The organism is Bacteroidota bacterium (assembly GCA_013360915.1).
Lineage (GTDB): Bacteria > Bacteroidota > JABWAT01 > JABWAT01 > JABWAT01 > JABWAT01.
Window position 1 is genome coordinate 115344 of sequence record JABWAT010000005.1, and the last position, 42415, is coordinate 157758.

29 protein-coding genes (1 of these 29 running past the window's edge) are annotated in these 42415 nt (G+C 49.9%); 14 read left to right on the plus strand and 15 right to left on the minus strand.

What is annotated here, in order from left to right; translation table 11 throughout:
- The 3 genes in view from HUU10_08495 to HUU10_08505 are tightly spaced (at most 2 nt apart) and all read left to right on the plus strand, a layout consistent with a single transcriptional unit that may run on beyond the window.
- A protein-coding gene (locus HUU10_08495; GenBank protein NUQ81632.1) for a response regulator crosses the window boundary here: on the plus strand, window positions 1–3554 show its 3' portion. 766 nt of this gene lie to the left of the window's left edge; 3554 of the gene's 4320 nt are visible here — the last part of the coding sequence; the start codon falls outside the window, past its left edge; the stop codon is at window positions 3552–3554.
- Window positions 3536–4813 carry a hypothetical protein gene (locus tag HUU10_08500; protein NUQ81633.1) on the plus strand — a complete coding sequence of 426 codons (1278 nt, stop codon included), beginning with the start codon at window positions 3536–3538 and terminating at the stop codon, window positions 4811–4813. Before HUU10_08495 ends, HUU10_08500 begins: the two co-directional genes overlap by 19 nt.
- A gap of 2 nt (window positions 4814–4815) precedes the next feature.
- The gene (locus HUU10_08505) at window positions 4816–5076 is read left to right on the plus strand and encodes a hypothetical protein (protein NUQ81634.1); all 261 of its coding nucleotides are present in this window, start codon (window positions 4816–4818) and stop codon (window positions 5074–5076) included.
- Window positions 5077–5088: 12 nt separating this feature from the next.
- Here HUU10_08505 and pyk read toward each other — a convergent pair whose 3' ends face one another.
- The 3 genes from pyk to HUU10_08520 form a co-directional block, all read right to left on the minus strand.
- Window positions 5089–6522 carry a pyruvate kinase gene (pyk, locus tag HUU10_08510; GenBank protein NUQ81635.1) on the minus strand — a complete coding sequence of 478 codons (1434 nt, stop codon included), beginning with the start codon at window positions 6520–6522 and terminating at the stop codon, window positions 5089–5091.
- Between the two features lie 109 nt (window positions 6523–6631).
- Window positions 6632–7039, minus strand: a complete 408-nt coding sequence (locus HUU10_08515; GenBank protein ID NUQ81636.1) for a response regulator — start codon at window positions 7037–7039, stop codon at window positions 6632–6634.
- Entirely contained in the window at window positions 7036–9735 is a 2700-nt protein-coding gene (locus HUU10_08520; protein ID NUQ81637.1) for a hypothetical protein, read from the minus strand. The genes HUU10_08515 and HUU10_08520 overlap by 4 nt, the downstream gene beginning before the upstream one ends.
- 167 nt (window positions 9736–9902) lie before the next feature.
- Between HUU10_08520 and HUU10_08525 the strand changes: the two genes are divergently transcribed.
- Both HUU10_08525 and HUU10_08530 read left to right on the plus strand, forming a co-directional pair.
- On the plus strand, window positions 9903–11183 hold the full coding sequence (locus HUU10_08525; GenBank protein NUQ81638.1) for a glucose-1-phosphate adenylyltransferase: 1281 nt from the start codon (window positions 9903–9905) through the stop codon (window positions 11181–11183).
- A gap of 52 nt (window positions 11184–11235) precedes the next feature.
- Window positions 11236–12651: a deoxyribodipyrimidine photo-lyase gene (locus HUU10_08530; GenBank protein ID NUQ81639.1), complete on the plus strand. Its 1416-nt coding sequence runs from the start codon at window positions 11236–11238 to the stop codon at window positions 12649–12651.
- A gap of 65 nt (window positions 12652–12716) precedes the next feature.
- On the opposite strand, the gene HUU10_08535 is transcribed toward HUU10_08530, so the two are convergent.
- The 7 genes from HUU10_08535 to HUU10_08565 form a co-directional block, all read right to left on the minus strand.
- Window positions 12717–13592 carry a hypothetical protein gene (locus HUU10_08535; protein NUQ81640.1) on the minus strand — a complete coding sequence of 292 codons (876 nt, stop codon included), beginning with the start codon at window positions 13590–13592 and terminating at the stop codon, window positions 12717–12719.
- Between the two features lie 74 nt (window positions 13593–13666).
- Window positions 13667–14470: an ABC transporter ATP-binding protein gene (locus HUU10_08540; GenBank protein NUQ81641.1), complete on the minus strand. Its 804-nt coding sequence runs from the start codon at window positions 14468–14470 to the stop codon at window positions 13667–13669.
- A gap of 82 nt (window positions 14471–14552) precedes the next feature.
- Window positions 14553–15137, minus strand: coding sequence for an LPP20 family lipoprotein (locus HUU10_08545; protein NUQ81642.1), 585 nt, complete (start codon window positions 15135–15137; stop codon window positions 14553–14555).
- A gap of 35 nt (window positions 15138–15172) precedes the next feature.
- A complete protein-coding gene (locus HUU10_08550) occupies window positions 15173–17203 on the minus strand; it encodes a PEGA domain-containing protein (protein NUQ81643.1) in 2031 nt (676 codons plus the stop codon).
- A gap of 71 nt (window positions 17204–17274) precedes the next feature.
- Window positions 17275–18231 carry a hypothetical protein gene (locus HUU10_08555; GenBank protein ID NUQ81644.1) on the minus strand — a complete coding sequence of 319 codons (957 nt, stop codon included), beginning with the start codon at window positions 18229–18231 and terminating at the stop codon, window positions 17275–17277.
- Window positions 18232–18268: 37 nt separating this feature from the next.
- Window positions 18269–19720 (minus strand): hypothetical protein, encoded by a 1452-nt coding sequence (locus HUU10_08560; protein NUQ81645.1) that lies wholly within the window; start codon window positions 19718–19720, stop codon window positions 18269–18271.
- Window positions 19717–20745 carry a hypothetical protein gene (locus HUU10_08565; protein ID NUQ81646.1) on the minus strand — a complete coding sequence of 343 codons (1029 nt, stop codon included), beginning with the start codon at window positions 20743–20745 and terminating at the stop codon, window positions 19717–19719. Before HUU10_08565 ends, HUU10_08560 begins: the two co-directional genes overlap by 4 nt.
- Before the next feature lie 56 nt (window positions 20746–20801).
- On the opposite strand from HUU10_08565, the gene HUU10_08570 reads away from it, so the two are divergent.
- The 3 genes from HUU10_08570 (at window position 20802) to polA (ending at window position 24577) form a co-directional block, all read left to right on the plus strand.
- Complete coding sequence (locus HUU10_08570) at window positions 20802–21329, plus strand: SRPBCC family protein (GenBank protein ID NUQ81647.1); 528 nt, start codon at window positions 20802–20804, stop codon at window positions 21327–21329.
- Window positions 21330–21443: 114 nt separating this feature from the next.
- The gene (locus HUU10_08575; GenBank protein ID NUQ81648.1) at window positions 21444–21842 is read left to right on the plus strand and encodes a hypothetical protein; all 399 of its coding nucleotides are present in this window, start codon (window positions 21444–21446) and stop codon (window positions 21840–21842) included.
- Window positions 21833–24577: a DNA polymerase I gene (gene polA / locus HUU10_08580; GenBank protein NUQ81649.1), complete on the plus strand. Its 2745-nt coding sequence runs from the start codon at window positions 21833–21835 to the stop codon at window positions 24575–24577. The genes HUU10_08575 and polA overlap by 10 nt, the downstream gene beginning before the upstream one ends.
- Window positions 24578–24710: 133 nt before the next feature.
- Here the strand turns inward: polA and HUU10_08585 are convergent, their stop codons facing one another.
- The 3 genes from HUU10_08585 to HUU10_08595 form a co-directional block, all read right to left on the minus strand.
- Window positions 24711–27362 carry a T9SS type A sorting domain-containing protein gene (locus HUU10_08585; GenBank protein NUQ81650.1) on the minus strand — a complete coding sequence of 884 codons (2652 nt, stop codon included), beginning with the start codon at window positions 27360–27362 and terminating at the stop codon, window positions 24711–24713.
- Between the two features lie 967 nt (window positions 27363–28329).
- A complete protein-coding gene (locus tag HUU10_08590; protein ID NUQ81651.1) occupies window positions 28330–29625 on the minus strand; it encodes a hypothetical protein in 1296 nt (431 codons plus the stop codon).
- Window positions 29626–30266: 641 nt separating this feature from the next.
- The gene (locus HUU10_08595) at window positions 30267–31580 is read right to left on the minus strand and encodes a glycine--tRNA ligase (protein ID NUQ81652.1); all 1314 of its coding nucleotides are present in this window, start codon (window positions 31578–31580) and stop codon (window positions 30267–30269) included.
- Between the two features lie 235 nt (window positions 31581–31815).
- Between HUU10_08595 and HUU10_08600 the strand changes: the two genes are divergently transcribed.
- The 5 genes from HUU10_08600 (at window position 31816) to HUU10_08620 (ending at window position 39137) form a co-directional block, all read left to right on the plus strand.
- The gene (locus HUU10_08600) at window positions 31816–34548 is read left to right on the plus strand and encodes a response regulator (GenBank protein ID NUQ81653.1); all 2733 of its coding nucleotides are present in this window, start codon (window positions 31816–31818) and stop codon (window positions 34546–34548) included.
- 174 nt (window positions 34549–34722) lie between these two features.
- On the plus strand, window positions 34723–35385 hold the full coding sequence (locus HUU10_08605; protein NUQ81654.1) for a succinate dehydrogenase cytochrome b subunit: 663 nt from the start codon (window positions 34723–34725) through the stop codon (window positions 35383–35385).
- Window positions 35385–37298 carry a fumarate reductase/succinate dehydrogenase flavoprotein subunit gene (locus HUU10_08610; GenBank protein ID NUQ81655.1) on the plus strand — a complete coding sequence of 638 codons (1914 nt, stop codon included), beginning with the start codon at window positions 35385–35387 and terminating at the stop codon, window positions 37296–37298. The genes HUU10_08605 and HUU10_08610 overlap by 1 nt, the downstream gene beginning before the upstream one ends.
- Window positions 37298–38038: a succinate dehydrogenase/fumarate reductase iron-sulfur subunit gene (locus HUU10_08615; protein ID NUQ81656.1), complete on the plus strand. Its 741-nt coding sequence runs from the start codon at window positions 37298–37300 to the stop codon at window positions 38036–38038. The genes HUU10_08610 and HUU10_08615 overlap by 1 nt, the downstream gene beginning before the upstream one ends.
- Before the next feature lie 226 nt (window positions 38039–38264).
- Complete coding sequence (locus HUU10_08620) at window positions 38265–39137, plus strand: DUF2911 domain-containing protein (GenBank protein ID NUQ81657.1); 873 nt, start codon at window positions 38265–38267, stop codon at window positions 39135–39137.
- Between the two features lie 11 nt (window positions 39138–39148).
- Here HUU10_08620 and HUU10_08625 read toward each other — a convergent pair whose 3' ends face one another.
- Window positions 39149–39988, minus strand: a complete 840-nt coding sequence (locus tag HUU10_08625) for a hypothetical protein (GenBank protein ID NUQ81658.1) — start codon at window positions 39986–39988, stop codon at window positions 39149–39151.
- Between the two features lie 112 nt (window positions 39989–40100).
- Between HUU10_08625 and HUU10_08630 the strand changes: the two genes are divergently transcribed.
- Window positions 40101–41945 (plus strand): endonuclease, encoded by a 1845-nt coding sequence (locus HUU10_08630; GenBank protein ID NUQ81659.1) that lies wholly within the window; start codon window positions 40101–40103, stop codon window positions 41943–41945.
- 53 nt (window positions 41946–41998) lie between these two features.
- Here the strand turns inward: HUU10_08630 and HUU10_08635 are convergent, their stop codons facing one another.
- Window positions 41999–42283 carry a GIY-YIG nuclease family protein gene (locus HUU10_08635; GenBank protein NUQ81660.1) on the minus strand — a complete coding sequence of 95 codons (285 nt, stop codon included), beginning with the start codon at window positions 42281–42283 and terminating at the stop codon, window positions 41999–42001.
- Window positions 42284–42415 lie beyond the last annotated feature (132 nt).

A 42415-nucleotide genomic window follows, 5' to 3' on the forward strand; every position in this document is an offset into this window, starting at 1 on the left:
CCACCAATCGATTTGTTCTCATGCCCATCACCGGCTCATTCAATATCAACCGGATCGATGCGCTGATCACACTTCCCGATGGCCGGTTGCTGGCCGGGACCGATTCCGGTGTATATGAACTCCGACCCGACGCCTCCCTGTCAACGGTTTCTCTCCATCTGGTCGCTGAAGTGACTGGTGTTTCTTCACTGGTACTGAAGGATGACATGCTTTTTATCGGTACCTGGCGGAATGGATGCAGTATCATGCCAATCGACAAACCCGATGGCCTCAGGCGGCTCACCGATCTTCCGTTCCGTGTGATCACCGATATATTCGCCGGCGCAGACGGAACCGTCTGGCTTTCCTCGGATGAAGGCTTTGCCTTTATCCGTGAACCCCTGTTTTCGTCCTTTGAACTCCCGGTTCCCACTCTGTTTATTCAGCAGATACAACCCCTGCCCGATGGTTCGGTGCTTGCCACCGAGGGAAATTACGTTTTCCATGTCACCCTCGATGGGGATGAACCCCGGTTCAGACAACTGTATGCCGCCCGGTCCAGCCTGATCATGTCGATTCATGGTACACCCGACCGGTTTTACCTGGGCTTCAAAGATGGTTTCATTGAGGTGGTTGAAAAGGGGAAACGGATCAGAACGTATCAGCTGCTCAGAGGGCGCGAATCGAACCGGATTGTTCAGTCCATGGACCGGTCACCCGGCGATACACTTTTCTTTCAATCGGTCGGTTTAGCTGGTTTTGGAATGATTCTTCCCGACGGGACACTGAGGGAAATCACTTCACCCGACCTGACCACTATCAGCTTTGCAGCCATCGCATTCGATCCGGTCCGTAAGAAGGTTTATCTGGGAGGCACCACTTTTGAAACCCTTCTTTATGAATATGATCTGCAGACAGGGGCCTTTCATTCACTGAACCTATGGGACCACCCGATGTCGGCGGAAAACATGGGGGTCAATACCATTACCATCAGCCGCGAAGGAACTGTGCTGCTCGGAACATCGCGGGGCATCGCAGAATACGATGGTTCCTCCCTGCGTCTACGATCCGGTTTTGATGAAACTCTGAATGTGCGCTCCTTGTATGATGACCCGGCCGGCGGACTCTGGATCGGACATGAACACGGTCTCATCTACCAGACTTCCGGTGAAAACATCCGGTTCGATACCAACGATGGCATGGGAAATATCACCGTTTCCTTCAGATCCATTGTTAAAACACCCGACAACCGATTGTGGGTGGGAACCGCTGCTGGTATCAGCTTTTTCAGAACTCCCGAAGCCATCCGGCTTTCAAGATCCAGAACCCCGCAGATCCTGAACCTGAAAGTCAACGAAGACCGGATCACCACGATTCCTGATAATGGGCTGACCATCAACTCAGGCTCTGGCATCGAATTGTCTGTTTCGGCATTCATGTTTCCCACCGAAACCGTCCGCTACCAGATGCTTGTGGCCGGTCGCGATTCCATCCAGCGCGACTGGAGAACCCAATCGACCTTCTTTATTCCCAACCTGACCCGGGGCACTTATCAGATTCATGTCTGGGCCCGTCAGAACGGATTTCTTTCCAGCGAACCGCTGATTCTGACCATCCGGGTGCTTCCGGCCTGGTATCAGACCTGGTGGGCCATCAGTTTGCTGGTGGTGTTTCTTTTCTCGGCCTTCATATCGGTTTCCTACTGGCGACGCAATGTCCTTGAGAAACGACGGACCGAAACCGAACTGCGGAAAAGTGAACAACAGAACCGGGAGCTGATCGAAGCACTCCCCGATTTCTGGCTGAGGTTGTCTGGAAAACTCGAGGTGATTGATTTTCATCATGGTACCGCCCAGTTGCCATTTTTCACCATCGGTCAGCTCGAAAGACATCAGACCATCTGGCAACTGTTTCCGCCTTCTATTTCCCGGCCTTTGACCGATTGCATAAACCGGACCCGCGAAACCGGTGATTCCGGCACCGTTATTGTTTCGGTGGATGATCAGGATGGTCAACTCGATTTTGAAGCCCGGTGTCTGGCCCTTGGCAGCCGGGAAGTCATTCTCATCTTCCGTGATTTTTCAAAGGAAAAACAGATTGAGCGGGAGATCATTCATGCAAGAGAAACCGCTATCGAAGTCAGCCGCCTGAAAACCGAGTTTCTGGCCACCATGTCTCATGAGATCAGAACTCCAATGAACGCCGTCATCGGTATGACCAGCCTGCTGCAGAAAACCGTTCTTTCTCAGGAACAGGAAGAATACATCAGAACCTTAAGAGAAAGCAGTGACTCGCTGTTACGGATCATCAATGAGATTCTGGATTTTTCAAAGATCGAGTCAGGAAAACTCGAGGTTGATATACGGCCTTTCCGCATATCAACCGCCACCGAGGCCGTTCTGAACATGTTTTATGCCCGGGCACTCGATAAGGGACTTCACCTCCAGGTCATTTATCACCGGCAAACCCCGGCCGATGTCATCGGGGACGAATCGCGTTACCGACAGATTCTGAGCAACCTCATCGACAATGCCATCAAATTCACGCCCTCCGGCGGAATCCTTGTCAACATCAAACCGGTTGAAAAAGAGGACCGGTCATATGTCGAGATTCATATCCGCGATACCGGCATTGGAATTCCTCCGGACAGAATGGACCGTTTGTTCAATGCCTTCAGTCAGCTGGATGCCTCGGTGACCCGCAAATACGGTGGCAGCGGTCTTGGCCTGGCCATTTCGAAAAAACTGGCCGAGCTGATGGATGGAAATATCTCGGTGGACCGCCGGCAATCTCATGGAAGCCGGTTCAGAGTACTCATACCGACCACCGCCGTGGAAGGTACCCTCTCCGAAGACATCCGCCAGATGACCATCCGACCCGTTACCATCTGCCATCCCGACCGCGTGATCAGATGGATGCTCAGGGAATTCTTCAGAGAGCTGGAAATTCCGGTACAGAGTTACCGGAAACCCGATGAGGTCCCCCAGTCTTCAATGCTCGTGATCACCCATGCAGAACTGGCCCGACAATTTACCCACCCCAAACAACAGGTTGTGGTTCTGGGTCCCTGCACCGATCAGGCGATGAATGGTAAGGCCTACTCTGGAATTGCCGGAATTGATTTTCTGAGATTTCTGTTCACCGTCATGGAAAAGGAGCAGAAACCGGTGAGCGAGCAACCAGTTCGGCTAGCGGATAAATATCCTATGAATATTCTGGTTGCAGAGGACAATCCGGTTAATCAATTATTGATGAAACGTTTACTGGGAAAACTGGGCTATGAAATCACCATGGCTGCTGATGGTCAGGAAGCCGTGAATTCGCTGCAAAACACCCAGACCGACATCATTTTCATGGATGTTCAGATGCCTGTCATGGACGGACTCGAAGCGACTTCCCTGATCCGGACCCAATCAGGTACCGGCAAACGACCCATTATCATTGCTCTCACAGCCAACGCCCTTGAATCGGACCGGGAGGCATGCCTGAATGCTGGAATGGATGACTACCTGTCTAAACCGGTCACCATCACCGATATAGAACGGATAATCAGAAAATGGGCCGGGTCGGTCTGAAATCTCACTGGTTCAGAGTGAGTCTCTGGCTGCTGAGCGGAGTCCTTCTTTTATCCTGCGAAAGAGATGAACTGGACCGTTCCGATCTGGACCTTCAGATTCAGATTGTTTCACCCGATCCTTCTCTGGTAGTCACCGCCGATACGCTCAGAGTCCGCCTCAAACTGATTCCGGATGACAGTCTCCGGTTTGATGAATTGACCATTGATGGAATCCGTCCGGTATTTAAAGATGGGGGATATGAATGCCTCCTCAATCTTTCCGGCAGAGGCAAACGGATTCCGGTACCCATTAAAATCCGGGTGGATGGGCAGGTTCGCTACACCGACTCCCTTCGATTGGTGAAATTCACTTGGCAATCGCCCGTTCTGGCGGGCCACCTGACTCAACCCAGGGCCAACCACGCCACCATTCTTCATTCCAATGACCGGCTGCTTACCAGTGGGGGCGTATCCGGCTATTATGACCCTGCCCTGAAAAGCACCGAGTATTTTTCACTTCTCAGCGGCTCAAGTGATTCCTTGCCGTCCTGGAACCTTCTTCATGCCCGCGCGGGCCATGCCATGGTGTCGGTGGCCCGGGAATCCTTCATGGTTTTGGGAGGGATGACTTCCTTCCGGCCCGGTCAGGCGGGAAACAACCTTCTTCCCACCGAATTGGTTTATCAATTCCTTCATACGGTACTCGATACCAGCGATCTGACTGCAGATTTTGCCTGGTCTCAATCGGGCTCTGTGTTACTGACTCATGGTGGCTGGAATTCCGATTATACCGGACGGTTTGTAATTGACTCCCATTCCATTACACGGACTTCCTGGAAAAGAACCGGCTACCAACTGGCACTTCATTCCCTGACACCCATGACAGCCACCCCCGGTTTATGGTTTCTGGCCTCAGGTGATTTTTCGTGGAATTACCCGCTGATGTATTCCTTTTACCTCGGCGAGGATAACGGAGCACTGTACCCGTCCGACCTGTTTTTCCGGATTATCCGCCTGGACCATACCGCCACCGCGCTGCCGGGAAACTTTATTCTGATTGCAGGCGGACTTCAGAACCCCGGACCAGAGGAGCGCCTGGTGGAGGAAATTGAATTGAGTGACCTGAACCGGGGTCGTAGCTACCGGCTACCCGGCAAATTATTGACTGCACGGGCAGCCCATACCGCCGTGGCAGCAGGATCGTTTGTATATTTTCTGGGAGGACTGGATGCCAACCGGCAAGTCCTTTCATCCATCGAAAAAATGGCACTGGAGTAATCATGGACCAACCACCGAAAGTCGACCCATCCGTTGAAAAGGAATTTTTACAGATCGTGAAGGAAAAGTATGGCGGGAATCTGGAACTGGCCGTCAACCGGGCTTTTCAGTTGTTTGTCATGATCGAAAAGCAGACCGATGGCATGAAAATCATGATGGATAAGATCTCAGCCATCCGAAGTCAGATCACCGACCTGAATTCGGAAGCTGCAAAGGCCCTGCAGGATATCAACGAGATTAAAAAACGGGCAAAAGAAACCTGATGGCTGTCAGCTTCAGATTTCTTCAATCCGCATCATGTTTGTGCTGCGCCGTTTGGTAAAAGGAAGACCGGCCGTGATAATAATGCGGTTCCCCTGACGAACCACATTCTGCTCGAGTAGGATTTTGCGCATGTCATCCACGGCATCATCCACATTGTCCTTGAAATCATTGATCAGGTAACCCTGAACACCCCAAACCAGACACAGTTTCCTTAGAGAAACTTCGCGGGCTGTCACTGCGATAATGGGCTTTCTCGGGCGGAATTTCGAGATCATGACCGCCGTAGAACCCGATTGAGTCATACAGACAATGGCCGTTGCGTTCACCATATTGGCCGCAGTGGTGGCAGCCAGACCGGTTGCCAGCGGAGTTGAGTAAACAATATTCTTGGGTTTGTAATCGCCATCCTGACCGTTACTGAGGGCATAACTTTCGATGATCGAAATGATTTTGGCCATGGTCTGGACCGAATCAACCGGGAAGGCCCCAGCTGCCGTTTCTGCCGACAACATAACCGCATCGGTACCATCCAGAATGGCGTTGGCCACATCACTGGCTTCCGCACGGGTCGGTCGCGGATTGTGAATCATTGACTCGAGCATCTGGGTGGCCGTAATAACCGGAACCCCCTTCTGATTGCACATTTTGATAATCTTCTTCTGAACCGGAGGCACGTCTTCGGTGTTCAGCTCCACTCCAAGATCACCCCGAGCAACCATAATGGCATCGGCCACATCGGTAATGGCATCGAGGGAATTCACGGCCGATGGTTTTTCGATTTTAGCAACCACCGGTGTGGAGCAACCTGCTTCCGAAATGATCCGTTTCAGCTGCAGCACGTCATCGGCCCGCTGAACAAAGGACAGGGCGATGTAATCCACATCGTGCTTCAGTCCGAAATGAACATCCTGAATGTCTTTTTCTGAAAGAGCCGGCACACTCATCAGAACGTCGGGAAGGTTAATCCCTTTCCGGTCCTTGAGTATCCCGCCGAAAACAACTTCGGTTATGACATCACGCTCGGTCTTTTCGACCACTTTCAGGCGCAGCAATCCATCATCAAGCAGAATGATGTCGTTAACATTCACATCGTTAACGATGCTTTTATAGGACGTGGAAACCCGTTCATCATTACCCACAATGTCATCAACGGTAATGGTAAAACGCTGACCGTTGGTCAAAGAGGTTTTTCCATGCTGGAAGGTACCAACCCTGATTTTCGGACCCTGCAAATCCTGCAGAATGGCAATCGGCTTATCGATGTCCTTCGACACACGCCTGATCAGGTTGATACGTGCAAGATGATCCTCGTAAGAGCCATGGGAAAAATTTAGTCTGGCTACATCCATTCCGGCCAGCGCCAGGTCCCGGATGGTTTCGTAGGTGTTTGAGGACGGTCCAAGCGTGCAAACGATCTTGGCACGGCGTGAATTGAGGTTAATGATACTCAAGTCGAATGGTCTCCGGTACGTGGAAAAGTGGCGTCAAAGGTAAAAGCCACAACGGTGACTTTCAAGTGCAAGGCAAAAAGGTAAAGTAAAGACAAAATTGTACTTAACTTGTTAAGCTAAGATGGTCATCGACCAATTTCCGGAGGTCCGGGGAGGAAATGGGTTTGGCAAGCATCCCCAGTGCACCATCACTGATGGCTTTATCCATTCGGCGGCCAATATCACCATCACTGGCAAAACCGGTAATGAAGAAGGTTTTGACGGGTTGATTGTTATTCAGCTTTTTCATTTCATAAAAAGCTTCAATGCCATCCATCACCGGCATTTTCACATCCATCAGAACGAAATCAGGTTTGACCAGGCGGGCATTTTCCACCGCTCTGGATCCATCTTCCGACTTGATTATCTGCAGGGCACCCGACCGGATGGAATCCCGGAAATAAATTTTGAGAATGGTCTCAAAAATATCCCGGATTCCTTCTTCATCATCGACGATAAAGATGGTCTTCATGGTTCATTCTCTCCGGTCAAATCGATCATGGTCTGATCTTTGGTGTACTTTTTCGTCTTAAATTTAGCATCATTCAATAGTTGTTCCAACTTCGCCATTAATTTTTTCATCCGGCCAATCCCTTCTCCGGCCCGGGCAAGCGGAACTCCGACTTCCCCCGGTCCCTCATCCTTTACCATATCGATGATTTCCAGATTGCCGCTCACGATCTGGAGTGGCTGCCTGAGCTCATGCAGAACTCCGATGGTAATCTGCCTCAGCAATTCTACCCGCTCCCGCTCCTGTTGTTCCCTCCGGAATTCACGGTAGCGACCCAGGGCGTACAAACCAGCCCCCAGACCTGCAAGAACCAACAGACTGAACCACCAGGTGCGGTAAAAAGGAGGAACCACCCGGATGGCAATGGAAAGGGTGTCCGTCGACAAGCGCCCATCCGAATTGGTTCCCTGAACCAGCAATTGGTAGTCACCGGGGTCCAGATTGGTATATGTGATATAACGGCGGCTGGTCAGGGCGGACCACTCCTCATCGAACCCCTCCAGCATAAACCGGTAACGGTTCTTATCTGGATTGGTGTAGTCCAGCGAGGCGAATTCCAGAGAAAAAAGATTCTGACGGAATTTCAATCGGATGGAGGTCAGAAAGGGCGCAGATAGCGCACCGGCCACCGGTTGATTCATAATAGAGAAATCGGTGAGAACAAGCGGGGGAGCAAACTGATTGTCAGTCACTTCACCGGGAATGAACCAGTTAAATCCTTCGATCCCGCCCACATAAAACCGTTCCGAGGCATCACGGAACCAGGATCCGCCGTTGAATTCCTTACTCTGAAGCCCGTCTGACTCATCAAAACTTCTCATGGACCCTGTTTCCGGATGGTAACGTACCAACCCGGAATTGGTTGGCATCCAGAGAAATCCGGCCCGGTCGGGCAGAATGCCATAAATATACCCGTTTGGCAACCCATCCTTTTCGGTGATCCGGGTAAACGACCGGGTCTCCGGATGAAACCGGTTCAATCCGGCCGTGGTCCCCACCCACAGCGTGTTGGTAACATCCCTGCTGAGGCTTCTTATGTAGGAATCACTTAAACTGGTGGTATCATCGGGTTCCCGGGTATAAAGATGGGTCACCCCGCTCGATACCTGATAATGATAAAGCCCGCGGAGGGTCCCCACCCAGACCCATTGGTTGGTGTCTGGCAGAATGGCACGGATACTGGCCGTCTGCAGCCCTGCAGGAAGGTTTTCCGGACGAACAAACCGATCGGATCCCATCCGACGAATCCACAATCCGTTTCCAATGGTTCCTGCCCAGATGTCGCCCGAAGCTGTTCTGTTCAGAACACGGATGTCATCAGCTGGACCTGTCTGGGACCCCGATAAACGCAGCACCACTGTATCCACCTGACCGCTGGTTGCGAAACGGATCAGCCCCGATGAACTTCCCGCCCAGACACCCGATGAATCGGCCAGGAGTGACAGGATAAACCCATTGGGTAAACGGGGTTCACTGATCCTGCTGATGATTTTTTTCAGCTGATGCCGGCCGTCATATACCGAAATACCTCCGCCATAAGTTCCTACCCATAAATCGTCGGGTGATACACGGGCAAAGGACATGATGCTGCTGACGGGACCCTCCTTCCCGCCCAGATTGAACTTCACAGGCTTCAGATCCGCTTTAAAAAGTCCACCGGTTTCGGTTCCTACCCATAAATTCCCTGACCGGTCCTCTGAAAGTGACAGAATAATCATCTGATCAGTCACCGATCCGCGCCCGGTAAGCAAACGGATGGGAATCAGCTCGTTCTGTTCCGGAAGATACCGCCAGAGTCCATTTCCGTACGTTCCCACCCAGACCGAACCACGGGTGTCGGTCAGCATGGCCCAGACAGACAGATCCTTTCCGCCAGCAGGCATTCCTCTGAACCGGATTCGTTCAAATAGTCCTGTTTCGGGGTTGAATCGCTGCAATCCAGCCTGATAAGTACCAACCAGAAGCTGGTCACCGGGCAATGGTAACAGGGACTGAATCCGGTCAGAGGCCAGTGAATCAGGATGTCCCGACTGACGGAATTGCCGAAGCGGAACTCCATTCGCGGAAACATGGATCAGACCACTTCCGAACGTACCAACCCAATAACTGCCGTCACTGGTGTGAATCACCTCCCTCACCCGCCGGTAAACCACGCCATTTAACGAGTCCGGCCATTTAGTCACCTCACCCCGGCCAGGATGGATGACGGCCAGTCCGGCATCATCAAATCCGACCAGAACCTGGTCACCGGTTTCCTTCAGAACCCTCACCTGCCGGCCCGGAAGCACCCGCAATCCTGAACCCTCAGCCGACCATAAACGGGTCCGGCCGGCCTTCCAGTCCACTTCATCGAGCCCCTGTCCGTGATACCCAACCCACAGACGCCCGCCGTGGTCTTCCAGCAAGGCCTGAATCTGATTATCTGCCAGGTCCACAGCTCCTGAATGGTGCTTTCGGATGGGCGTAAAACCATAGCCGTTGAACAGATTTAAACCATCCCGGGTGGCCACCCACATCAATCCGTTTGCGGATTGCCTGATCGCCGTGACAGAGTTCTGACTGAGGCCATCAGACACGGAATAATTGTGAAACACCAATTCCTGTGCAGAAAGCAACAGAGGAAAGAAAAGCAGAAAAAAATGGGGGACTGATTTCATTTTTCAAAAATACTCGATTTCAAAATGGGTTCTTGCATACCCGCCCGATATTAATAACCGATTAAGAAAACCGGTTCCACTTTCCCGAAATTCAAATACACCCTGCCCAGCCTGCAAACAGAGGAGATTTTAATCCTTATATTTACGAAAACTTTTTGGAGGTCGTAATGGACAGAATTACTGCGGTGATCCTTGGTGGTGGAGCCGGAAAACGTTTGTTTCCACTGACCAGCAGCCGGGCCAAACCGGCCGTTCCGATCGGAGGAAAATTCCGGCTGATCGACATCCCGGTTTCAAACTGCATCCACAGTAATATCCGCCAGATCTTTGTTCTGACCCAGTACAATTCTGAGTCCCTCAACCGGCACCTGACCCAGACCTACCATTTCGGGAACTTTTCGAACGAATTTGTTCAGATTCTGGCAGCCCAGCAAACCATGAAATCAACCAACTGGTATCAGGGAACGGCCGATGCAGTCCGGCAGAACCTCAATTATATCTCAAACATTGAGAATCCCTATACCCTGATCCTTGCGGGCGATCAGCTGTACCATATGAATTTCAGGAAGGTCCTCGATCACCACCTTAAAATGAAATCTGACCTGACCATTTGTGTCCTTCCGGTCAGCCGTGATCAGGCTCGTGGTTTCGGAATTCTTCAAACCAGCAAATCGGGCCGGATCACACGTTTTTACGAAAAACCCACCGATGAAGCACTTCTCGACAAACTGCGGTTATCAAACGAGGATATCCGTCAGGTTGGCATTGAACCCCATGGCCGGAATTACATGGCCAGCATGGGGATTTATCTGTTCAACACCGATACCATGAATGAACTGCTTAAAGGAACCAGTCACGAGGATTTTGGCAAGGAAGTGATTCCGGAAGCCATCAAGCACAAACGCGTTCACGCCTACTTTTTTGATGGGTATTGGGAAGACATCGGAACCATCAAAAGCTTCCATCAGGCAAACATTGCCCTGACGGATGACGTCCCGCTCTTCGACTTTTATGACGAAGAACACATGATGTACACTCACCCTCGCTACCTCCCCGGATCCAAAATCAAGGATGCCGAAATACACAATGCGGTCATCTCGGAAGGATCGATTGTCGAAAATGCAAAAATCATCCGGTCCATTGTCGGTGTACGTTCGGTTCTGAGAGCCGGATCCGAATTGGTGAACACCTACATGATGGGGGCCGATTATTACGATACATCCGAGTTCAAAAACCGTAAATATGATCCCGAGGATCCAATGATGGGCGTTGGCGAGCGTTCAATCATTCTGAATGCCATCATTGATAAAAATGCCCGCATCGGACGCGATGTGAAACTGATCAATCATGCCGGGCATTATAACTATCAGGACGACTTTGTGAATATCGTGGATGGAATCATTGTCGTCGCAAAAAACAAACGGATTCCAGACGGATACGAAATCTGATCCGGAATCCGGCAGGCCGGTTTTTCTGTTCTGAATACAAAACAGGAAAATCATGACTGCCCTTTTCTGGTTCCGGCGCGATCTTCGGCTCGATGACAATCATGGACTGTACCGTGCACTGACCCGTTTTGAACGGGTGGTGCCGGTCTTTATTTACGACTCACAGATCCTTGGTAAACTAGACAACTGTTCCGATTCCCGGCTGAAACTGATTGATGAGGCATTGGATGATCTTGATCAGAAACTGGCAGGCAACGGAACATCCATCCTCAGGCTATACGGTGACCCCGCTCTCCTGATCCCACAGGCAGCCCTTCAACTCGGGGCGTTGACCGTTATTACCAATGCCGATTACGAACCATACGCCCGTGAACGCGACCAGCGAATCCATGACCAACTCGGAAAACTGAATATTCCATTTGAGCGGTACAAAGACCACGTCATTTTTCATGAATCGGAAATCACGAAGGCTGATGGACTTCCCTATGTGGTCTATACTCCTTACAGCCGTGCCTGGAAAACCCGGCTGACCCCGGCTGACTACCAACTGTTTCCATCACAGTCCTTCATTGGACGGCTGAGCCGGGCGACCAATACAGAACAGCTCCCGGTGGTGCCCAACTCCCTGTCGTGCGGGATGGAACCGGCAACCGCTGTTATTCAGGGAACCACCGAGGCCGCACAGCGCATGCTGGACCGTTTCCGCACCCGACTCTCTTCCTATGGCAGCAACCGGGACTTTCCGGCAAAAAACGGAGTTTCATTCCTGTCTCCCTATTTGCGCTTTGGGCAAGTTTCCATCCGTGAATGCGTTCGGATGGCTCTCTCATCGAAATCGGATGGCGCGCAGAAATGGCTGAATGAACTGATCTGGCGTGACTTTTACTCACAGATTCTCTGGCACTTCCCACAGTCTGCCACACAGTCCTTCAACCCGGCCTACAGAAACCTGAACTTCCCATCTGACGAAACCCTCTTTTCTGCCTGGTGTGATGGACGAACGGGGTTCCCGCTGGTAGATGCCGCCATGCGTCAGCTGAATCAGACCGGATGGATGCATAACCGGCTCAGAATGGTGACCGCCTCTTTTCTGGTTAAGGATCTTCTGGTCGACTGGCGATGGGGGGAGACATACTTTGCCTCGAAACTGCTCGATTTCGATCTGGCCAGCAACAATGGCGGGTGGCAATGGGCCGCCTCAACCGGCTGTGATGCCCAACCCTGGTTCAGAATCTTCAATCCCGTCACCCAATCGGAGAAATTTGATCCCGATGGAAGTTTCATCAGGAAATATGTTCCTGAACTGGCTGCTGTTCCCCCTAAATGGATTCACCAACCCTGGACCCTGACCCCGGTGGATCAACATACTTTCAATTGCAGGATCGGGTCCGACTATCCAGCCCCGATCGTTGACCATTCCGAGCAAAGACAAAAAGCACTGACGTTGTTCCAGTCAGCCAGACAATAATCTGACAGTAAAAAAAAGGGGCTGTCCCGTCTGGAACAGCCCCTTTTTGAAAAATCCGTTCCGGATTATTTCTGAACTTTTACGCTGATGGTAATATCACCAGTTGATCCGGTGGTCAGGTTGGTTACTAGAGCAACCCCATATTTACCTGAAGCAGTTTTGAAGGCAACCACTGTATCTTTCAGCAAGCTATTGACTTTGGTCACTTCAGATCCGGTTCCATTATCCCATGAAGCCTTGATTTTTGATGCAACATCGACATCATTAAAATTCTGTACCGACATACTTGTGGTTTTGAATTTTGTGGCATTTTTAACGGTCCATGTGGCAAGACCATTCGTACCATCATAAACGGTTGCAGCATCTGTATCATTCGGAGCAGCAAGAGTTGCAAAATTAGAGGCACCATAGAAATAAACCAGATCAACTTTATCAGAGTTGGTTTTGGCATCCACAATGGTATAAACGGTTCCTGTTGTGGTTGCAAGGAAGGAACCAGTACTTGAGCTTTGAGCACCCAGTAATTTTGCAGAATAGCTGTCCAGGCCAGACGCAAGGGTTGCGGTGTAAGCACGTGCAACCGCTTCGTCATCACCATCGGTTACGGTGATGGTGAAGATGACTTGCTTACCGGCAGCTTCTGTAAAGGTATAGGAGAAATCAACCGACTTGGTGGTACCACTCAGTTCTTCTGATTTCAAAGTTGATACATTTCCATCCACACTTCTGGTGATTGAATAACTTTTCAGTTCATCATCATCGGTGAGTTTGAAGGTGAAATTGATGGTTGAACCAGGCTCATGGGTCCCGGAGGTAACACCCAAGGTTCCGTTTACAGCAAGGTTATCAATACCAGGCTGTTCATTTTCGCCTTCGTCGCATCCGGTCATCAGAGATCCGGCCAGAACAGTGGCGGTAAAAAGGTAAAATAATTTTCTCATTTCAGTTTCTCCTGTTTGTTGGTTTTGGATTGGTTTGGGTAAAGTAAAGACGTTTTTGTCAAGATTCAAGAGGTTCAGCGTGGTTTGGTTGAATCCGGCTGACCTGCTTTCACTGCCAGATCTTCCATTTCATGGACAATTTCGTCGTCATCAACCGAAGACCGGTTCACAAAATTCCGGACCACGTGATTATCCGACTGAAACAGACGGTCAGGGGCATCATCAAAGAAAATATGGCCTTCATGAAGCATGATGACCCGGTCAGCCACCTTTTTCACACTGTCCATGTCGTGGGTGACCACCACCGAGGTGACCTGCAGGCGTTCAGCCAGCGAATTCACCAGGTTGTCAATGGCATCCGACATGATGGGATCGAGACCGGTGGTGGGTTCATCATAAAAAATCACTTCCGGTTCGGTAATAATGGCCCGTGCCAGCCCGACCCGTTTTCTCATTCCGCCCGACAGTTCTGAAGGTTTCAGCCTCTGAATTCCCGGAAGTCCGACCAGTTCAAGTTTTTCTTCCACTTTGCGGGCAATTTCCCGCTGGGTAAATGAAAAATTTTCGATCAGCGGAAGTGACACATTCTCGCCTACCGTCATGGAATCGAACAGAGCTGCTCCCTGAAATAAAAATCCGATTTTGAGACGAATGGCAGCCAGCCCGGTTTCTCCCAGACCCGAAAGATCCTGTTTATACACTTCCACCGTTCCCGAGTCGGGTTGCATCAGACCCACCATGTGTTTCAGCAACACCGATTTGCCACAGCCAGAGCGCCCGATCACCACCAGCTTTTCACCTTTATGGACATCCAGACTGATCCCTTTCAGGACCTGCTTTCCCCCCAGATTTTTCTTGATATTGGTGATTCTTATAATGGGCATAAAATAAAAACGGCCGTCTTCAGATTGAGACGGCCGCAAGAAACTGCCTTTTCAGATGAGTTGCAAACCCGGGTGATTACTTCCCGCGTTGTTCATCATACTTTTCAACGGCTTCATCGAGTTCCTTATAGGCCTTGCTTGCCTTCAGGGCAGTCAGCAGTTCATTTTCCTTTTTGATCTGCTCAAGCATGATTTCCTTCATTTTGCCCATGGGAAGTTTCATCAGCACGTAGGCTCTGAAAACTCCATCTTCGTTGCGGATTTCCTTTTTCTCCTCAGAAACCCCGATCAGCCGCTGGCGTGCCAGCTGCTTGGTGGTTTCGGAAAACTCGGTCAGAATTTTGGAATCCACATTCATTCCGGTTTCCTGAGCAAACCGTTTGGTCAGCACATCGACATTGTTTTCCATCTGGCGGGCCAGATCGGCATTGGCAGTGGCTTTGGCCTTATTGACAGCCATCTGCAGATCACGCGAGACTTCTGCAGCCACCGAGTACAGATATTCGTCGCTGTTCGAAGGCGGTTCCATATACCAGGACGGTAAATCGTCCACAAAATCATCGGAAGCTTTCTGATGAATATTGGTTCCTTCTTTGCTACCACCACATCCGGTCAGGATGAAAAGTCCGAAACCGGTGATCATCGTTAAAGCTGCAGGCATTCTTTTCATTGTTGTCCCTTTCTGCATCGTGAAAATCAGAATAACATTCCTATTTGCAGGGTTGTCTGAGGCCTCATGGTCTCCTGCCCTTCCATCGGGTTGTACGTGAACCGGATGAACGGGGTTTCAACCGAATTGTTCAGATATGCATTTATCTCATAACCCACTGATATACCTTTGGCAAAAACTCGGGTCGGAGTCCGGCTTCCATCCGGCTTATAATAGACTTTCATATGCTCATACCGCACCACCAGCGCAGGAGCAATTCTTTCAACAATATAAAAAGGTGAGAAAGACAGCCCCGAGTACCAGGTTTCATACCTCAGACCACCCGAAACCACCGACCCATCTTCACCCGTGTAACGGATTGGTTTAAACAGGGTACGTTTTTCATTAATCCCAAAACCCAGAAACCACCGGATGGGGACCCATTCCCGTGAAAATTCAATATCAGTACCCGCCATGCCGACATTCCCGCCTTTTACACCCGTTAAATCTTTCATGACAGTGGCAGGTAAACCCGCATTGCGGTAGACAAATCCGAGACCGGATCCGCCATTGTATAATCCATGAAGCCGTTCATTCCCCAGCAGACTGAAACGGAAAAATTTTCCGCTGGACCGGGTCAGGTTCACTTCCATGAAAATGTCTTCCTCATCTGCTTCAAAACGGTATCGTTCCGATTCAAAACCCGGATTGTCAAATATCAGACTGTAGGAACCCGGCTCAATTTTCATGTGATAAACCGGCAGATTCCCGGTGAAATTCACATCACGGTTACTGGTCGAAAATAATCGGTACCGGGCGCCTGTGGTTCCAATCAGAGTCAGACGGGCCTGCCGGAACAAGGTCGCCTGTCGGGTGACCATTTCCTGTTTCCGGATGGTAATGGGAAATCTGACGGTCTGATAGGATTCCTTTCTGATTTCGAGATCATAACTATCGGTGGGAATGTTATCTGAGAAAAAGGGGGTAAACCCAACCCTGGTCCCATTCAGATAAACCTCGGCTTCGTCTGGCTCTGATGTCACCTGAAGTTTGCCCACAGTGCGTCTGAGTGATACCACCACATCTCTTTCCTCAAGACGACGAACATTCGCGGTAAAAACCGAATCCTCATGCCCGCTTCTTACCACTCTGACTTCCCTCTTACCTGAAAGAACACGCAGGTAGCCATCTTTGGGGTATACTTCACGGTTATCGATGTAAATCCGGGAGGCGCCCGGATTGACCCGCACCGTCCATTCACCATAATCGGGGACCAGTGAAACCGGAATCACCATCGCGAGGGCCGGATCGTCATTCGGGCCCGATTCCACGGTGGTTTCAAAAGGCAGGTACATTTCCCGGTACACCTTTATCTTACTGACCCCGACCGGAATCCTGACGGGAATATCAGGTTGATAAGCCGTCCATTTTCCATTGATTTCCAATTCATTTTCTGCATCGGTCTGTAATCTGATCAGTCCGAACCTGGGGACCATTTCGACCACTTTTGAGGTGGTTTCCCCTTTCCGGATGCTGACCTGAAAACGAACTGTGTCATAGTCCGCTTTTGAAAGGGTGATCTGATAGTCCTTTGATTCAAAACCGGTCAGGGTATACGGGGTGAATGCGCCGGTTGCAGACATATCGGCAATGTCAATCCGTGCTCCTGCAGGCACCGACCGGATGACCAGATCTCCTTTTTCGGGATCGCCCGATGGAATTTTTCCTTCAATGGAATAATACTTTACATCGCGTGCCTGAATTTTCGGTATGCGCAGTTTTGCTTCGAGATAACCGGGAGATTTTATGGTGAGTGTTTGTGTTTCGGGGCGAAGGATCAGAATGTATTTGTTTTCACCAGGGTTGGTTTTATCGGCGACAATTCCATCGGTATTCGATTCAAAAACCAGATTCGGCAATCCGGAATAAATAATGACCGCGGCATCTTTCGGGTACTGGGTAAAAACCGGTATCGAAGCGGGCCGGGCTTCTTCGCGGATCAGAAATTCGCGAAGGGTCTGCGCCACCGATAGCTGAGTGCCAGCCAGAATCAGAAATCCGACCAAAAAAGGTTTCATACTAGGTCTCCCGGATCAATCACCAAGGCACTATCGTACGGATTATTCAGGTCTTTGTTTCTGCCGACCTGTCAGTTGATAATCTCGAAATCACCCAATGAAATCACCGAATCCGGTGTGGTGTGTTTCCCGGGTTGCCAGGCTCTGACATGGATGATGGGCTGGTTCTCATCCCTGAAATCAATCATCAGGAACAGATATCCCTTATCTGAATAGGTGGGTGAGTACCAATACTGTAACAAAGAAACACCGTAAATGGATTGGAATTTACGGTGCTGTACCACCTCAATTTCCTCGAAACCGACCTTGATGTATTCGTTTTTTCCGAATACCCGTTCCAGCCCGCTCAGATAATCTGCCTTGCTTTGCCTGATCAGTTCGACCCGCTGGGTTCCAAGGTTGTTTTCGAGATAGTCCGAGCGGTCTTCACCCGACTGAACAACATGTCCGACGATGATCAGCGCCTGATCACTGAACACCTGTTCAAGGTAAGTCAGATCCTTTCGGTTGTAGGCTGTCCGGAAGTTTTCCACAAAATCAAGAATGATCTGCCGTCTTCTCAGATCGGCTACTGTCAGTCCGGCTGACAGAACGGTTTCATACTGATGTTCGGGAAGTCCGAGTGTCACCGATTCGAGTAATCCGTTTCGTCGGAAGGCGAGCACCAGATGTTCTTCGGAAAGATCCCCGGCAGCCACTTTGATCTGAATGGGAATTCCCCTCAGTTCAATCAGACTATCCGGCCGGATAATCGGCTGAAGGTTTACTTCTGTTTCTGAACAAAAGAACGGTCGGTAGGCCCACAGGTCAATCAGGGTTTTCTGGGCTGCAGCAGAAAGTTTTAATTTTCCGGGCTTGATCTTTCTTCCCGACTGAAAGGCAGCATTGGCCTCGCTGAGAAGGGCACCGGCCTGTTTGGATAGTTGTTCCGAACCCGGAAATTCTGAGGGGATCAGAACCGAGGTTTTATGCTGAGCAGAAAGGACACCCGCTGCAAACAACAGCAAAAAGAAAAGTAAGGTCTGCATGGTTCTGACCGGAACTGAAAGCAGCCCCGTATTACATTCATTTGAATTCAAGGTAGATCACCGCCATTCCACGAAACGATTCCCTGACCGAGGGGACGGATTTTCCGGTTATTTCATTCCGGTACCCCTGGGTCATCGGCGTGAGGAAAGCTGCAATTTCCTTTGTATCGGGATGATAAACAACTGCATAACAGAGTTCAGGGTTAATAAAATCGGTGGATTTCCCAAACATCAGCCGTCCTTCATTTTTCAGCAATCTGAGCACCGACAACACCGAGTCGGCCTGGGTAACAGCCGAAAGTGGTTTCCAGACGTCACTCCCCTGAAAGGACAGCCAGTCGGTCTTCACCGTTTTTTGCTTAATGACAGGGGCATCTGCAATCTCTCCTTTTCCATTCACCCATTTAGAAACCACCAGATCCTGGCTGTTATTTAAAACCAGCTTAACAAGGTATTTTCCTTCCGGATCAGAGAAAAATTGCCTTGGGGATTGTTCGGTAGAAACCGTTCCATCTCCAAAATCCCAGAAAAACCGGGAAACACTCAGGGCTGTGATCTCGGGAACAAACCGGATGACATTGCTTTTTTGCGGTTTCACAGAAAAACCGATTTTGATAAAACCCGAAAAATCAATCTGAATAGTCCGGGTCACGGTTAATGCCATTTCCTCATGGATGGCCATCAGTTCTGCACCGGCAACGGTTTCATCAATAAAAGGTCGAACGGCCAGTTCCATCTGCAGAGTCCGGCCGGAAGGGAATCCATACAAAGGAACAGGTGCCACCCCATTTTTTATCCGGCGGTAAACCGGTGACCGTTTTGCATCGGTCACTTCAATGCCATCGACCACTTTGTCACCCGAACGGAATTCGAGACCAAGCAGTGCAGGATCTTCGGGATTATCGGGCAGATCCAGCGAGGCCGCCGATACTTTCATATCCTGGAAAAGCGTCCGCAACCGGCCGGCTAGCCAGGCTTTCATATCAGGGATTCCCTCGACAGAAACGGGTTCCACCGAATAAAAAGATTTCAGGTACAGCAGATACCAGTCCTGAACCATTGCGGCCGGTCCCACCTGACCCTCCCGTTCAGACAGAACGGTCCAGGCCGTGATCAGTTCACCTGCCAATTCATCCATCGACCTCCGGTAATCCGCCTTGGATAACACCGCTACCACTTTGGTACGGCCATCTTCCATTTCGAAACTGGAAAAGGTGATTCCGGTCAGCCGTGCCTGAGAGAAACTGTAGACTTTCTGGCTGGCTGATTCCCTGATTCCCCGTTCACTCTCCGATTTGCTGACGGTGGATTCCACCCGGATGTAATTCTGAATCTGCATCATCAGATCCGTTTTGGCAGCAGCCTTTGCCTGATCGGGATCCTTATCAATTCCCTCACCGACATAGGCATTTCCGGTCAGATCCACCGACTGAGCAGACAGCACGCCAGTCCAGATCAGGATCAACCCTGTTAACAGTCTTCTTTTCATCGGATCACCTTTATGTTCAATCCACCGTGGGTTCCGTCATGGGTTTTTAACCACGAAGTCACATTGTCCTGTCGGATATACGTATACAAATCGGCCTGAATGACGGAGTTGGTTTCGGAAACCACGTTTCCTCTTACTTTCAGCACCAGCATATGAAGATGCCTGAATACCCGGCTGACTGCCAGAATGGTTACGATTCTGAGTCCGTCTGGTTGCAATTCTTCCGCCATCCAGATATCTGAACCGGCGAGCACACCATCTGCCACCCCCTCCCAGGCAGCCCGGTAAGAGGCCACCTGATTTCCATAGGTGTGATGGGTGACTTCAACCGGTACCATTCCACCCTGACCCCTGAAATCTGTAATCATGGTCAGCAGGGACTCTCTTGGATAAAGGGCGGACCAGACTGGTCTGCCATTCATGTTCCAGGACGTTCTGAAAAATCCGCCCAGCCAGACCGTGGAATCCAGCCGGATCAGATTTCCGGATGTGAATACCGGATCCGCTTTCCCGACGGATGGTTTTCTGATCAGCCTGGCCATCTGGTTATCGAGGGCCTCCTTTTCCAGACCCGACAGCGGCAGATAATTCGGTGGCACCTGCAGTTCCCAGCCGGAACGATACCTGACCAGCCAACCATTTTCCAGCTCAGTTAAACTGGCAGGCGTTAAAAACCGGTCCTGAGCAGACTTTCCGCTGATCACCACCATCTGTTGACTGGCCAGATAGTTACTTACCTGATGAAAGGGCAGTATCTGTTCAGAAAGCGCCAACCGTTCAAGAAAACGATGAATGATTTCGTTACCGGTTCTTTCATCCAATCGGATACCAGCATGAATCAGCCGTCCTTCCTGATCGCGACAAACCAAAATGGAAAATCCGTTCCACTGCCCGGTCTGTTTGATTTCCCGGCCCGCGCTGTCAGAAACTGGTGTCAGAAACCTGATCTTCTCATTGACCCAGGGCTGCAGATCGGCCAATGATTGAGACTGCACAGCATAAGGAAGCAGCAGACATGCAACCATTATTAACCCATCAAAAATCGGAGTATATTTAAACTTCATCTTAAATAGGAGTGATCATGCTGAAAAAACTCGGGCTTTTCTTTGCAATCCTGATTGCTGTTTTGATGATTGTCCCACTTTTCCTTCCATCGGATTACTCGGTCATGAGATCGAAGGATTTTGTGCAATCTGACTCGCTGATTTATTCGCTGGTCGGTGATTTTAATGAATTTGTGAAATGGAGTCCATGGCAGGAACGCGATCCCGGTGCCACGGTTACCATCACCGGCGTTCCCTTCACAGTCGGATATAAGTATGAATGGAAAGGTGACCCCGATCTGAGCGGGTCGGGTTATATGGAAGTGACTTCCATTGATCCCGGGAAGAAAATCACCATGAATCTGGTTTTCAATGAACCCATGCAGTCCACTGCACTGAATGTCTGGGAATTCGAAAAGACTCCCGATGGCAGCCGCATGTTCTGGACGACATCCGGAGAACTTGATTACTTTGGCCGTTATTTCGGGCTGATGATGGACGGGATGCTGGGCGCTGATTTTGAACATGGGCTTTCTAATCTGAAAAAATACGCCGAAACCAAATGACGACAAAACCCGGCCGGCGGAAAACTCCGGCCGGCCGTCTCAAACCCAAACGATGGAACCTGTATACGGAATAAGCCGAAACCCGGTTTCATCCAATCTCCTTCTTTCCAATCCATGAAATCCACAACGACCATTCCGGTACCTCCCGATATCAGGCGTTTACCCGACCGGGAACAATTGCAATGGCTTTCAGCCGAACTTCCGAAACGACGCGCCAAAGCGATCCGTGTGCTCATGGGACAGGTGGCAGCCAGTGTTTCCCTTCTGATGTTGCTGGTCATTCCGCTTGAAGTAGCCGCGATGATGACCGGCTCCATTCCATTGGCAGTCCGTCTGGTGATCTATCTGATTCTGGCCATCGGCTGGAACCTGACTCCCACGGCCAGGCGATGGAAAAAACGGCAGGAGGATCAGCGGACCGGGTTACGGGAACTGGAATTGTACCGGGTCTTTCTGACTGCCCGGCTGGCTGCAGAGGCAGACCGGCTTTCGAAAAAAAGGAAATCAACATGAAAACACTGTATCTCATCGACGGAATGGCTCTGGTTTACCGGTCCTATTATGCGTTGCTTCAGGCGAACCTGAAAAGTCAGACCGATGAGCCCACCGGGGCTGTGTACGGCTTTACTGCCACTCTGATGAAACTGCTCGATGATCACAAACCTGATCACATTGCCGTGGTGTTCGATACAGCCGCCCCGACGTTCCGGCATGAGAAATTTGCGGCTTATAAAGCCCAGCGCCCACCCATGCCCGAGGATATGAAACCTCAGATCGGCTACATTAAGGAAGTGGTGAAAGGGTTCGATATACCGGTTCTCGAGATTGACGGATTTGAAGCCGACGATCTGATTGGTACCCTGGCTGTCAAGGCGGCCGAAGAAGGTGTTCGTGTAAGAATGGTAACGCCGGACAAGGATTATATGCAACTGGTCACCGACCGGATTGGCATTCTGCGTCCCACATCAAAAAATGACTCGGGATTTGAGGAAATTGACCATCAGGCCGTTGCTGATAAATTCGGGGTGTCTCCAGACCAGGTCATTGAGGTTCTTGGGCTGATGGGAGACTCGGCTGATAATGTGCCGGGTGTACCGGGAATCGGCGAAAAAACCGCCATTAAGCTCATACAGGAACATGGGTCCATCGCGAATGCCATTGCCGCTGCCAAAGCCAATCCGAAAGGAAAGGTCATGGAAAAACTGGTGGAATTTGAACAACTCGCCTATGATTGCCGTGAACTGGTTACCATCGATACGCGGGTACCCATCGATCTGGACTGGCACCGGCTTAAAGTCACCGCCCCGAAAACTCAGGACCTGATCAGGCTGTTTCAGCATCTGAACTTCAGAACGTTCCGGCAGAAACTGGAAACAGCCGGTCAGACAGGTGAAACCGGCGACCTGTTTTCGGATGGATCTGCCGTTCAGGATGGAAAGAAAACCATTCAGACCGAGGAACACGATTATCAGATCGTGCGGGATCCGGTTCATCTGAAAGCCTATCTGAATCAGCGACCCACAGGGGCACCTCTTTGCTTTGATCTTGAAACCGATCAGCTTGATCCGCTTCTGGCCAGACCTGTGGGAATCGCGCTCTCCGTAAAGGCCGGAACCGGCATCTACATGCCGGTGAATGCCGACTCTGGTGCCGATATACAGGAAAAACTGGAGTGGGTGCGCCCCGTCCTCACCGATCCCTCGATTCCGAAAATTGCACAGAACGGGAAATTTGATCTGCTGATTCTGGAACGGTTTGGGTTAACGGTCACGCCGTTTTCCTTTGACACGATGATTGCCGCCTTTGTTTTAAACTCGAACCAGCCGGTTGGCATGGATGATCTGGCCGAAAAGTACCTGAATTACCGGCCGGTTCCCATTACCGATCTGATCGGATCGGGGAAAAACCAGCTTTCCATGAAAAACATTGCGGTCGAGAAGGTGGCCGACTATGCGGCCGAAGATGCCGATATCACCCTTCAGCTTTATCAGGTCTTTGAACCCGACCTGCGCGCCACCGGAACGCTTGGTTATTGCGAAAAAGTCGATTTCCCGCTGGTGCCGGTTCTGACCACCATGGAACGGCTTGGGGTAAAAATTGACACGGACTTTCTGAAGTCGCTTTCACAGGACATGACCGGGAAACTGCTCGACTTCAGGGAACAGATTTTTCAGGCGGCCGGATTTGAATTCAACGTCAATTCACCCAAACAGCTTTCCGATGTGCTGTTTAATAAACTCGGACTCCCTCCGTCGAAAAAAACCCAGACCGGTTTTTCCACCGATCAGTCGGTGCTGGAAGGATTGCGGTTTGCACATCCCATCATTGAAAGCATTCTGAATTTCAGGCAGGTTGATAAACTTAAGGGAACCTATGTCGATGCCCTGCCAACCATGGTCAACCCGGAAACCGGCCGGGTCCATTCCACGTTTTCACAAACCATTGCGGCCACTGGCCGGTTGTCCTCCAATAACCCCAATCTTCAGAACATTCCCATCCGCACCGATCTGGGACGGGAAATCAGAAAAGCGTTTATTCCCGGAGAAGAGGGTTGGGTGATTCTTTCTGCCGATTATTCCCAGATCGAATTAAGAATTGTGGCAGCAGTAGCGGGTGATGAGGCCATGACATCCACGTTTAAGGCCGGAATCGATATTCACACCGGCACGGCCGCCCGGGTTTTTGGGGTGGATCCGTCTGCGGTGACCCGAGACATGCGCCGGAAGGCCAAAGAAGTCAATTTCGGGATCATCTACGGTATTTCTGCTTTTGGTCTGGCCAACCGGCTGGGCATCCCGCAGGGAGAAGCCCGTGACATCATCAACCGGTATTTTACCACCTATCCGAAAATAAAGCAGTACATGGAAACCATTGTCGGCCGCGCAAAAGCCGATGGCTATGTCGAAACACTTCTTGGCCGGCGACGGTACCTTCCCGACATCCGTTCGGGCAACCGAACGGTGCAGCAGATGGCCGAGCGGATGGCAATCAATTCACCCATTCAGGGAACGGCAGCTGATCTGATCAAACTGGCCATGATCGATATTGACCGGTGGCTGAAGAGCACCCCATCGCTAAAAACCAGGATGATTCTGCAGGTACATGACGAATTGGTTTTTGAAGTGCCCGAAAGTGAAGTGGATCTGGTGAAACCAGAAATTATCGGTCGGATGGAATCGGCGTTTCAGTTACCGGTTCCGCTGGTGGTCGAGGCAGGAACCGGCGCCAACTGGCTGGATGCGCATTGAGAAGGAACTTGTGCTTTCCAATTCACTTAAAAGGAATTGAGGTAGAAATCGGCGAGACACTGGGTTTTAAGATAGATGCGCTATTGTTTTATTTTCCCCACAGGGTTTTCCTGCGGGGAAAATAATTGGTATCCTATTTCATCAGTTGAAGTTTACCGGTTTTCGCAACTTTTCCTGCCTCGAACCGGTACAAATAGGTCCCGGATGACAGGTTCGATGCATTAAACCGGAGATCATGGACGCCCGCGTTCAACTGTCCGTTAACCAGGCTGGCTACCTGCTGGCCCAGTATGTTGTAAATAGTCAAACGCGCATGACCGGCTTCCGGCATGGTAACGGAAAGTACGGTTACCGGATTGAACGGATTTGGGAAAACCGATACGGTTGCCGAAAGCACCGGTTCCCCCTCCTCCTCTGCGTCAAGGGATGATTTCCGGATACGGAATTTATTACCCGATGGATCAACCACGTAGAAAGTATACCGCGCCCCGGACGGAACAAACCGAATGGTCGCAGACGAGTCTGTGTAGCTGGCAGAGCCGACCCTGTTCAACTGAGAAATCAGGTAGTCGCGTATACTTTCCTGTTTCAAGGCAATCGACCATACCATCAGCGTATCAATCACAATGGAATCAACCGATGCAGGATCGATGGTAATCCAGGTTTCGGTGGTATCGCCAAGTCTGGAAGCCACAATACTGAATCCCTCAGCCTCATCACCATCCTTTGCCATACCGGCCCCGCCTGTGGGCCAGGTAACCGGATTGGTTTTCAGGGCATACAGATTGGTCACGCTATCGGGCTGAATCGTTGCCTCAACCGGATATTCATCCACTTCATTGTGAAGCAAACGGGCGGGTGTGGCAGAAAAGGGGGATGTTTCTTTGGTCCACGAAGTCCCATCATTTTTCCACAGATAATAGTTCCACGATTCGCCATCCGGAGATTTTCCGATGGAGGCAAGGGTTTTATTTCCCTCAACTGAAACCGACCAGGCTGTATAATTGCCATACGGCATACCGGATTCCAGAACGGTGACCGGCGAAGAACTGCCCGAATAGTACCGCTTGCCATAGCAGGCTTGTTTGTTGTTGGAGGTTTGCTGGTTACGAATCATCATCAGAACCAGATCATCAGTCGGATTAACCGTTGATGCAAAACTGGTGTAGTTACCACCCGAATTCGAGAAAAGCGTGACGGGTGATTGCCAGGATGTTTTATATTGCCTGCCCACAATATTTCCATTACTCAGCCAGGACAGGTAGGCATATTTGCCATTTGTCGAAAAAACAGGTGGTGATGAAACCGTAAATGACGTCCATGGGGAACTGGTATTGAATAAGCCATTATTAAACGAAAGCGAGGATGAATAAACCGTCAACCCATCCACCAGCAGAATTAGCAGGTTGGCCGGATTGGCACCCCATTCTGAAGAATTAATTGGGTTGTGTCCCGATATATACACTTTTGTTGATGGACTCAGGTTTGCGGGAAGGGCAGGTATATTTGCCATGCGTCTGCTCTGGGTAATGACCCCATTGGTCACCTCAACAATATCCAATAAATAATCACCCGGGACAGTACTCACAACATTAAACATGGCAAAATACTGTTTCAGGTGGTTATAATCCGTACTGGCAACAGATAGCGGGGAACCCAACTCATAGTCTGTAGAATAGTCGCCGGTTTCATATTTCTGCCCATTTTTTTCTGTATGCAGCCAAACACCGCCAAAACCGTTTGTTTCTGATTTATAAACAACCGCCGATTTACCATTACCCGAGTATTGAGCCTGATTTTGAACCCAGTTGGGAAGCCGGGAGGACATCATGGCTTTATAAGTTGCAGTAACGGTTGCATTGGGTGCTGTAAATACAATTGGTTGTTCACCCGATTGAGTTTCTGTCAGCTGGGCACCAACGGTAGTCCAACTCTGAAATGCAAATTCATGACCTGACCATTGTACCACATTTTCTGAGCGTATGGAATAATACGGCCTGATTTCCCCGGGATTTGGTTTAACCTGATTAAGGAATACTCCCTTTCTTGGACCATTGATTGAAAGATCAAATGGAATGGAGACAGGTTCCAGTATTGCCTGTGTTCCCTTGGATAACCCATTTTTTTCAAACCACGGATCGCTGAATGAAATACCTGAAAGGTTGTTCATCACCATTCCATCGCTGATAGCACTCAGCAAGCCGCTTCCATCTATCTGCTTGAATTGTGATTCTATTTGTTCGTTATCAGTTGGCTGAAACTCCAATCTGTTATGCCATGCTTTTCGATTTGTCCATTCATAATACTTTTGTGTATTGGAAGCAGCAAGTGAGGAAGAGGACTGAAACCTGCCATTAATCCCTTTTTTCACCAAAAAAGTATGGGGTGCTGTCTCCCAATCAAGAACGTCCCCATCCAAAACCTGTGCAACTTCGCCGAAAGATGAAATGCCGTCGGCAAGCTTCTGATCAACGACCAGATCAAAAACGGGGATAAACGATACCAACTTTATTTCAGATGGGGTCAGATAGGTGAGTTTAAAAGATTGATCCGATTGTATAGCCGCATAGAAATACGGGCTCTTATCCTGAGCAAAGAAGGGAAAATAGCCAGTTACAATGGTTTTGGGTGAATAAAACCTGGTCGTAGACTCAATAAGACGTGTATATTTAAATTCATTCAATTCATGAAATAACACATGCAAGTGTCCCTGACTATCCACCGACAATTGGAAATTTCCAAATGGATTGGTGGAATGGTAGGAAACTGTTTGAGGTATTGCCACCCCACTCGATATTTTCACGATTTTGAGGTCATAACCCCCATTTTGTCCGCTCAGGGAATAAACAATATAAAAGGAATTATCAGAACTTGCTATGCCTCTAAGATCAACCGGAACATTGGAAACGCTTGGAACCAAAGTCACTGAACCGAAGGCCCCAGTTTTATTATAGGGCGTCATCATTATTTTATTGCCCGAATAATAGAGTACCCCACCAGAATCGGGACTGAAGGCAATGATATCTGATGGAGTGACCGATCCAAAACCCGTGTTTAAATTATGTGAACCATACGAAGTGCCATTCCGGTAAATAATCCTCACCAAATTGTTACCTGACAGATCGGTGCAAGTGTAATGTACAGAATTTCCATCCTGACTTAACCTGACAGAACTTGTGCTGAATGGTTGGTTGGTTTTTCCGGTGATACCCTGAAAACTTACCGATGAAGACGTTCCGTTCAATTTTATACGGCCATTGCTATCATGTGAATAATAGTTTACACTCCCCCATGAGTTTTCCCTTACGTAGAAATAGGAACCGTTTGAATGACTACCATAGTAGGCCCATGACGCTTTTTCGTTTGTTGATTGTGGTTTGTACCATTGACCCCACGTACCGGTTGCCGGATCCTGATTACTCGACATCAGGTCATATCTTTGATCTGGGTGGCTACTCAGATAGAAAATTCCCCTAACTGGCTCAAGATAGCCTGGACCAAACGTGTAACTGCTGGTGTTAACGAGTGGAATTGTCTCACTGTTTATTATCTTCACCAATGAGGGTGTCTGCCCTAATGAAGACAAGCTGGTCAGTAACAAAAAAGTGCTACCAACACTTCGAAGGAAGGTTTTCATGTATTCTCCGTGATTTTATTACGGAGTGATTTTCTGAAGGTCCGGTTCCCCCGTGCAAAGGTTAACACGGCACCTTCCAGAACCTGATGGTGACTCCGTGCACCATCAGGGTTTTTTACTTTCTTCTGCCCATGACCAGATAGTCCCGGTTGTTGGCAAAACCCACCGCTACCAGCAACCCTTCTTTCACTGCCAACCGGTGAAAAGTCATCCTCCCGGCTCCAAGATTATACACTTCCGGGTATACCTTAAAGGTCCCTCCATTGAAATGGGCAAGGTTGAAACCATTGCCGATCCAGTAATCAAAATCTGAATTACCCCTTACCGTTATTGCCCCAGCATCCACACCGGCACTTCCTGTATGAACCGAAAACCACATCTTCCGGTGTTTGTCATATCTGAACAAGGATCCATTTGCCAGATACTTATGTTTTTCTGTTACCCAAATTCCTCTTTGATAATTTGCAAGTCCTTCAATTTTATTTGGAAACAATTCAAGAGATGTTTCCTGAACTTTCACGATTGGGGGTTGAATGTTAAAATCAAAGTTTCCGGCAATGACAAACACACCCTCACTGTTTCCCCACAAGTCCACCATATCCAGATCGGTTGTTTTCCTCAATCTGAAAAACCGGGTACCATTGAAATAAAGAACCCCCCCGGCATAACCAGCCACATGGAACTCCGGTCCCCCATACCCCCAGATTTTATTGGCAGTCATGGCCATATTTCGTAAACCATATATCACTGACCACTTTTTACCCCAATCATCCGTGTAGGAAATACCCGAATTCTCACCTACCACCCACACACGTCCGCTGTTGGTCACATACACACCCGCTGCCTCGCCGAAAATATTAAGATCATAGTCAGGGTTGGCATATTCCAGATGAAAAATGAGACGGTGCTTGTTCCAGGTGGTCCCATCCCAGTGCAGCACATTATACAGGGTATCCGGCTTGGAGAAGTCATGAAATTCTCCTGCAACCCAGATGTTGTTTTCATTCACAATCCAGACATCATTCACAAAACTTGCACTGGGACCCAATTCGGTCAGAGAGAAAGTAAAGGCATGACTGGTTGTATCGCCGGTGGTTCCTGAAACCACGTTACTGGAGTGGGTGTAGTCTTGTCCATTGGTTTCATGGGCCTGCCAGGTGTAGGACTTTTTTGGTTCCAGGTCCCATTGGTCATGCAAAACGGTGTCGGTTCCAAAGACCCGTACAGTTTGTGACCAAAAACCATCACGTGTCATGACAATCAAAGCCGGCCGGGGCAGGTCCTTAATCTGAAGGGAGAACGTCACATAGGTCGGTTCTATATCCAGAATTTTCAGGGTCAGATTCCGAGGCTCAGCGTCCTCCGGCTCCTGGCAGGCCAGCAAAGTGATCAGAATCAGTATGGGGATCATTCGAAATCCAGAAAATTTCATTTGCAGCGTTCCTGGTAGGCCATCAATCAGATAATGAAAATGCAATTGTCCATAAAAACAGTTCTCGCTTAAATCGGTGCATGGTGATCAATCCGGTCAGAAATTCCTACTTTCCGGATTTGGAATACTCGGGATCTTGCCTGCTATTATAACACTTTGAAACAAAACACTTCAATATACCCCCCCCCAATTTATTAAGTCAAGTTAATATCTATTTTGGTCTTATCATAAAAATGGCTCATAATCCGATCTTGAAATGACAAACCCTACCCATCGTAATAAATATCAATGCCATATACAGATAATATAGTCTTGTTTATAAATAAAGGGATGATTTATTTGCACCAGAGAAGAACCAATAACCGGTAAAGGCCGCGGGGTGACAGAAGGGTCCAGAACTGAAGCGGGAAGGAAACCCGGGGGTACTATCTCAAAAAGGGAAGTGGTCGGTCTTCAGGCGAATTGTAACAGATGCCAACACCATCAGGGGTGGCATGTAAGTCTGGCTCAGGAACGAATACAGCAGGATTTTTTGATATGGGTAAAGGCAGAAGGTGGTCGTGCCGGAAGGAAATCTGCTTAATAAGATCCCCTCCGGCATGTTCAACCTGAAATCTGGTTTACTGATTGATTTTCTCGTCCATAAACCGGCGCACCGAGTCCATGGCAATCCGCTCCTGAGCACCGGTATCGCGGTGACGGACGGTGACTGTCTGGTCCTCTTTGGTCTGGTAATCGATGGTGAAACAGAAAGGTGTTCCGGCTTCATCCATCCGGCGGTACCGGCGGCCGATGGCACCCGAGTCGTCATAGAACACCTTGAAGTGTTTCTGTATGTCACGGTACAGGTTATCGGCGATGTCGGCAATTCCATCCTTCTTCACCAGTGGCAGGAAGGCCGCTTTCAGCGGGGCAATTTTCGGGTGAAACCGAAGCACGGTCCGTTGTTCATCACCCATCATATCCTCATCATACGCATCCACCAGGAAGGTCAGAACCGACCGGTCACAGCCAGCCGAGGTTTCCACGATGTAGGGAATGTATTTTTCGTTCCGCTCCTGATCGTAATACAACAGGTTTTTACCCGAAAATTCCTGGTGGTTTTTCAGATCGAAATCGGTACGTGAGTGAATTCCCTCGAGTTCATTCCAGCCGAACGGAAACTCATATTCAATGTCGTATGCATCGCTGGCATAGTGGGCCAGTTCATTGGGCCCATGCTGATGGAACCGGAGTTTTTCTTTCCGGATTCCCAGATCGAGATACCATTGGAACCGTTCTTCGCGCCATTTCTGCATCCACTCGTTTTCGGTCCCCGGCTGGATGAAAAACTGCATTTCCATCTGCTCGAATTCCCGTGTTCGGAAAATGAAGTTACCGGGCGTGATTTCATTACGGAATGCTTTACCGATCTGTGCAATACCAAACGGGACCTTCTGCCGCGAGGCTTCCTTCACGTTGTGAAAGTTTACGTAAATTCCCTGGGCCGTTTCCGGACGAAGATAAACGACCGAGGCATCTTCCTCGACGGGTCCCATAAAGGTTTTGAACATGAGATTGAACAGCCGGGGTTCGGTGAACGAATCGCGGGTACCGCATACTGCACAGGGTTTGGTCAGATCAATCTTATCGGCCCGGAAACGGGATTTACATTGCTTGCAATCCACCAGCGGATCGGTAAAACCATCCACGTGACCCGAGGCTTTCCAGACGGTGGGATGCATGAGAATGGAGGCATCAATCCCTTCAATATCATCATGATGACGGGTCATGGCATTCCACCAGGCATCCTTCACATTCCGCTTCAGTTCAATTCCCAAAGGGCCGTAATCCCAGCACGAATTCAATCCGCCATAGATTTCGCTGGATTGGAATACAAATCCGCGACGTTTCGACAGAGAAACCAGTTTTTCCATCACATCGGTCAGAGCCATTTCATCATCCTCCGGTCCGGCCTGGTCCCAGTCGGGCAGCCGGCTTCGTTTTTTTTGGTACAGGTTATAAAAAACAGGGTGGTAAAAATCGCTTTTATTCGGGGTCTAGTCAATGAATAAGGTTATTTGGGCATGGTTTTCGGTTAAAAGCACTCATCCGGACCCGGAAGAACCCGCTTGAACCGGTTTATTACCGCCGGAATGCGGTTCAGGCCCTTTTTTAGTAATTTACAGTATGAAAGTTGTTTTTCGCCTGCTCACCGGACTGGTGATTCTCTGTGCAGGGCCCCTCAGGGCTGCTGATCCCGATTCAATCGCCCTTATCAGACAGTATCTGGCCTCGGGTTACAAAGCCTACCGGCATTCAGACGGTCCGGCCTCGCTGCGGTTTGCCCGTCTGGCCCTCGACATGGCCACCCGTCAGGACGATACGGAAGGGCGCGCCTATGCTCACCGGTACCTGGCCTTTGGCTATTCCCTGCAGGCCGATAAGACCAACCAGATCAGGCATTTACTTGCGTCACTGGCCGACTTTAAATCCACATTTAACTCTTACGAGATTGCCGAAGCAACCCGTCTGACCGGTGTTTACTACCTGCATCTGGATCCGGCCCGGATGTGGGAACTGGTGAACGATGCACAGCGCCAGTTCAGACTGATTAACCACAGCCGGGGTTTGTTCGAGTGCAAAAGCAACATCGGGCAGGTTTATTATGAACAGGGAAACTTCCAACGCGCGCTGACCATTTTTCTGATGGCGGATCGCATGGCCGATTCACTTAACTTCCGCGAAGGGAAGGCCAGAAACCTGTCCAGACTGTCTTATGCTTACGCCCAATTGGGGGACTATCAGCGTCAGCTCTCCACCCTGTCATCCAGTCTGGCTTTGTATGGCGATACCATCCGGGCTGATATCCGGGCAGAGCTACTGGGTGATCTGGCCATTGCCTTCAGAAACCAGAATGATTTTGTCCGGTCGGAACAAACATTTAAACGGGCGCTGCGCATTGCCGATTCACTCGGTTCGGTGTTCCGGCAGCAGGAATTGCTTCAGGAACTCTCCCGTCTGTACCTCGACTGGTCAAAGCCCGATCTGGCTTACCATCTTCTCGATTCGTCCTATCAGATCTACACCCGTATTTACAATGCCGACCTGCGTGACCGGCTGATTGAATCGGAAGCCCGGTTCGAAATAAACCGGAAAGACCAGGAAAATGAGCTGTTGCGTGAAAGGGCGGCCAGAACCAACCTGATCTGGATTCTGGTAACACTGACTGTCGGCCTGATTGCGTTGCTTGCGATTATGCGTGTGCTCACCATCAGAAAGCACAAGGCCGATCTTCAGGAACAGAACACGGTGATCACCAGCCAGAGCGAAGAGCTCAGACATCTGTTTCAGACACTGACCATCAGCGAGTTGAAGTACCGGGCCTTATTTGAATATTCCCCACTTGGCATTCTGGTGCTTGATGCCCAGGGACTCATCACCGATGCCAATGAAACCTTCTGCCGCGAATCCGGATTCAGTAAACATGAACTGACCGGTACTCCCGTTTCCAGGTTTGCAACCTCAGGAAATCAGCAGGAAGTGAAAAAGCACATCGACCGTCTCAGGAAGGGCGATTTGCTTTCCCATGAAACACAGCGCCTGAATAAGGACGGATCGGTTTCTGAAGTGGAATTAAATGAAGTCCGCGTTGACCTGCAGGACGGATCTCACTTATTCCTGATTCTCAGTCAGGATATCACCGAGCGGAAAAAAACAGCTCTGGCCCTGAAAACCGCCATGTCGGCAGCCGAAAAAGCCAATCAGATGAAAAGCCGGTTTTTATCCATCATCAGTCATGAAATCAGGACACCTCTGAACGGAATCATCGGTATGTCTGATCTGCTGGTCCAGAGTACGCTCAACAGCGAGCAGCGTGATCAGGTCGAAACGATCCGAAGCTGCGGTCAGGACCTCTACACTCTGATGAATGATGTCGTTGATTTCTCACGTCTCGAGACAGGTACCATCACACTGGCTGATGAACCCTTCAACCTGCGGGAACTGGTGTCTTCGGTATTGAATCAGGTTAAACCATCGGGTGAGGGTTCCGATCTCTCGGTTTCCATTGACGACCAGATTCCTCGGGTTCTGACCGGAGACCGGATACGGCTGGCCCAGATTCTGAATCATCTGGTGATTTATGCCACCCGTTTAACGACTCCCGGACTGGTAACCATCCGTTGCCAGCTTACGAAATCGGATGGCAATTATTACTGGGTAACCGTCACGGTGGCAGACGCTGGTCCCGGAATTTCATCCGATCAGTTATCACGACTGATGAAACCGTTTGAAACGGTCATCACCGATCCCTCATCTGACCCTGGCTTTCCCGGACTGGGCCTTTACATCACCCGCCATCTGGTCCGGCTGATGAACGGTACCTTTGAAATGACAAGCGAACCAGGTCAAGGAACCACCACCACCTTTACCATTCCGTTTAATTCGGGTGACTATCTCACCGAACCAGACTCTTCACCCGATCTGCAGGCATTTGATCCCTTACTTGCCAGCCGTTACCCGATGACCATTCTGGTGGCAGAGGACAATCCGGTCAATCAGAAGGTCCTCAGACAGCTGCTGAACAAATTCGGTTACTCCTGTACCATTGCACAGGATGGAGCCCGGGCGGTCGCCGATTTAAGCGAAAAGGATTTTGATCTGGTTCTGATGGACATTCAGATGCCGGTCATGGATGGATTCCAGGCGACAAGGCTGATCCGTTCGTCACGGAAACAACTGCCGGTCATTATTGCGCTTTCTGCCCACATTCTTCCGGAAGATAAAGAAAGGCTGCTGACAGCCGGTATGCATGATTGCCTTCCCAAGCCGATCCTGTTACCTGACTTCAGAAACCTTCTGCTCAAATGGGGCCCGGTCATCTCATCCATCCGGACCGGCATGCACCTGCCCACCAATTAACAGTCTTTTAATGACCTGATCGTCTGTTTACTTTGACATTACCGGGGGTCAGGGGTAATTTTGCACCGGCTTTTCGCATGGATTTCTGCGTTCGGGAACTTCCCGGAACGGCCAGCCCATTTCAAACGGAAAAGCTGTATCGTCGTTTTTAACTGACACATCTGAGGACTCTTCATGCAGTGGTTTATTAAGGCCCTTTCCACCTCCATCGGGAAGAAGTTGCTGGTCGGCCTCACCGGGCTGTTTCTGTGCATATTCCTGGTCGTCCACCTCTACATCAACCTGCACCTTCTCAAGACAGACGGGGGTGAGGAATTTAAAGCACTCGCTCATTTTATGGGAAATACCTGGGCCATCAAGGTGATGGAAATCGGTCTGTTCCTGGGCATTCTGCTTCATATCATTTACAGCATTCTGATCACCCTGCAAAACCGGTCAGCCAAAGCGGTCGGCTATGCAAAATCCCCCAATCCAGGAACAAGCAGCTGGGTTTCCCGCACAATGATCTTCTGGGGACTTCTGATCCTGGTTTTTCTGGTTATTCACCTTCAGGGAATCTATTTCAAATACAAATTTGGCAGCGAACCGGTCGATTTGTACGTTCTGACCGTACAGGTCATGAGCGATCCGGTCTGGGCCATTGTATACATCCTGTCGATGGTCGGATTGGGAATTCATCTTTATCACGGATTTCAGTCGGCTTTTCAGACTTTCGGGTGGAACACCCCGAAATACAAACCCCTCATTAACCTGGTTGCGGTGGTATTCTGGCTGGGGATTCCTGCCGGTTTTGCCTTCCTGCCTGTCTTTTTTGCCTTTCTTGGAGGACATCAGTAATGGCTTTGGATTCTAAAATTCCTGCCGGTCCCATTGCCGAAAAATGGACCAATCATAAATTCAATCTGAAACTGGTTAATCCGGCCAATAAACGGAAATATACCGTTATTGTAGTAGGCACCGGTCTGGCTGGCAGTTCTGCCGCCGCTACTCTTGGGGAGCTTGGCTATAACGTACTGGCCTTTTCCTACCATGAATCACCAAGACGTGCACACTCCATTGCCGCACAGGGCGGAATCAATGCTGCGAAAAATTATCAGAATGACGGTGACAGTGTTTACCGGCTGTTCTATGACACCGTAAAAGGCGGGGATTACCGTGCCCGTGAAGCCAATGTGTTTCGCCTGGCAGAAATTTCAGGAAATATCATTGATCAGTGCGTGGCCCAGGGAGTTCCGTTTGCACGTGAATATGGCGGATTGCTCGACAACCGGTCGTTCGGGGGTGCACAGGTCAGCCGGACCTTCTATGCTAAAGGTCAGACCGGGCAACAGTTGCTTCTCGGTGCCTATTCGGCTCTCAACAAACAGATCCATGATAAGAAGGTCACCTTCTATCCGCGGCATGAAATGCTCGACCTGGTCGTTGTCGATGGAAAGGCCCGCGGAATCGTAACCCGGAATCTGGAAAATGGCGAGGTTCAATCCTTTGCCGGCGATGCAGTCTTGTTATGCACCGGTGGTTACGGAAACGTCTTCTTCCTGTCGACCAATGCCATGTACTGCAATGCAAGTGCTACCTGGCGGGCCCATAAAAAGGGCGCCTTTTTCGGCAATCCGTGTTTCACACAGATTCACCCGACCTGTATCCCTGTTTCCAGCGGACACCAATCCAAACTGACCCTGATGTCGGAATCCCTCAGAAATGACGGTCGCGTATGGGTTCCGAAAAAAGCCGGTGACAACCGTCCCGCCAATCAGATTCCGGAAGAGGAACGCGATTACTACCTCGAGCGCATCTATCCTTCCTTCGGAAACCTGGTTCCCCGTGATGTGGCTTCACGCCGTGCCAAAGAAATGTGCGACAAAGGTCATGGGGTTGGTACCACCAAGCTGGCAGTTTATCTCGACTTTGCTGATGCCATCAAACGAAATGGCAAAGAATGGGTCGAAGAGAAATACGGGAACCTGTTTGACATGTACAAGCAGATCACCGGTGAAAATCCCTACGAAGTGCCCATGCGGATCTATCCGGCCGTTCACTACACCATGGGCGGTCTTTGGGTGGATTACAATCTGATGAGCAATGTACCCGGGTTATTTGTTCTGGGCGAAGCCAATTTCTCAGATCACGGTGCAAACCGCCTGGGCGCCTCTGCTCTGATGCAGGGTCTGGCTGACGGCTATTTTGTAATACCCTACACCCTGGGTGATTATCTGGCCACCAAGGGATCCGATAAGCTTACCAACTCTCATGAGGCTTTTAAAAAGGCCGAATCAGAGATCAACTCGGTTAATAAGAAATTACTTTCCATCAAGGGAAATACCACGGTTGACGAATTCCATCGCCGCCTCGGAAAGGTCATGTGGGATAAAGTCGGAATGGCCCGGAATGAAAAAGGTCTGAAGGAAGCCATTGCCGAAATCAAAACCATCCGAGAGGAATTCTGGAAACAAGTCAACGTTCCCGGAACCGAGGAAGAATTCAACCAGGAACTGGAGAAGGCTTTACGTGTTGCCGATTTCATCGAACTGGGTGAATTGATGGCCCGTGATGCTCTGGAGCGGGAAGAATCCTGCGGTGGTCACTTCCGCGAAGAACATTCGACCGATGATGGTGAAGCCAAACGGAATGATGAGAAATTTTCCTATGTGGCTGCCTGGGAGTACAAGGGAGAAAACACGCCCGAAGTGCTTCACAAGGAAGAGTTAAAGTTTGAATATGTAAAACCTTCTCAACGGAGTTACAAATAATGAATATTTCTCTTAAAGTCTGGAGACAGCGCAACAAGTCGGCCGACGGGGAGTTCAAAACCTACAAGGTTGAGGAGGTCTCTCCCGACATGTCTTTCCTCGAAATGCTGGACATGCTGAACGAACTTCTCGTTAAACGCGGCGAGGATCCCATTGCCTTCGATCATGATTGCCGTGAAGGGATTTGCGGTACCTGCAGCATGGTGATCAACGGCCGTCCGCACGGACCAATCAAAGGGGTCACCACCTGTCAGCTGCACATGCGCAGTTTCTCCAATGGTGATACCATTGTGGTTGAACCCTTCCGCGCCCGTTCCTTCCCGATAGTGAAGGATCTGGTGGTGGATCGCTCCTCTTTTGAACGGATCATGATTGCCGGTGGCTATGTCTCGGTCCGCACCGGAAATGCCCCCGATGCCAATGCCATCCCGATCAATAAACACGATGCCGATGAGGCCTTCAATGCTGCTGCCTGTATTGGTTGCGGTGCTTGCGTGGCTTCCTGTAAAAACAGCTCGGCCATGTTGTTTGTTGGTGCCAAAATCAGCCAGTATGCCCTGTTACCACAAGGCCAGGTTGAGGCAAAGGAACGGGTACTCAATATGGTTGCTGCCATGGATGCTGAAGGATTCGGGAATTGTTCAAATACAGGAGCCTGTGAGGCCACCTGTCCGAAGGGCATTAACCTGACTCACATTGCCCGACTGAACCGGCAATACACCACAGCTTTACTCAGCTGATCTTTAAACTTCTCTGAAACCAGGGTCCGGTCTCGCCGGACCCTTATTTTCCCACCCTCATTTAATAGGCCATTCAGGCGATGTCGTCTTCGAAGGGCCCACCAGATTCATTTTCAAATCCATCCGATCACCGGGATTCCAACTTAGTAAGTTTTCATATAAAGACAATCCTTCTTTTTTCTGACTTTCCTCGATTATTTTTGATTCAGTAATAAAACAGGAGGATGTGATGCATCGGTTTGGATTGGGATTGATTGTCTGTTGCCTTGTTATCAATAGTGAGCTACATGCGCAACCATTTCCGGCTGATAGTCCGCCTGCCACGACCATTCAGCGCGTGGGGCTCGATGACATTACCATCACCTACAGTCGTCCCGGAGTGAAAGGCCGTACGATTTTCGGCGAGCTGGTTCCCTTTGGGTCGGTCTGGAGAACCGGAGCCAATAAACCCACTCTCATCACTTTTACCGATACCACCAGCATTGAGAAGTCACAGACCCGCATTCACCCGGGAACCTATGCATTGTATACCATCCCGGGGAAAGATCAATGGACCATTATCTTCAGTAAGACCACCACACTCTGGGGAGCCTATGGATATGATCAGACCAATGATGCCTTGCGGGTCACGGTTCCCTCAAAAACTGATAATCCGTTTAAAGAAACCTTCCTGATTCATTTTAACGAAGTGACCGATCACAGTGCGCAGGTTGTGCTCGAATGGGAACGCACCCGTGTATCCTTTACAGTTTCCGTTGATATTAAGGATCGTATTCTGGCCGGTATGCGCGAAAAACTGGCCTCCACCGATCAGGCCGACTGGTCGGTTTACCTCAGCGGGGCCCGGTATCTTCTGAACAATCAGCTTGAATTGCCACTGGCACTTACCTGGATCGAACAATCCATTGCCATCCGTGAGGAGTACAACAACCTCTGGATCAAGGCACAGATCCTCGCTGCGCAAAACCGGTATCCTGAAGCCATTCAGGCCGGAGAAAAGGCGCTGAAAAAGGGAACGACGGGTGAGAATGCACCTTACTTTCCCTATGAGGCCGTTTACAGAACCGAAATCGGAAAGTGGAAGGCAAAGGTGAAGTAACGGGCCTGACCTCAGATAGGAACGAGCACTCCTGCCAGCCAAACCAGCCCTGAAGACCGGTTTCCGCCCGTAACGGGAATCCGTACCTGATAATGGATCCCGATTTCACGGGTAAGCAGGACCAATCCACCGGGCTGAACCGTCAGTCCGGAAACTCCATTGCCAAATCCGTTGATCGCCGGATCGGTTGCTTCAATTTTACCGATCGGAAATTGGTAAGTAACCGGACAACCAATCAGATTTTCCCGGCCGTACCGGTAATAAAAACCGGCACCCACCAGGGCCGTGTGGTTCCGGTTCAGATCACGCAGCTCTCCGGTTGCCTGAATCTTCCAGAACAGCGGCCCGGATGAAGAGTTCGGCTGCATCTGTAAATGAAAGGCGTATTTCAATTCGCCGCTTCCCAAAGGAACCGGATTATCGAACCGGCCTGATGATGCAATGGGAAAGGTCATTTCACCTGCAAGCAAGATGGTGACCGCCTGAAACGGATTTTCATAGGCCAGTCCAAAAACAGGGTCACCCATTCCTTCTGTGTTGCTGCCGGGTATACGGTCCTTTGAAGAAAGGGAATGCTGCTGCCAAACCGGTAAATGAGTGTACAGGGCTACCTGCCCGGCGACCGGTAACCAAACGGACGTAATGACCGACCAGGTCCGGTACTTCCCGATCTGGTAACGATCACCCTTATAATCAAACGCATACTCTGATACCTGAAAGGACCCGGCCACACTGACCACAGGAATATTTTCCCGACCATTCATGATCCATTCGGGCACCTGACAAATACCGGTCCTGGAATAAAATCCGGTAAGGAAAATGAAAAGAAAAATGATTAAACGTGGTTTCATGGCAACAGAACTGGTTCCATTTTAAGGATGAATCCAATAGGAAACAACTGACCGGAACGGTTTAGAAAGACTACCGTTTTCTTCCGTATCTTTACCAACCGACCAGACCACCATGATGACCTTTACCTTTTCTCTGATTCTTCAAACCGGATTGCTTTTCCCGGGTCAAACGGGTGAAGCGCTGCAACAGCAGATCCGGGCTGCATATACCCCTGCTTCACTGATCAGCTACAGCCGGGCACAGGACTCGGTTTTTAAGGCTTTATACTGGTCTGGTGACTCAGTCGAATGTATTTACGGCGGTTTCCGGGTTTTCCTGGATCCGCAATCTGATCCATCCACCACGGTATACCAGAACGGGGCCGGACTTTCTGTCGAGCATGCCTGGCCCCAGAGCAAGGGTGCATATGGCACAGGCAGGTCTGACCTTCACCACCTGTTTCCTGCCAAACAATCCATTAATTCTGCGCGGGGAAACAATCCATTTTGCGAAAGCCCCGATAACCAGACACAGACCTGGTATTTCCGTCAGTATTCACAAACAGTGAGTCCCCAGACAGGGGCCGATCTCTGGAGTGAAAGAAATGGAATTTCAGGTTTTTTTGAACCCCGCGAACAGGAAAAAGGTCGTCTGGCAAGAGCAATGGCCTATTTTTACACCATTTACCGGACCGATGCGGATGCGGCCGATACCAGTTTCTGGGGCCTTCAGGCCGAAACGCTGCTACAGTGGCACCGGCAGTTCCCACCCGATGCTGTTGAGATTGCCAGACAAACCAGAATACAATCCATTCAGGGGAACCTGAATCCATTCATCACGGACACCTCCCTTTTTTCCAGAGCCTACTTTTCAGATGGGGATCAGCAAACACCCACTAAACCACTTCTGTTTTTTTCTGAGTATGTCGAGGGAACATCCAGCAATAAATACCTGGAGATTGTCAATGCGGGTTCTGAAACTGTGGCATTGGGTGATATTCGGGTAAGTCTTTATTCAAACGGGGCCACAACGGCCAGCAATAATTTTCTTCTTTCCGGGTCATTGAATCCGGGCGAGGTCCTGGTTCTGAAAAATTCTCTTGCCACTTTGTACACCGGCAAGGCAACGATTGCCAGTTCGGTCGTGAATTTTAACGGTGATGATGCTCTCTCACTGACCTGGATAACCTCTGGTGATACGCTGGATATTTTTGGCCGGATAGGAGAGGACCCCGGATCGGCATGGATCTCAGGTGATAAATCGACTTTGGACCGGACCCTTGTCAGGAAATCATCTGTTGTTAAAGGAATCCAGACAAATCCTTCATCCGGATTCCCCACACTCGGCACCGAGTGGGATGTTTATCCAACCGACACGATCAGTGACCTGGGCTTTCACGAACTTGATAATGGTCCCACAGTCCCTGTTCAGCATGGTCCGCTTAATTGGGTCATTTTTGGTGGTCAGGCAGAGGTGGCCTGGACCACTTACAGCGAATCAGGAAACGCCGGATTCTGGCTGGAGGCACAACTGGAGGCCCATCACTGGAATCCGCTTGCTTTCTTGGAAGGCAGAGGAACCTCGACTGACCCCAACTATTACCGGTTAACCTCTTCCTTTCCGGATAATTGCAAAAGGCTAAGGTTGAGTCAGGTAGATCTGGATGGAACGCGTACCGTTTTGGGTGAACTTGCTGTATCTGGAAATTCCGGAATCATTCGTGATCTGTCGATTGTGGCAGCATACCCGAATCCGTTCAATCCGACCACGACGATTGTATTAGCCATTCCTGCCAGACAACACATTCAATTGTCAGTTTTTTCAGTTACCGGGCAGCAGGTTGCTACCCTGGTGAATGATTCCCTCTCTGCCGGTATCCATCACATTCCCTGGAATGCAAGCGGTCTGACTTCCGGAACCTATCTGTTAAAAGTCAACCAGCATCAAAAAGGTATTCAGGTCCTGCTGCTCAAATAAAGTCGATTATCCATCCGCACCCGCTTCAGACACATTGGATTCCCAATCCCAAATCATTCATGCGGTTGTTTAAAAAATGGTCCGTTTTCTGCACCAGGCATTCCGATTAATTCTCTGATTTTCACTGCACTTTTCCATGATTTGATCAACCGCTCTTTTCGGCACGCCTCCGATCTTGTCTGATACTGGTTTGACCATACCAATTCCCATGGCCTGCCAGGACGTGTGGATTTATCATAACCAGCGTTATGATGATTAAGTCTGGTTTCCAGATCGGCTGCAGAGCCGATGTAAAACCGTCCGGTTTTTGATGAGAAGAGAATGTAGCAGTAATACATCGGGATTCTAGTACACTGGTTGTGCCTTTTTCTTTGTGGAGCTAAGCGGGATCGAACCGCTGACCTTCCCGATTCCTTCGGGACGCTCTCCCTCTTCTCCGGAAACACAAGGCACTATTGTTACGATATAAA

Bases quoted from the DNA above. Each gene is read 5' to 3' on its own strand.
- HUU10_08500 (NUQ81633.1), top strand. From the start codon at position 3,536: ATGGGCCGGGTCGGTCTGAAATCTCACTGGTTCAGAGTGAGTCTCTGG.
- HUU10_08530 (NUQ81639.1), top strand. From the start codon at position 11,236: ATGACTGCCCTTTTCTGGTTCCGGCGCGATCTTCGGCTCGATGACAAT.
- HUU10_08615 (NUQ81656.1), top strand. From the start codon at position 37,298: ATGAATATTTCTCTTAAAGTCTGGAGACAGCGCAACAAGTCGGCCGAC.
- HUU10_08515 (NUQ81636.1), bottom strand. From the start codon at position 7,039: ATGAAGACCATCTTTATCGTCGATGATGAAGAAGGAATCCGGGATATT.
- HUU10_08605 (NUQ81654.1), top strand. From the start codon at position 34,723: ATGCAGTGGTTTATTAAGGCCCTTTCCACCTCCATCGGGAAGAAGTTG.
- HUU10_08555 (NUQ81644.1), bottom strand. From the start codon at position 18,231: ATGCAGACCTTACTTTTCTTTTTGCTGTTGTTTGCAGCGGGTGTCCTT.
- HUU10_08600 (NUQ81653.1), top strand. From the start codon at position 31,816: ATGAAAGTTGTTTTTCGCCTGCTCACCGGACTGGTGATTCTCTGTGCA.
- HUU10_08625 (NUQ81658.1), bottom strand. From the start codon at position 39,988: ATGAAACCACGTTTAATCATTTTTCTTTTCATTTTCCTTACCGGATTT.
- HUU10_08595 (NUQ81652.1), bottom strand. From the start codon at position 31,580: ATGGCTCTGACCGATGTGATGGAAAAACTGGTTTCTCTGTCGAAACGT.
- HUU10_08630 (NUQ81659.1), top strand. From the start codon at position 40,101: ATGATGACCTTTACCTTTTCTCTGATTCTTCAAACCGGATTGCTTTTC.
- HUU10_08505 (NUQ81634.1), top strand. From the start codon at position 4,816: ATGGACCAACCACCGAAAGTCGACCCATCCGTTGAAAAGGAATTTTTA.
- HUU10_08550 (NUQ81643.1), bottom strand. From the start codon at position 17,203: ATGAAACCTTTTTTGGTCGGATTTCTGATTCTGGCTGGCACTCAGCTA.
- HUU10_08535 (NUQ81640.1), bottom strand. From the start codon at position 13,592: ATGAGAAAATTATTTTACCTTTTTACCGCCACTGTTCTGGCCGGATCT.
- HUU10_08610 (NUQ81655.1), top strand. From the start codon at position 35,385: ATGGCTTTGGATTCTAAAATTCCTGCCGGTCCCATTGCCGAAAAATGG.
- HUU10_08545 (NUQ81642.1), bottom strand. From the start codon at position 15,137: ATGCCTGCAGCTTTAACGATGATCACCGGTTTCGGACTTTTCATCCTG.
- HUU10_08565 (NUQ81646.1), bottom strand. From the start codon at position 20,745: ATGGTTGCATGTCTGCTGCTTCCTTATGCTGTGCAGTCTCAATCATTG.
- HUU10_08570 (NUQ81647.1), top strand. From the start codon at position 20,802: ATGCTGAAAAAACTCGGGCTTTTCTTTGCAATCCTGATTGCTGTTTTG.
- HUU10_08635 (NUQ81660.1), bottom strand. From the start codon at position 42,283: ATGTATTACTGCTACATTCTCTTCTCATCAAAAACCGGACGGTTTTAC.
- HUU10_08590 (NUQ81651.1), bottom strand. From the start codon at position 29,625: ATGATCCCCATACTGATTCTGATCACTTTGCTGGCCTGCCAGGAGCCG.
- HUU10_08525 (NUQ81638.1), top strand. From the start codon at position 9,903: ATGGACAGAATTACTGCGGTGATCCTTGGTGGTGGAGCCGGAAAACGT.
- HUU10_08520 (NUQ81637.1), bottom strand. From the start codon at position 9,735: ATGAAATCAGTCCCCCATTTTTTTCTGCTTTTCTTTCCTCTGTTGCTT.
- HUU10_08560 (NUQ81645.1), bottom strand. From the start codon at position 19,720: ATGAAAAGAAGACTGTTAACAGGGTTGATCCTGATCTGGACTGGCGTG.
- HUU10_08575 (NUQ81648.1), top strand. From the start codon at position 21,444: ATGAAATCCACAACGACCATTCCGGTACCTCCCGATATCAGGCGTTTA.